We start from the raw sequence: 57435 nt of genomic DNA, 5'->3' as shown, positions 1-57435 counted from the left end.
ATAATTGAGAATGTGGTGCCCATATATGCTGAGGCAACATAGACTGGCTCTGGAGTTCCAGGTAATTGTGCAGGCTCTGCTGGCTCTATAACTCCCATGTCTTGGAAGTATACTGGAGTTAGTACAAAAGTTATTGGTTTAGTTGTTAGTTTTACTGTAACAGGAGTTATGTGATCTGCAGGAACCGTAACTTCTTTGTATACTAATTGATATCCAGGTTTTACTGCAGTGACATTATATTCATTAGTCATTGTATATACGTAAGGAACTGTTAGCTCAGCTAAGCCTTGAGAATTAGTAGTATTAGTTAAGAGTAACTCTCCATTAGTAACATTATATATGCTTACCGTAGCACCAGGTAATGGCACACCATTAGAATATACACAAACTAGGATCTCTATTTCATTAGGACTTATAACATATATCGGAATAGTTTCTGAACATCCTGCAACAGAAATCGTCACATTATACTGACCTGGTATAAATGCTGATATCTGCGTTCCATTAGCCTCAAATAATGTTACAGGAAATGCGTAATCAGTTACTGTAAGCATATGACTTGAATTTAACTCGCCTACTGGAACTCCAGCTGATGTCATCTTTATATCATAGGGACCAGATATAGTAACTCCTACAGTACTATTTACTGGAGCTATTGGATCGTAAACTGATATGTTCAATATCAATTCCTTTGGATTTATTAACGCTACATGTTCACCAGGAAATGGCGAATATACTGTCAAGGCTGTACTACTACCTAGCGATAGAGTAACAAATACTCCAAACATTAACATTCCTAATACAATTAAATTCATATATTTAACCATTAAGGATCACCTTTTATACATAATCTGATAAACAAAAAATTAAAAAAGCTTATCATAACTTATTAACTTCCTGCTGGTGCACTAAAGAAGTACGCTCCGCTAAATACTTTTCCTTCGAAGCCAATGGTTGTAAATGGCTCATACGTTAATGGCACTACTATCGCAGTTATTGTGATATAGTATGTATGTCCGTTAAGTATTGGCTCTAAGAATAGTAGGTCGTATGCTGCTACGAAGTGTGGAGATGTTGCACTGAAGTTGAAGTATATTTCATATGTATATATTGGGTGACACGGTTTAGCAGTACAGTTATAGATTGTTAACACTAGGTATCCAGAGTAATAATACCCTGGAATATTAGCTGCAACTGTTACTGATAATTCTCCATCTATATAGTTGTAGATTATTGGAGATACGTTGTATATCACGTTAGGAATCTCTGTTAGAGTGAATGTAGAGTTTGCTGACAATCCATCAACTACTACACCCACCTTGAAGTATTTACTTGGTACTAGTGGCATTATATTTGATAGCTTACCTACAATTATTTGCATCTTGGTAGCTGGGTTGTATATTGCTATATACGAGTAGTTCAATGGATATGCTGTTACAGGAGTACCTTTGCTATTAGTTACCTCAACGTATAATGTTGCTGTAAATACTCCACTTGATGGAGCAGTTTCAGTTAATGTTATTGGGAATACTGCGCTATTGTAGTGTAACATAGTTCCATTATATAATATTACATATATGCATGTTACAGTAGTTGTGACTATAGTTGTTGGAGACAATTCTCCTAAGCTCTTATCAGTTAAAGTTACAGTTATTGGATATGTTGCATTAACATTAACGAAGTAGAATATCTGGCACCCTGGATGTACTATATCATCAAATGGAGTAGCAGGCGCGTAATAGAAGGCTTGAGATGGTGGAGATATAGCTACAGTGACTGGAGTCGATACTAACTTTGTCATATTATGAACTGTAGAGTTGGATGCTATATCATAGTAGCACACTATGATATACGAGTTGTTTAGTACAGTTAATGCTTGGTTAGGAGTTATGTGTAATATGCTCTCTAATCCTGTTATGCTTATCTCGAAGGAGTAGTTCCAGAATGGTGGCATTGGAGCCATCTGTTTCATGACGTTAGTGGTTAATAGTGCAGTTATGTTGCTCGGGCTTAAGTATATTCTCTCCATAGTGCCATTAGCAAATTCTATGCATATACCCATTATCTTTCCGACTTTGGCTTCATGGCTTGCAGGATAGTATGGTGGAGTATTTGGATAGTATATACTTAAGGATGCACACTTATAACCTGGACAAACTCCTAGTACTAGTTCTGAATCTCCGGATACGTGCTGTACATCTACATACTGCCCAACTTTATAGTACTGATGAGATGTTGCATTGTAATAATAGGTATTAACATATCCAGCTAACGCATAGTTGTATCCATAGTCATAATCTATTACTTGACCATAGAAGAACGGAGTAGATATTGGAACGCACTTAGGCATGTATAATAATGGAGTGTAAACTTTAATGTTATTGCATACTACAGCAATTTCTCTATCTACTGGTCCAAAGTAGTGCTGTACTGCATAATCACTATCATTATATGTTAATAGAATAGTTGCATCTTTTAATTGACAAGGCTTAATTAATACATATAGCATATCTCCGCCTAATCCAGTACTATTGGGAGCAACAGTTGTTAGCATGTATGTTATATTATCTACGGAAGATAATAGGAATTCTATTGAGAACTTATAGACGAAGTTATGGAACCCATCAGTGTAAGATACGTGGCATAAAGCTAAATATGGATAATTAATACTCAATACTTTATTGTTACCTACCATTAATGTTACAGTTAATCCATTACCGCCATGACCATAATTATTGTACCATGCCTCATTTATCTTACAATATGGGTTCCACTTTGGATTAGCATATTCTGCTGCTATGCATCCTACATACTTCTGTGCATAGGTCCAGTTAAGCATATCATCCGGAGAGTATATTGTAACATTTGCTATCATATATGGTATTGAATCTGGACCAGATGTGTTAGGTAATTCAGGATTAATCTGATTACTATAGAATGTCTTATATTGTATACATATTGCTGGCGGAATTATTACTGGATGGAAGCTACCATTGTTTATAGTAGTTGCAACTGTATCGGATGGATAGGTTGCACCTTCAACGCCTGTTACATATACTGTACTAACGTTACTCCATAGACCTAGATCTACTAATAATATGTAATTTACTGCAGTAGATGTGAAGTGTATTGTCGTAGGAGATGTTGCAGATGCTACACCGGGTATACTAGTCTTTATGTTCTCTAATTCACAGATGAATGAGTTATTGAAATAGAAATATGCGTGTAGAGTGTATTCAGCATATGGATATATTGTGCTATTAGCACATAACTTAACGCTAAAGTTGAATCTTATAATGCCTTCTATTCCTTGTAATGCTGGAGTTGCATATATAGATAATGTTAATGTAGTATTATAAGGTAAGTAAGATACATTAAAGTACAAATCGCTTATTTCTGAGCTAGTATTAATATATTGTGTATTGGGGAAGTAAGAGTTTACCATTGCTAATGTTCTGTAACTATAATAGAATGGTGTAGGAGGTGTTGTGTTAAATAAGTAGCAATTGCCAGAAGTATAAGGTGGTAATGTATTTGGAATAACGCCTTCTGTAGTTCTTGCAAAGAATCTTGAGGTCACATTTACTATTTGATGTACTGGCGTCATACTAATTCCATATTTTTTCATCAATTCATAGAATCCTGTAGAGTTATAGTAATATAACGTACCATTGAATATTGACTGGCTATATACTAGTAATGGTAATGTAGTGTTAAATGGTGGAACGTAAGTTAGGTTTACTGCAGTTAATGTTACACCACTAGCTTGCACTATTCCAGAATATCTACCAGGTAAGCAATTTCCTCCAGTTGCCGGATTAATTACTGCAGATATTACTCCTTGATTACTTGCTAAGAACATTGGAACTAACATTGCCAAACTTAACGCGTATATAAAAACTAGACCAGCACTTATTACCTTCTTGGTCGAGAGATCCATACTAGATCTGTTGAAAGTGTTATCGTATTCCATATTAAAAACTTATGACTACAATAGTATACAATAGAATAATTGTCTTTTATCAATTATTAGCTAAAGATAAGTATAAAACAATGAATAAAATTATACTATACAAGAATTTTTGCTTATTCGAAGAGCTAAAAACGAGAAATAATTTACGTATATTTAGTCTGCTATTTGAATACCAGAGACGTAAATTGATTCTCCCCACATTATTTCTACTGCAACTCCTATTGGATCATAAGGATATTCTACTGGGCAGAAACCGCAAGCTGCATAGCCTACAACTTTTACAGCAGCTTTTATTTCCCCAAATGGAACAACACAAGATGTAGATTTTGGAACACACATATAGCATACCGTATGTCCCCATTCTGTTTCATTATAATTTCCTTCAAATTTCGTTAAAGGTTCGCAAGGATAAAACTTTGCGTATTTAGGAGTGATACAAGGTAACTTTACTGGAACGTATTTGCCATTGCATTCTTTGTATAGCTCGATGTAAATCTGACAACAACAATTAATATGTATTGATAGTAAATAGTTAAAGCTCGATACTGAACCCCAGGCACACCTAGTTTTATATACTAAATAGCTGCAAGATGCTAAAACTCCTAGACCCACATAGCAAAAAGCTAACGTGGAAACATAGCCGTGAGAAACGTTAAGTAATATACACTGAAATCCCTCATAAGGCCATACTCCAGAATTTGCACCGAGAAAGTAATTTCCGAACTCAATCTGACCGTAAAAAGACCCAGAATAAATTCCTATATTAGTTCCTACATCCCCGCTATGCCTATAGTTTGTTGCGAAATAACAGCTGAAATGTATAGTAAGGTTTATGCATAGTGGCTTATGACTTTGCTTAAGGACAATTAATACTGCATTATTGATTCCACAAGGCTTCCAATCGTTTGTAATTGCAGAAGGATTACTACATATTTGCACATTACTAGGATTAGTATAAGACGTATAAGGAGTATTTAGCCTATATACCCAATATGGGTCATATGCTGATGAGGAATTACTACTTTGTTGTAAATGTGGCATTGGATCGGCATAAATTATATTTCCCAACGTTGTTACCATTGCCAGCTTGTTGAAGTTACCTACTTGATATTCTAAAGCGGGGTATTTATTCCACGTAGTTTTAGTTGGCTGTGGATCTATTATTTGAATATAACCACCTTTATACCCTAAAAAGTAGGAGACATTTAGTGGAATTGGTGGAGAAGAGTAGTATACTAATATCGCCTTGCCAGTTACGTTACAGTAATAGAAACCTATAGGAGAATTCTCAGTATTAACTTCGCTTATCTGCTCTTCTACTTCTACCTGCAATGGTTGTATTGCATTTATGTTCTCTTCCTCTTTTGAAGTTGTTGATGTTACAGTTAATGCTAATGGTATAAGTACGGCTATCATCACTATCAAGAGAAATACCATACCTATAACTGCAGATAGACCTTTCATGTCTATTTGATTTATTTTAAAGATCCGTGGGAAGAACGAAAGTAATATTTAATTATTACCTTATCTAATTACTCAATTGTGAGACTAATCCTTAATTTAAATAAGTACACGGCTGCTGCTATACTTTTCTTATTATCTGTTTTATCCAGGTTAATGGGAATATCTTGGATTTATCAACTTATGTATTTTATTTTTACTATACCAGACTATTCAATTCAGGGACTCTTGCTTAACATCTCTATGATACTAATTCTCTCTTTTCTAATAATATTAATGGGAATCACAAAAGCTATAATAATATTAAAAAATAGAGTATAAGATATTGACTTTACCACTCACCAAAGTATTTTTCTAATGCTAAATCTCCTTTACTCCACATGAAGTACTTCACGAATAATTCTTTCTTTAGAGAATTAACTGGTGAAGGCACCGCGGTAGAGTGAGTTCCCTTGTACATGGTATTATCGCTTACTGCGACTCCATAGCCCTCTAAAGGATTATCTGCTATACAAACCACTGCTGGATCATATTTATCAATCTTAGTTGGTACTCCTAATCTATTAGCTAAATGTTGTGCAGCAATCCTTCCTGTTTTTACTGCTAAGTACGCTAATTTTGGAACAGTAATTGCGTTTGCGTCTCCTGAAGCGTAAACGTTATCGTATTTTATTGAAACCATGTTTAAATCAGTTGGTATGAAACCGGCATCGTCAACTAAATCTGGAGTGGAATTCTTTAACGCAGGATTCCCAGTATAGGGTGGTAATATTATTGAAAGATCTGAAGGTAGTCTATTACCTTTTTCGTCAATTATTTCATGTTCAGTAATTTCCCTAACTCTGAAGTTTTGGATTAAAGTGATGCCGAACTCCTTATATATTTCTCCAACAGCTTTCCTAGCATCTGAAGATAAGTCTGATAAGTATTCGCCGGGAGAATAAACTGTCATCTTTACCTTGTCAAGCATTCCCCTCTTCTTAAAGTATCCGTGAAGCATTAAGGACATTTCAAAAACTGGCCCTTCGCAAGCAGCGTCTGAAAACGGGGCTAAATTTTCTGGAACTTTTGGCCTTGGATTATGGCCTTGATAGAAATATCCAGAACCTATTGTTATATTACCTCCTTGAAAAGTAGCTAACCTATCCCTCAATTTTAGTGCAAACTCTGGCTCGCAGACGCTGTAGCAGTATTTATCCCAACCTTTAATTAGTTCTGTTCCTAAGTGCGCGCCTATTCCAACAATTACGTAATCGTATTCTTCCTCCTCAATTGGGCCGTCTGGCTTTTTATATATGACCTCGTTGTTTTTTGCGTCTATCTTTATTACTTTTCCTTCTTGGAATTCTATTCCTTTCTCCGGCAAAGCTTGAGATAAGTCTAATTTAAACTCGTCCACGTCCTTTACTCCTATAGAAACGTGAGGTAAATCTAATCTTAGCCAGCTAAATCTGCTCTCGTTTATCAACTTTATTTCAGCTTTGCTTCCTACTAACCTTTTTAGCGTATATGCCGGAGTCAAAGCCCCGAACCTTCCTCCTAAGACTAATACTTTAGTCATTTTTTATCAAACAAAACTATATGTTTGAACATAAAAAACCTTTTTTATGTAAAGTTATATTTTCCAATTAATCTAATTTTTATAAAAAATGAAAAATTAACATTCAAAAGTTTGACATAAAATTTCCTTTAATTTCTCTGCATGATTTCCCCAAGATAATTCTTTTGCAGTATTCCACGCATTAACGCTCATTTTATGCCAGTTTTCTAAAGTTTCATTAATCCTATCTATGGCTTCTTCCCAATCTCTTACTACAAATCCGTTTTCACCTTGCTTTATTAGCTCCTTACTTCCTAGACTTTCGTTAACTATTACAGGCACTCCGTAAGCCATTGCCTCAATTACTCCCAATCCTGGGCCTCTTTCATTAAAGCCAAACCTTACAAGGACTGAGGCTTTAGAATACAGTTCTGCGAGTTTTTCCTCGCTTATTTTTCCAGTTACTGTTACGTAATTTCCGTACTTTCTTAAGAATTCTTTTAAAGTATCTTCCCTAGCCCAAGAACCTGCCATTACCATTTTACCTTTTATTCTCTTTGCTATTTCGCCGTAAATCTCTGGTTTTCTTCCGGAGTCCCAAGTTGATACTGCCAAAACAATTCTTTCTCTGCTTTCTGGCAATTTACTTACCGGATAACAGCCTGGGTATATTACTTCAGATTTTATTCCGTATTCCTCTAAAGTCTTCTTATTCCACATAGAGTTAGTAAAAATAACCTTTGCATTTCTTAATACCTTTTCTTCAATTTTCTTAGGTAAAAAGTACTTCACTCCTCTCAAGGGTAATGATGTTTCGTGAAGGTAAACTGCGTAATCCTCTCCGTAACATAATTTCCTTACGTAACCGGTAATTCCTGCAAATTGATCATGATAAAGAGTAGGTCCCCTAATCTTTGTTGCTCTTAAAATTAGGTCAAGGTCTACTGTTGCTTCCTTTCCTCTATGCTTTGCATAAATTGAAGTTATAAAAGAGAAAAGAGGAGTAAAGAAGCCTTTTTCTCCCCTTTTCCTAAGTATTACATAATTTACGCCGTCTAACTTATAATTTCCTCCAGCGTCCCTATAAATTATTAGTTTCCAGTTAGTATTCCTGGCTTCTTCTATAGCCATTTTAGGAACAGCACTATTCCATAAAAGTCTTACAGCAATTTGCATTAACAAAAAGAAAGAAGAAAAGAAAATAATAAATTAAGCTAATCTTGCACCGCAATTTATACAGAACTTAGCTCCTGGCGGATTTAAGTAACCACATTGCGGGCATCTAATTTGTTGAGGCGCTTGAGGAGTAATTGGTTGCTGAGAAGGAACTGTTGGAGTTATTTGTTGATTAATAGGCTGCATTGTTGGCTGTTGCATTGGTAAGTCAAATAAACCGTCATTAATTTCCTTATCTATTTGTTTTAATAACCTTCTATTTATCAATTCTCTACCTATGGGTCCTATATGTTCCTCTTCGATTATTATCCTGAACTCCGATGGAGAACCAGTAACTCTAACTATTAATTCTTCTGCATGATGAAAATGACCTTTCTTTAGTCCTCTAATTATGTAATCTTGGTATTGCGGATTACCAATCATCATTGGCTGCACAGTCGATTCCCAGCCTTCTTGCAAAAGTATACTATTAATTTCTTGAGCCAACGCTTGAAGGTTTACATATCTTCCTGTATAGAGTTTCTGCATATCATATTACCCATTTGTTGATTTAATAAATCTTCGTGAGTTTTTATTAGTTTCAACTTCGTCTCTTCTCTTTTATTATTAAACTATGTAGCATGGAATCTTTATCGTCATTTATATTAGTAGGTGCCACAATTATTTTAGGTGTTATGATTTTCTCATTATTTGCATCATATGGTGCTATATACTCTACAAACACTTTAGAAGTTCAAGAGGCCCAATATTATTCTTCAGGGCTTAGAATATCCTCTGGCTCTCCAGCAGGAAATCAAATACCTGTAATTATAAACGATTTTAATTATCCAGTAGGTTGTTTATATCTTATTGCATTTTTAATAAAACCTTGTTATTCTAAGTCAGCGTCAACGGTTACTCCAATGTGTTATGCATTAATAAATTCAACAATACCTACCAAAATGACCTTAACAGTACTTGGTTTGAGCGGTAATATAATATATGAAGGGGAAATTGAAGCTTACAAAGTATATTTAGGAAATATAGAATTCGTTTGTACAAAGCCAGGATATTATACAGAGTTATGGGTAGTAATGAAAATAGATTGCCAATTCTTTAGAATAGGTTATTATGTTGCAAATTAATGTATGCGGCCGCCGGGATTTGAACCCGGGATCAACAGCTTGGGAGGCTGCCGTCCTATCCAGGCTAGACGACGACCGCAATTAATAATATTATATTATGTTTTTATATGTTTTTCTTCCCTAAGGCATTTACTCCTTTAATTACTATCAAATTCTATACAATCTCTCTTTTTAATATGCATACATATCATATAAACTTAAGTCCTTAAATTAGTTCTGAATTCAGACTTCTTGTAGCTTATTAACAACTAAAAGAAGACACTATTAAAAGCTTTAGTTTTAGCATATTTTAATATGAAAAGTAAAAAAGAATCAGAGCCTGTTCTGGTAATCTTCATAACTTCCCTATCGTTCTTTCTAAGTTACTTTTCTAGGATTGCTTGGAGTATAGTTTCAGTTTATTCTTCTCTTAAGCCTACAGAATTGCAAGACAGTATAATATTTTCCTTATTCTTCATAGGATACGTAATAGTTCAGATTCCTTCTGGCTTTATTGCAAATAGTTACCCTAAGGTAACTTCTATAATATCACTCTTAGGGCTGTCATTTGCTTCTTTTCTTTCAGGCTATGCGAATTCGATAGCTTTTGAATATTTCTCAAGCCTTTTAATGGGATTATTTGCAGGCTGGATTTATCCTACGACAATTAGAATTCTATCCTGTAGATTCTCTAGCAAAGAATTACCAATAGCAATAGGCTATTATAGCCTAGCGTGGCCGTTATCTATAGTATTAGCGGGAGTAACGTTGCCCTATTTAAGTATTAATTTTGGCTGGAGGTTCCCTTATTACTTAATTTCAATAATATCATTGTTTACAGCTCTATCTTACTTGCCAATTCCTATTAAAAACTCTAAAATTGAAAAGAAATCCCTCTTCTTGGTAGCTAAAAATAAGAACGTTATAATAGTCAGCTTTTCAGGTTTCCTTTTCTTTCTTTCTTATTGGATAATAACACTTTATGTATATAAATACTTCCTAACCCTAGGAATGAACTCTTATATTGCAGGCTTAACTTACTCAATGCTTGCTTTAGCCGGAATTCCTTCAACAGTAATTGCTGGTTATATAATAAGAAAGATAGGAATCAAAAATTCCCTTGCATTTTTTGAGGGGATATACGGTTTGCTTACCTTTAACCTCTCATACTATTTATCTATGATTCAAATCTTTATTATAGCGAGTATTATGGGATTTGTTAGGTTTATAATAACCCCTGCTAATTCCAGTGCAGTATCAGTAATTGATAGCAAGAACGCTGGAAGCGTTTCTGGTTTTGCAAACTTTTTCTGGCAAAGCAGTGGTATACTGGCCCCGTTAATTGCATCTATCATTATAACTTCCTTAGGATTTAGGATACTTTGGTTATTCTCAGGATTTATAATAATACTCTCTTCAATCATTTACTTATTTTTATTAAAAATTAAGGAATGATATCCTTATTAACCCCTTTGAGAAAGGTAAAAATAGAAAGGGAAGTAAAAATATGCATCAAAAATCTCTATTTAAGTCAAATAAATCCTTCTCCGTAAGAAAGAAACTTAGTCTTGAAAAATCGCGTTAATGCCCCTTTATGGGGCTTACGTGAAATAAGAATTGAAGATACAGCAAAACCATTTAAGAGTGGAGATTATAGAATGGACAAGTACTCTCTTAAGGACTATTATTTATGGAAATTGCAAGGAGACTTAGTTTATGTCTTGGATATTGATGGAAATATAGCCGGCGTTATTGATATAATAGAGAATAACGATAGCTTGTTAATTGATATGTTAGCTAGAAACATACTAGTAAAGGCTGAAAAAGTTGGCAGTAGATTACTGGATTTTGCAGAATATTTAGCTAAAATTAAAGGTAAGAAATTAATAAAACTTGAGGCTTTAGATACCGCAATAGAATTTTACAAGAAAATGGGATATAAGGAAGTTTATAAAAGATTTGATAGAGAATGGGGATTGCTTACAGTAATGGAGAAGGAAATTGAAAAATACGTGACAGAACCTGCTTACTAAAGTTACTTATTTTTTGTAATTACAGTTCCTCTAGGCCAAGTTAATAATGTTATTAAAACTATAAGCAAAGATGAATATCCTAGAATATTTCCAAATAAAGGAGAATTAGCTAAACCAAATATTTGAACTAAAGTACCCATAGTTATTGATCCTACGCCACCAACAACGCTACCTAAATTGTAAGACAATCCAGTTAACGCTGACCTAACTTCCGGTGGTACAGATTCTACTATCAACAGAGGTGCTAATGGCCAAAATCCAGTAGCTATTGAATATACTAATAAACCTATAAGCATTAGTCCTGGCGATTTTACTATTATTGGCAACATCATTGGTAGACCTATAATTTCTCCAATAACGCCATAAGTTATTAGTTTCCTCTTATTTATGAAGTCTGCAACTCTGCCATACACTATGAAAGATATTGCCAAGGATATATTAGCAACTGTCATCATTAAGCCAACAAAGTCCTTAGATAAGCCTAAATATTCAGCCAAATCTGGATAAACTGCAAATATTGAATAATAAGAGAAGAACATTCCAGATATTATTATTGACGCCCTAATTAGAATCTTGGTGTATTCCTTAACATTAACTTTACTTGCAACTCTCCTAGACACTTTAACGTCTGATACTTTCAAAATTATATAAGGTAACAAAATTATTGGAATTGCCCCAGTAAGTAAAAATAACCTCCAACCAATACCGCTCATTGCTGGAGCAAATTCTATAAAAGCTACTCCAGTTAATGCATAACCTACGCCGTAGCCTGCTTGGACAATTCCATTAATTAGTCCCCTAGCGCTTGGAGGAGCTTGTTCATAAGCTATTACAGTTCCTGCAGTCCATTGGGCACCCATGAATAATCCTTGTAAAGCTCTCGCAACTAGTAATATTATTGCATTAGGAGAAAAAGCCATTAAACCTTGAAATGCAGAATATCCTGCAGTCCCTATTATTAATATTGGCTTCCTTCCTCTTTGATCCGCTATCTTACCAAAAGTATAACCTCCTATTACTCTGAATATTAAACCTAAGGCAAAAAGCAAGGTTCCTTCTACTGCGTTTAAACCCAAGCATTTTTCGAAATAATAATATACATAAGTAACTATTAGTAAATCGTAAATATTTCCTGCCCAAGAAAAGAAAGCTGAGATTGTAGCATGAATGAATTTCTGCATTGCATTTTTCCTAGTTTAACTTTAACACTTATTCTTAATTTACTAAATTTAAAAAGACTGTAAGTTACTTCTTTTTCTCATTTTAAAAGAAGTTTCTAAACTTTAAACTAATTTTTCATTTTTATATACATTGCACTCCTTAAAATATTCCAAGAATTTCTTATCCCACGTGTGTATTATAACCTTATTACCTTTTCCCATCAGTTTTTCCAAGATATTCACGATTCTACTTTTATCTTCATCAAGTAAAAATTCCTCTGGAGACTCCATTATTATCAATGCTTGATCTTTTAACGAGTTAACCTCCAATATAATTGTTGCCAAGGATTTTATAGAACGAGAAGCTAAGGAAGTTATCTGAGAATCTTCATAAAATACTAGCCCGCCTTTAACGCTTATAGGCAAGGAAAAGCTGTCGAAAAATGAACTTTTACCTTCTTTTATTCTATTTATTGCCAATTGACATGAATCTGAGAATAATTGAGTTATTTCCTCATTATTTAATGCTGACTCCTCAGCGTTTAAAATGAAGTGCCTCCCTGCAGGAATATACAGGATTTCCTTAAAACCTAAGACTTCTGCCAACTCATTCTTATATTTCTCAAGAAACGGTTGTATAAGAGTCTCCATTATTCCTACCATGAAGTCTTCAAAAAATTCGTGAGAATTAATTGCCTTTTCATTAACTTCTTTTGCGGTAATTCTAAGTACCTTGTTTAAGTCTTCGGCATTTATTTCTTTATTTAAACCTCTATTTTCTGGCTTAAATTTTAGATCAATTTTTACATTAACTTTACCATCTCTATAAAAGAATTCGGATTCTAGACTTAATCCTTTTACATCAGATAATTTGTATAGATCCATTTCATTACTGCTTTTTATTTCGTTTTCTCTTACGGAAATTTTACCTTTGCCCTCTACTTCCAATTTTATTAATTTATTTATTTCCGCATTAAGGTCTATTTCACAAGAGATTTCTAAAGGATCTTTTAGTGAAAACTCGCCATTTTTCCAAGAAAGTTTCATTGAAGTATTTATATTATTAAGAATTGAAGGCAATGCATAAGCCGGATTTATATTCCTAAAATTGAGTTCCCTTATAATTGCAGATATTTCATAAATTACATAATATAAATTTCTCAACTGATCGGAATAATTTCTAGATAAATGAAAATAAAGATTCCAAGCCAACATTCGCCTAATCCTTAAATAACCAGAAGAGTCCAAAATACTCAAAGAATTCACTAAATCTTGTAAGTCGAAATAACCGTAGTATATTTGGCAATTATTATCTAAATTGTACTTACTTTTCCCGTTAACTATAACATTGACCATATTTAAAGTATTAAACGCACTTTATTAAAAACGCGTATTAAATCATTTAGATTTTTGCCTTGTTTAAACCTTAATTTTAATCACTATAGATATACTAAAATATTTTAAGAACTAGGTTGAATACATGAACTTGACGATAAAAACTCTTAATTTTGATTTTAAAGTTCTATGAAAGTTTTGAAAATTTTAAATAAACAAACCTTTTATTTTAACGTACTTTCACAAGTTTTATGAAATCTTATATTCACGCTACAATATCGTCTTCCTTAGCGTGGGCTGGTAATATATATGATTTATTACTAATAACTTACGTTTACGGTATTCTCGAAAACGTGTTTAACTTAAATTACTTTGAAATCTCAATACTTTTCGCCCTAGGCCTTATAGGCAGAGTAATAGGAGGAATTGTTTTCGGAAAATACGCCGACACAATAGGAAGGAAACCAGTATTAATGATAGGGACTGGGGGATACGCATTATTCCAAGGTTTGATGGCTTTCTCTCCTAACGTTATTTTACTATTTATATTTAGACTAATTGAAGGCATATTCATGGGGGCAGAGTGGACCGCAGGAACAGTAATAGCTTATGAACAAGCGCCTAGATCCTTAAAAGGTTTCGTAACTGGAATAGTTCAAGCAGGTTACGGTATAGGTTATTCTCTTACTGGTGTAACTTATTTAATATTTATCTCAAGCATAGTTACCGACTGGAGGATATTCTTATTAACTGGAGCATTACCTCTCCTTCTCTTACCTTATATTCAATTAAAAGTAAAGGACACTAAAGAACAAGGTTCTAGCAAAATAGCTATTAGATATAAAGAATACATGGGAGTCCTCCTTAAGGCAACTTTAGGAATGTCAGGAATGTTTACAGCATATTTTGCAGTATTTGGAAATTATACAGAAGTTGCAGAAGTAGATCATCTCCCAGCTTATGTATTAGGTATACTAATGACTATTGCTAATATTGTATTAGCCTTCTCATTCATTCTTTTCGGAAGATTAGCGGATAGGTATGATAAAAAGAAGCTGATTTACATAGGATTAACAGGATTAATGATAGGACTTCCTTTTGCAGTTCCTTTATTATCTACAATGATTAACGTCGTAGGAATGTCTGCAGGCGTAATAATATTTGCCTTCTTTACTGGTTTTTGGCCTTTAATGCCATTATTATTAGCAGACGCAGTTCCGGCTGAAGTAAGGGGATTCCTTTCAGGCTTTGCATATAACGCTGGAGGTTTCGTCGGAGGAATTGCCGATATAATTATTGGTTTACTTACATTAATATACGGAGTAAGTACCATTTCTAGATGGGTAGACGGTTTCGGCTTCGCTTCAATACTTTTAGTATTAGTTAGCGTAATAACCTGGCCAAAGAGTGGTGCAAAAGCGAAGGTAATTATGATAGAACACTAAAAGAAAAGAGTTTTTCACTTTTTCTCGTTTTGTTGCCCTTGTATTTCCTTAGTAAATTCTTCTATGACCTTCTTCAGTTCGTCTACTGAAGTTTCGTCCTCTAAAGTTGATACATCCCCTAAAGGCTGGCCAGAAATTACACTTCTCACTACTCTCCTCATTATCTTTCCAGACCTAGTCTTTGGTAATTTACTTACGAAATATAATCCGCCAAATATTACTATAGGCCCTAAATTGTTCTTAACATACTCTATTAACGACTTCCTCAATTCTTCTGATGGTTGATAACCCTGCTTTAATACAACTGCAGCTACTGCAACTTCGCCTCTAACTGGATCTGGGACTCCTATTACTGCTGACTCTGCAACTGCAGGATGAGAGATTAATATGTCCTCTATTTCTCTAGTTCCTATTCTATGCCCTGCTATCTTTAATACTTCGTCCGCCCTTCCTAATATATAGAAGAATCCTTCTTCATCTCTAACGGCGTAATCTCCAGGATAATATACTCCAGGGAATTTTGAGAAGTAAGTCTTTACGTATCTTTCTGGATCTCCCCAAACTCCTGCAAGCATGCCGGGCCAAGGTCTCTTGATTACAATGTATCCTTTTTCTCTGGGCTTTGCCTGCTTACCGTCTTCAGTGAATACATCTGCATCAACTCCCGGTAATGGTAATCCGTTAGCACTAGGCTTAAGTAAATAATTACCTAAACCCGGAGTTGCAGAAATCATTATTCCTCCTGTTTCAGTTTGCCACCATGTATCTACTATAGGTAAAGAAGAATTGCCAACGTTCTTAAAGTACCATCTCCATGCCTCCGGATTTATAGGTTCTCCAACGCTTCCTAAAATCCTTAAAGTACTTAAATCATGCTTCTTTACCCATTCTTCGCCATATCTCATTAAAGACCTAATTGCTGTAGGAGAAGTGTAGAATACAGTAACTCCATACTTCTCTACTAATTCCCACCACCTATCTGGATTAGGATAATCTGGCACTCCTTCGTACATTAGTACTGAGGCCCCATTTTGCAATGGACCATAAACTATGTAAGAGTGGCCAGTTATCCAACCTATATCTGCAGTATTAAAGAATATGTCGTTGTCTCTTAAGTCGAAGACCCATTGAGTAGTCAAATAAGTCCATAACCCATATCCACCGTGTAAATGTAAGATTCCTTTCGGTTTTCCTGTAGTTCCAGAAGTATAAAGAATGAATAATGGATCAGTAGATAGAGTCTCCTCCGGTTCTACTTTCTTATACCCAGTCCTCTTAATTAAATCTTGATATAATACGTCCCTTTCCTCATTTAATTCTATCTCCTCATCCCTTTTTATTACAAGTACTTTCTCAACTGAAGGAGTTTGAGAAACTGCCTCATCTATTATTCTTTTTAACTCTACTCTTTTACCTCTCCTCATTGTATGGGAGGTAGTTATAACTAACTTAGCCTTTGCGTCGTTTATTCTATCAATAACTGCCTGAGTAGAAAATCCTGAGAAAACTACGCTATGAACTGCCCCAATCCTTGCACAAGCTAGCATTGCAATTGGTAATTCTGGCATTAAAGGTAAGTAAATTAGAACTCTATCTCCTTTCTTTATTCCTAAATCTTGAAGTATTTTTGCAAACCTATTTACCTCATTATAAAGTTCGCCGTAAGTTAGTTGCCTACTTTCACCTTTTTCGTTCTCCCAATAAATTGCAATCTTATTTCTCCTAACTTTTACCTGCCTATCTAAAGCGTTGTATGTTATATTAATCTTACCTCCAACAAACCACCTATAGAACGGAGCGTTTGATTCATCTAAAACTTTATCAAATGGAGAAAACCATTCTAAACCTTCAGCCATTTCTCTCCAGAATTTTTCTGGCTCTTCAAGTGATTGCCTGTAAAGTTGCTTATAAGGAGGCTGATAGTACCTCTCCTCAAATGGAAGATTTTCTGACATGACAGACTTTTAAGTTAGACAATTTTTAAGAATTTCTCAAAGAGTTGGAGTACAAAAGATTTATATTTTATTATATTACAGAAAATTCGCCATGACAGAAGAAAAAAGAGCAAATCCTGCCCCATTAGGGTTATCTGGATTCGCTTTAACTACATTAGTTTTAAGTACATACAACGCTGGGTTAATAACTTCAGGTTCAGGGGTAGTATTAGGTCTAGCAGCGTTTTACGGTGGTCTAGCGCAACTATTAGCAGGAATACTGGAATGGAAAGGAGGAAATACATTCGGCTATGTAGCGTTCTTCACGTATGGAGCTTTTTGGGAATGGTATTTTTTAACAGCTTTAGGAATATTTGGAAATATAACAGCACAAGGAGTAGGCTTAGTATTAATAGCCTTCGGCATATTTACGTTAATAATGTGGTTGGCTACGTTCAAAACTAACCTAGGATTATTTGCAACTTTCCTACTATTGTGGATAACATTCTTCCTCTTAGGTATAGGCTCAATGACGTGCAATACTTTATTAGTCCACGCTGGTGGATATACTGGAATATTAACTGCTATTGCTGCATGGTATACCGGCTTAGTTCAAGTTATTGCTGAAAGTTTAAATAAGAAAGCTCCTTTAGGAAGAGCTCCTCTATCATAAAACTTCAAATATTTTTATAATTAATTAGTCGAGTGCTTAAACTAGAGAAAGCTGAAGACGTAAAAGAATTAGCCTTAAGGATTAATAAAGAGGCTAATATGGGAATAGATTTAAACAAAGTAGTTTTCTTAAGGAGTAGAAATTCTAAAACTACTGCAATAGCTAGGACATTAACTTTGCCTCCTCAATGGAGATATGTACTTGGAGAAGACATCTTATATATTGTAGAGGTGGTTTCAGAAAAATTCGACAATCTTGAATGTAACGATAAGATATTCGTAATAACACATGAACTTATGCACATTCCAAGAACAATGAAAGGTTTAAGAAATCATAATTATAAAGGATTTAAACAAATAAGGAGAATAAGCAAAGAATTAGCGAAAGAATTATGCTAAATTCTCGGCAAACTGACTATTTGTTGTACTTTCATCATACTTCCTTATTTTAACCTTTTCAACCCTTCCGTTCATATAAAATAAAGCCTCCCCCACATCTAAAGATTTAACTACGTCTGCAACTTCTTTTGCTTTCAAAGGTAAAATTTCTCTATACACTTTAAGGTCAGCTGGATGTACTACCTTATGAAGGAAATAAACTTCGCTCTGTGTTAAAACATCTTTATTTACCCTAGCAGACCTTTGACTAATCATTATCATTCCAATTCCTCTCTTTCTCCCCCTTAACGCTAATCTGGTAATTTCTTCGCTTATTTTAGTCCTTTCACCTTGGGGTATAAACTCGTGTGCCTCTTCTATTACTAGGAAAACATTAGTTCTATAAATTTTGGATAAATTCCATAACGAGTCAAGAAACTTGAAAAGAAAATTAAAAGCCTCATCGTTCCATTCATTCATATCAATTATTAATGACCTCTTCCTTTCTAGCACATCCTTTACCGCAACCTCAGGATCTAGGTTAAAGTCTTCTATTCTTAATGCCTCTTGAAAATCATACTCCCCATCAGGATCAATGACAACTAAAGGAAACCCATCTTTAATGAGCTCTTTACCTAAAATTTTTGCAGTATTAGATTTTCCAGAACCTCTTATGCCAAGTATTGCTATACATTTTCTTACTAATTCTGAAGAATTTAGAGGAAATCCTAAATCCATAATTTACCGTTAAGAGAAGAAAATTAAAAACCAAAGCCCTATATATTACATCGTCTTATACCATTTCTCTCATTAATATTAATTTTTATAAAAATAATCTTTCGCTAATATCTATTTAATATTCTAAAAACTTCATAAAATAAGCAAAATATTTAAAATACGGAATAATACTATTTAATTTGAGATGTCAATGGTTAAGATTTATAAAAAGGTAGACCTAACTGGAACATCTTGCGCAGGACCAATAGGAGAATTAATGGGATTAATGGACGAAATAAACCAAGGTGAGGCAGTAGAGGCCTTACTCAAAGACGAGGAGACAAAAAACATGGTTGTAAACTGGGCAAAAACTGTAGGACTGAAAATATTTGAAGAGAGAAAAGAGAGAAATAATTTCGTAGTGGTGGTTGGAAAATGAAAAGGATAATAATTGCAGGCGGAGGAATAGCTGGAACTATTGTTGCAAATAGGTTAGCAAGGCAATTATCAACGGAGCTTGAGAAAGGAGAAGTAGAAATCATAGTAATAAATGCCTCAGATAGACATATTTATCAACCCGGCCAACTTCTAATTCCTTTCGGAGTTACAGATACTGGGGAAATAATTAGGAATGAAAAAGAATTACTTGATCCAAAGATAAAGTTAGTAATAAAGGAAATTAGTAAAATAGACGTTCAAAATCATTCGGTAATAACTGCAGATGGAACTGCATATAATTATGACAATCTAGTAATAGCCACTGGATCGCATTTACAGTGGAATGAAGTACCAGGCTATAGAGCAGTTTACTCACCGTGGGATTTAGAAAGTGCACAAAAATTGAGGGAAGTCTTACAGTCCTTTACTGGAGGAACTGTAGTGATCAACGTAGCTAAATTACCTCACAAATGCCCAGTTGCACCTATGGAAATGACTTTAATGCTCGACGACTACCTAAGGAGAAGAGGATTAAGAGAAAAGACTGAAATAATATATACTTACCCTGTCCCAGGAGTTTTTGGAATTAAAACTACAAATGATGTAATGATAAAAATATTTGAAGAAAGAGGAATAAAAGTAGTATCTCCCTTCAACGTAACCAGAGTTAACCCAGAAGAGAAAACTATAGAATCCCAAGAAGGTGAAAAGTTAAAGTTCGATCTAGCCTTAGGAGTTCCACCTCATAAAGGTGCTAAAGTAATAGAAGACTCTGGCATTGGCGATAGAAGAAACTGGGTTCCTACTGATAAATTCACTCTTAAGATGAAGGATCATTCAGACGTTTACATAATAGGCGATACAACCGATTTGCCAATTTCAAAAGCAGGCTCAACCGCAGATTTCGAGTCTTACGTTGTGGCAGGAAACATAGTTAATGACATAAGAGGAAATAATTCTACAAAACTGTTTGACGGTTCGGTATTTTGCTACATTGCTACTGGATTGGACTCAGGGACTTACATAAGGTTTAATTATAACTATCCTCCAATTCCGCCGCCTCCCTCATATGTTCATTGGTGGGGTAAGTTACTTTACAATAAACTATACTGGACAGTAACTGCAAAAGCAATAGTATGAGGTGATAAGGACGGCTGCAGTTGAAAAACTAACTTCTAAAATAGATGAACAGAAAGCAGAGGAACTTTCTAAGTTTTTAGATTATTTACCCACAATTAACGATTCCTTGGAAAAAATCAAGGAATTAAAGGAGAGCGGAGCTTTAGACGCAATAATAAACTTTTCTTATGCAATAAAATCGCTAAAAGATGCATTAAATGACGATTCTATCCAGAATTTGGGTAATATGTTATCTACATTTATGTTACTCTTATCCACTACCGGTGAACACGCCAATGATGTTAACCAAATCATTAGCCAGGCGAGTACTATTAACTATACAATAACAAAGCTAAAAGAGCTAAAGGAAAGTGGGGCATTTGACGTATTGGTTAATTTTGCCTATGCACTAAAGAGCTTAAGAGATGCGCTAACTGATGATGCAATAACAAATATAGGCACTACATTATCTTTACTTTTAGATTTCTTGCCTAGAGCCCAAGAGTTCTTAAATTATGCATTAAATCCGTCAATATTAAAAATAATGAAGGCATTAAGCAGTGATGAGGCAACTAAATTGCTTACTAATCCTCCTAAGGTTACTTTAGGAGGGATAGTGAAACAAATGACAGACGATGACGTACAAAAAGGAATAGGTGTATTATTCGCAATAGCTAAAATTATAGGTAAGAGTTATTCTCAAAAATAGATACAAAAATAATAAAAATATTTTATTTTATATTAGTTTTTTATAACTTATTGCTTTATTTCTTCTCTAATTTCTCTAGTAGTTCTTTTGGCGCGTCCTTTTCGCTAACTGCTCCTCTACCAGTCTTACCGTTGTCGTCGTAGGTGAACGATATCATTTTGCCAACTCTCCAAACCTTCTTTATCTTCGAAATATCTACTTCCTTCTCCTCTCCCTTATACTTGAACTTTACAGTAGTCATGTGAGATTACTTTGCGTCATTCCTTAAAAACTTTTTGGCGATATTAGGGAAATTTCTCATAAGATTACCTTAACTCTTTCCCTAAAACCTTCTTATCCCTATCTACCTTGACGCTCAAGGTAACGTAAAATTTTCTGACATAACAGAAATGCGAAAAATTTGATAATCCAACGGTATAGATTTCCTAGTGGAATGCAGAACAGAAAAGTGCGAGAAAATTATGAAATTCTTAGAGAGAAAAGAAGGAACATTACAATTAATAAATAATGCTCCTAAGGCTTACCCAGGATTCAAAAATTACGTAAGGAAGGAGATTGAAGAGGAAGAAAAATTATTGGAAGGAGTGCTATTTGCGGAAGATATTATTTCGGCAATGCACAGCGGATATAAAAACGCGCTGGCCGGTTATCTGAGGTCAGCAGAGGAGAGCAACAGATTTATAATTGAAAGAGCTTCATTATCAATATTCGTATCTGCAACAGAAGAGAAATACTTAGAACTTCTAAAGGAAAGACAATGGCATGTATTAGTTGATGAAGGTTACATTATAAGGGCTGCAAGTGAAGGAATTGGAAGGATAAAGAAAGCCGCAGGAAGAGCACTAAAGTTAAACAAATATTCGGTTTACCTCATGGGTGCTCCTGTTTGCAGAAAACATTTGAAATTCCAAAAATACTCAATGAGCATAGATGAGTTGGAGGATAATTTAAGAGTGAGAATATCTGCAAAATGCAAATTCTGCCATAGGCAGGCTGATTATTTTACTTTAGCTATGCCAAAGGCTAGTGCATTAATAGGCTTGGCAGAATACATAACAGGAAAGAGTACGACAAATTTAATGAGAATTTATGCCAATATTTCTAGGGTAATACATCCTTACGGGTTTACTGACTTAGATAAGGACAAGGTGTTCACTCTATGGGCTAGAGATTTCTTAAACATTATTTCTGAGGTTAATAATCTCTTTAACCTTGTCGACAGTAGCAGAGGCAGCAGTAACAACGGGAAGCTTACCGGAAAGTTTGTCAAGAATGGGGAGAGTTGAAAGAATCGTACAGGCCACATAAATAGCATCTGCGGAAGATTCTTGAGCAACTTTAACTGCATTTATAACTAGTTCGTGAGGAGTTGAAGCTATTGCAGGTCCTCCAGTTCTACCTAAGGCGATTGAGCCAACCACTTGAAATCCAAAGCCTTGAATCCATTTTATTTCATAATCATGCCTTCTCTGATTATAAGGAGTTACTACATAAACTTTCTTTGCTCCCAATTCTCTTAACCTATCTATTATAGCCTCAGTTGAGACAACTACTGGCTTTGAAAAGAATTTCTTTAGTCTATTCATGCCATCCCTATAAAATACTCCGTAAGACCTTGCATAAACTATCACATCGCCTTTCTCGACTTCGTTCTTTATTAAGGATAATTCCTTATACATTCTTTCTTGTTCGTCTTTTCTAATCCCGTGACCTGGGTAATACTTCATGTAAAATACCTTAACATCGTTAAACACCAGTTTAATATCGTTAGGCAAGGTAGGGTTTTCCTCAGAAAGTATTAAAGATATCATACAAAGAAGATAAAATTTTCAGGAATAAAACAGTTCCGTGGATATTATTTTTATAAATCATAGGGACCCATTTCACCCTAATGCTGGTGGTGCAGAAAACGTAATTTATGAGATTGGAAAGAGGTTGAAAGAAGTTACTTGGCTATCAGAAAAAGTAAAAGGGAGACCGGATTCTGAGTATATAGATGGAATAAAAATAGTTAGAAAAGGAAATAAGTTCACTTTACATTTTTACTCACTTATTGAAGCTAAAAGACATGAAATAGTGATAGATAGTGTGGCACATGCTGTACCTTTCTTCTCTTACCTAGTTAATGATAAGGCAATAGCACTAGTTCACCACGTTCATCAAGATGTAGTAAAATTTGAACTAAATCCTATTTTAGCAGAAGTAGTAAGACTTGCAGAAAGAAGAATAAGGAATTATAAATATATTATCTCAGTATCTAACACTACAAAGCAGGATTTAATAAAAAAATTGAGAGTTGACGAAAATAAAATAACTGTAATTTACAATGGAGTTGACCATAACAAGTTTAACCTTGGAATAAAGAGTGAAATTCCTATAGTTTTTTGGATAGGAAGGATGATGAAATACAAGAATCCTTTTGACATAATAGAGATAAAGAGAAGAATAAAAAATAAGAATGTAAAATTCATAGTTGCAGGAGGAGGAGAGCTTTCTACCGAATTTAGTAAAATAGCAAAAGAAGAAGGAATACAATACTTAGGAAAAATTGATGAAAAGACAAAGATCGAGTTATATAGAAAATCTTGGGTAATATTGTCTACATCTTTTATAGAAGGCTGGGGAATGACAATAGTTGAAGCTAATTCTTGTGGTACTCCCGCAATAGCTTATTCTACTGGATCTTTGCCAGAGATAATAAAACAAGGAATTAACGGCTTTGTTGTTCCTTACAAAGACGTTAACATGATGGCAAGATACATTGATTATATAACAGAAGATGAAAATATTATGAAGGAACTGTCTAGAAAAAGTTATGAAGAATCGTTAAAATATGATTGGAATAAGACCGCAGAAGAATACAGAAAATATATAGAAAACATTTACTATAAGTAAACTTTATTGATCACCGTTTATGAAGAGTGTAACTTTGAATAACTTGCCTTCTTTCCTTATAATGTACCTCATTGTGAACCCTTCACAACGTCTAGTAACTTCTACCTCATTCTCACTATGAAAAGAATAAGTAGGCTCACTACATTGCGTAGCAATTTCATTTAGTTTCTCGTTTATTTCGTCCTGATCCCTTGCATAAAATTCTATCTTAGCATTGTTGCCTTCAAAAGTTGACCTTATCATTTTAGTTGATATAAAATATGCTACAAAAACTGCTAAGGCAGAATTAACTACTGAGGAAATTACTAAGATTACTGGCAAGAGATTGCCCAAAAGCGGAACATAAAGTACTTTAAAACCAAGTAAAATGTAAAACGTCGAGGCTATAGCCGAAGTAATTCCTACACTAATTATAGCCGAGGCTATCTTCCTTTCAATTGTGCCTGAAATAAAACCTATTATTGCTCCGCCAACTAAAGGAAGCCACCAGGTAACTAGCGATACTGGTATTGAAATTTTTATACTCCTCATCGTTAATACCTTTGTATTTATGATAATTAAATATTTCTAACCAGCTTCTAACCTTTTTATCGTATTCGGTATAAATCCATTAAGCGAAGTAAATCTTTCAACACTTACATCCTTTAGCCTCATTACTACAACTTTCCCTAGAAGTCCTCCTAAATCAATCACAGTCCCAGGCTCGCTATCTACTGGAATTACTCTAACCCCAAGAATCTTATTTAAAGTTATACCTAAAGAAAGTACATCCATAATTAATCCAATAACTTTATCCTTTCCTTGCTTTTTACTGACCCCTACCATATCAATACCACTATTACAAACAGAAGATAAAGCAAGTAATGTAAAGAAGTCAACATAACCTTCTAGTGCTCTCTCAGCCATAATAGAATCTTCACTAACTGGAATAAACGCTGAGCTTAACCCTCCTACGTGGGAAGTTGCCATTGAGCCACCTTTTTTTATCGCGTCCATTAAAATCGCTAACGCTGACAAACTTCCATGTCCTCCAATCTTTTCTATACCCATTGCTTCAATTATTCCAGCAACGCTATCACCAACCTTAGGGGATGGAGCTAGGGAAAGATCTACAGAGCCGAAAGGTACTCCAATCTCCTTGGAGACTGCCTTACCTATTAATTCCCCAAGCCTGCTTATTTTAAACGCAGACCTCTTTATTACGTCGTGCAACTCCTCTAGCGAAGAAGGAGAACTTCTCTTTATTGCATTTTCAATTACTCCTGGCCCGCTTACGGCAACGTTTATCATCATGTCTGGCATTCCAATGCCGTGATGAGCAGATGGAACAAAAGGGCTATCAGGCGGAACGTTAGATAGTATTGAGACCCTAGAAGATGCCTCAGGTTTCATACTAAAAATTTGATCAACGAACTTCTTTACAGCATCTGAATTTAATCCTGAGAAAGTTGATGCTGCATTTATCATTCCAGTTAACCTTCTTGTAGAGTTCATAACTTCTGCCAGAGTATTTATGACAGATAAAGAGCCTTTAGTAAATCCTCTATCAGCAAATGCTGAGTAACCGCTTATATAATCTATTCCATTTTTCTCTGCAAGCTCTTCAAGTTTTTCGCCTATTTTTATCCCGTCGCTTTCTGCAAGTACCTCTAGAAAATACTGTACAGGAGAAACTGCTACTCTTTTTGTAACTATTTTTACCCCATATTTTTCGCTCACTTTATCCACAGAATATGAAAATTTTTCTAAGATAGGATTAAGAGAATTAAATTTTTCCAGAGTTTTATTAACGTCGTCAGAAATTAGGGGTAAAGTATTTACACTTAACGTAGCCGACCTTATGTCTAGGTCTTCTTCGCTTAGCATTCTCACAACTTCAATTATTTCGTCTGCAGAATATTTCATTTTATATCCTCTCCATGTATTTAAAAACTTCCTCGTGATAAACTAGGACTTCAACATTAAGTTCTTTTCCCTTTTGTTGCAACTCCTTTCTAAGTTCCGACAAGGGAACTTTACTCTTTGATATATCTACAAGCATTATCATTGCAAATATTCCTCTTAATACTGTCTGTGAAATATCAACTATATTCACATTCTCTTCAGCAAGTTTAGACGAAATTCCTGCAACTATTCCAGGCTTATCTGCTCCTACAACGACTACAATAGCATTTTCCATAAACTGAAAGAAAAACTAGCATTTTTATACCTTGCTTTGCTACTTAATTTATGCTTGAAGATATTTTAGAAGAATACAAAAAAGCTTGGGCATTAGGTCACGCTTTAGCATTAATGGGTTGGGATCTTGAAACATACATGCCGCAAGAAGGATCAAAATATAGAGGAGAAGCAACAGCACAGCTCATTACACTAAGAAGGAATGAAATAATGAAACTTGCGGAAAAAGTGGATAGAATAGATGAGAGTAAGCTTGACGATAAAGAAAGAGGAATTATACGCGTATTACGGAGAGAAATAAAATATTATAGAGCGGTACCCAAGGAGATTGACGAAGAATTAGCTAGGCTAACTTCTGAAGCTTTCATAGCCTGGTCAAAAGCAAGAAATGAATCAATTTTCTCAATATTTAAACCATATTTAGAAAAAATTGTGGATCTAAAAAGAAAGATTGCCGAAAGCTTAGGTTACGAGAAACACCCTTATAATGCACTATTAGACCTTTATGAAGAAGGTTTTACAGTTGATGATGCTGACAAAGTATTTTCTTCATTATTACCAGAATTAAAGACCATATTGGAGAAAATCTTGTCCTCTGGTTATTATCCTACACATCATCCGCTAGAAGATATGACTTATGATGTAGAAGTAATGAAAAAAGTAAATGATGAGATAATAAATATTCTAGAAATGCCTAGAAGTAAATTTAGAATTGATATTTCGCCCCATCCATTTACACAAAGAATTTCTGCAGACGACGTTAGGATAACAACTAGATATGAAGGAAAAGACTTCAGAGCTACTATGTTTTCAGTAATACACGAGAGCGGACACGCAATATATGAGCTGCAGATAGATCCAAGCTTGGAAATGACTCCAGTAGGACAAGGAGTTTCAATGGGAGTGCACGAATCTCAATCAAGATTTTGGGAAAATATAATAGGTAGAAGTAGAGAATTCGTAGGAATCATTTACCCATTATTAAAGAGGTTCCTTGACTTAAAATACGATGAAGAAGAAATTTATAAATACTTTAACGTAGTAAGGCCAAGTTTAATAAGAGTAGATGCAGACGAAGTTACCTATAACCTACACATAGCAATTAGGTATGAAATAGAAAAAAGGCTAATTGCAGGAGAACTAAAAGTTGACGAAATACCACCTTTGTGGAACGACTTAAGTGAAAAGTACTTAGGAATAAGACCTAAAAACGATGCTGAAGGTGTGTTACAAGATGTACACTGGAGTGGAGGAAGTTTTGGTTATTTCCCTACTTACACATTAGGTAACATAATTGCAGGCATGATATACGCAAAGTTTAATGTTCTAGAAAAAGTTAGAGAAAGGAAATTTAATGAAATCAAAGAGTATTTAAGAGAAAAAATTCATAAATATGGAGCAATATATCCTCCTAAAGTTCTCTTAACTAGATCATTTGGAGATGCATACAATCCTGAGTACTTCATAAAATACTTAAGAGAAAAATACCTAAGTAAATAACCTTATTTTTCATCCTTCAGTAGCACAGATTATAATATCTACGGCCCCTGCATAATTACACATAGGAGTTTTAATTACTATACATAAGGTTTCATTGCTATGTGGAGATATTTCAGAAGGTACTGGAGTCGCAGAAATTAAAGTAAAAGGATGAGAAACGCTAACGTTAGTAACTTTCACCGAGAGTAATGGATTATTGTTATACAAATAAATTTTTAGAGTAATATCTTGATCTCCGTGTGCAGAAATCGTTGTATTAGAGTATGATACATGTAACGAGTTCTTTATTCCAAGAAAATTTGAGTCTATAGTAACGTATACGCCATTAATATCTACAGAATAAAAATATCCTTCAGTATACAAATAGTAGACAATGGCTAAAATAATTACTACTATTATTAAACCGGCTATTAAACCTTTCATAAGAACACACTATACTACAAAAAATAATAAAATTATGTAGAAGAAACTATTCTATCTAATTCCTTCATTAGCTTTGACTCAACATGTTGCGTCCAAAGCATTTCTGGAATATCAACTGCCAATAACGGCAAATAGATTATTGCCTCAACTGCAGTAACTGCTAAGTTCTGAACCCATTTGCCTATTCCGACAGTTACTTTTAGTCCTTCTGGTGTCTGTTCAAAGGAAAACTGTAAAGCTCTATCTGCTGCGAATATATCTCTAAGTATACCACCTTTTTGAGCTTGTATTATTGCTATATTACCTTCCGTCTTTTGTTGAACTTTCCAACCATCGTTTTGTAGATATTGAGTAAATTCTTGAATTATTGTTTGTAAATTATGTTGACCAGGATATATTTTTTCTTTTTTAAATACTCCCATACTATATTGTAAATATGCTTGGTTAAAAAATTGCCTAAAATTAAAAAAGAAGCTTACTTATAGAACTAGACATAGTGGAACTGCTATAATATATCCAAATATTGACGAATCTATTAAATCATTTCCTACAATCACTGGCTGGTCTTTACCTAAATCTACACCTACGTAGTACTTATTAACTAATTGACCGGTAGTAGCGTTAAGTACTGCTATGTGATCGAAGTCTGGAACTATTATATAACCATCATAGTATACTGGCTGATCAGCTAGCGACGCATGATAAAGTTTTGGTGAGACCCATATTAATTTTCCAGTGGATAGATTGAAAGCAGCTACTGTTCTATTAATGTGCGAAGGAACATAAATTATGCCATTATACACTAATGGACTAAATCCGTTATTGTCATCTCCAGGATGACCATATCCTGTTATATTCTCTACATATATTATTTTACCGTTAGTTACGTTTGCTACTAATAGTACTTGTCTAACATATATTTGATTTAAGTATACTCCATGGTATATTGGATATCCCATAAAGCTGTCAACTAAATAGCAACCATAAATTGCCGGTACTGCATCTCCTACAGAAGATCCATAAGCAAAAGGCACCTTAATTATGTATGCAGGAGTTCCATTATTTGCGTATAATGCAATTATAGCAGACATATTAACTGGATATCCTGGAGAAAATGCAGTTATTACTAATGCATATCCTTTACCTATATAGAGATTTAAGCTTGCCATGTTAGCACTACCATCATATGAATAATTCCAAATTAACTGGCCATTAGGTGCATTTAATGCGTAAACGTTTCCATCTCCATCATCAAATATTACCATACCGTTATATGCTACTGGAGTAGGCATTGCTTGAGATTTTGTTAAGAATAACCACTTAGGTACGCCAGTAGACGCATTAACTGCTAATAACCCGGTTAATCCAGTATATAAACCTCTATGGCCTCCTCCATAGGCGTTTAGCTTACCTTGTTCATAGGTAAATGTTGCCGGACCAAGACCTACGTAAACTAAACCATGATAAACTACTGGCTCTGACATTATTACTGCTGCTGGAGTAGTTAAGATCCATACTGCCTTCCCAGTATATGCATTTATAGCATATAATTGTCCACTATCTGAACCTACATATACTATTCCATTAGCAAATGACGGACCTACGGCGTCTCCAGCTGCCTGCTCATAACCAGAGCCAAATTCAGAGCCTAAAAGCTTAATATCCTCTTCCCAAGCAGTTATGTTTCCATATTGGAAGGCATTCATTTGTTGATATATCCAAGATGTATTAAGATCACCAGAGAAAACTGGATTTCTACATTCACTGTTTGCATACATAATCCAACACGATGGTCCAGTAGCCTCCTTAGGATAATTGCAGGGATAGTAATAAGTTGTAAATCCGAAACCGTGTAAGTAACTGGTTATTTCCTCAGCTTGGACGCAGACAGAGACTGCAACTGAAGGTTTGCCCATTGACTCATTCAGTATTTGCCAAAACTGATAGATGGCCTTCATTAGCTCAGGATTACTTTGTGTTATTAACTCTTCCATTACCTCTTCTGGAGTCAATTTATCTATAGCACTTGGAGGATATGAAGGACCTAGCAATAGCCATGTCCCATTAGGTCCAGTGACTATTAACATCGTGACTACGTGAGGTGGTGATTTATATTGGCCAACTATAGGTACGTTATAAGTTACTGCAATATTGTAAACCCATTGGGGCGCAAATTCCTTAAGTTCCATTAATCCATAATATATTGCAATAGTGTTACTTATACTGTAATTCATAGGTTGTGGAGTAGGCAATAAAGCTTCATTTAAATATTGATTATACATATAGATCCAATCGAAAATTATTGGTGAATTCTTTGGAGCCTTATATCCTTCAAATATTAACCCTGGAACATTAGGCGGAGTTCTATAAGGATCTGAAGTATGAAATTCATATGTAAAATTAAAACCATAATGAGATAGAACATAAAATATTAGCCATGAATCCATAGCTGCTACGTGGCAACCTATCCATCCATCTAAGAATACCTCTGTCTTATTTACTGGAGCGAAATCTTGATTAGTTACCTTAACCCATTCTCCAGGCTTCACTGCAGATGGAGGAACCCATTGCGCGTCTTTAAGATAGTTAGGCTGTGCAGTAGTTGGATGAGTCTGGGACAATAAATAGGCACTTGAGGCTACTCCAACTAATATTGCCATGATTAGGAAACTTTCAACTAATCTTCTTTTTAGCATGGCTTATCAAGCTAAATCTGTATTATAATTAAATAAATCTATTAATAATGGAATATAAGGAAAAAACTTTTATTTATATAAGTTATATTTAACTTTTATTTAGCAATCTCTTATGATATACAAAGATTTCACCCTACTTTGAATAATATTTAATTAATAATCATGTATACACGTCGATTATCTGAAAGAATAAACATAATTAAGTAGATAATCTAAAAACTTTTTATAGTTTATATGATAAATTAATTATTTTAATCAATAGAAATTAGAGAAAATAAAGATATGTCTTTTAAAAATATAGATAAATTATTGTACAAGCTCAAAAATATAGAATATATTAGAGAAAATTTAAAACTAATAAAAATAAAGCCTACAATAAAGATTGTATCGAACACTAAGTAAAGGAAACTAATAAAATATTAATTGTATGGTTACTTTTAATATACTTAAATTTACATTATTGCTAATTTATGCCTTTTTATTACATGAATATATGCTAGAACAAATCCGAGCATTGTAGAAATTAAGCTAGTTACTCCTAGTTTTAATGAATATTCAGAAAAAGCTAATACATGAATGGAAATTACGATTCCATATAATAGAAATGCTACTCCTATAATCATGACTAGAGCTATTATGCTCCTATATTTTCCACTTCTTTGGAATTTTCTTCTCCATATTTCTCCTCCAGAATAAAATAATGTTATTCCAAAAATAAGTGGATAATGAAGTATTACTGAACTAGTCAATTGAATTACAAATTTTTGAAGATCATCTATATTAAAAAGAACCAAAAATATTATGGAGGAATAGAAAATAGTCCAATCTGCTATTCTACTATTCTTAAAAGGGCCATAAACTCTTATCCATGGAGATTTAGTGAAAGAAGGTATAAGATCCTTATCTGACGTAATTTTAATTATTCTTATCGGATCTTCAATATACCATAATAAGCCATTCTTATTTTTTATAATCCCATCGTAATCTAAGTGAAAATCTTTAATTAACCGACCCAATGGAAACAGTATCTCTACGCCTCTATCAGCAGGCGAAGTAAGCATATCCAATAATATATGAGTAATTACTCCAATTCCAAGATATTGATAAGGTATACTAACAAGGCAAAAAATACATTATGAAAAGTGCTCTATGTAATTGATGTTTCGCAAGGCTCAATTTATTAGTAAGTATATATTCCCTATCTAGATCGGGTAATGCGGCCCCGATACCTATGAGAATAGCTATTTCAGGACTATGAAAAAAGGCAATTCCTACAGCTATTCCAAGCAAAATATGAGAATTTAAATTCATACCTAAAAATATAACTAATATGGAGTTAAAAAAATTATTCATCTTTAAATTTACAAAATCATAAAAAGTTTAGACTTTATCGGTTATAATAAATCTGAAGATTAATAGTATATATTGACAAAAAATTACATATAAATATATGCTATTAAAAGAAATGATAAATGGTATATTAAGTTAGTTTTTAATCATTAACAATTTAAGACCACATATCCAAAAAGTTATATATTAGAAAAACTATATATGTAAGTATGACAAAAAGTGTAAAAGATAAAATTAAAGATACAGCAAAATCCGTAGAAAATAGTGCAAATAAAGCAGGAGATAAAGTAAAGGAAGAAGCCCATAAAATCTCATCAAAGAAGAAAGAGAATAAATAACTAAGTAAAATTTGCCAAGATAATAGATTATCAACAATAAAAATAAGATTTTTATTAATATTTTAAAATAATATGCAACTTACAATAATAATTTATATACAGTGCTCCGGCCGGGATTTGAACCCGGGCCACAGGCTTGAGAGGCCTGCATACTTGACCGGGCTATACTACCGGAGCGAGATATAATTAGTAAGCTGAAATATTTAAAACTTTCTGACTTTAACTTATCATTTTCCAGAAAAACTTATTTCTTTTACCCCGAAGATTTTCGAGATGCTATACGTAAGTTTTAAGGTAAATCACGAGGACTGGTCTAAGGGGATTGACTATTCTAGAAATTCATTGTCAGTATTGGATATAAAACCTTCCACTAATGGAGCAAGGCTTTTAATAGAATTTAAAGGAAAAGAAGAGGATGCAAAAAAGCTTAAGTGGAACCTTTCTAGAGTTTCCAAATTCAAATACCTAGGAACTATAATAGTTAATGAACCAATAGAACGCATATTGTCTAACTATATTATAATGAATGGTACTGCTACTAACGACGGAATATATTGGACAGTAATTCTTTCAGATTATACTGAATTAAAGAAAATGTTGAGGGATTTTGTCGAGCATCATATAGAAGTCAAGGTTGTTAAGGTAATTAAGGTAAAATCAGAGGATGTATTAACTGCAAGGCAAGAACAAATTTTAAAGATAGCTTTTGAGGCTGGTTATTTTGATTATCCTAAGAAGATCAGAATTAAGGAATTAGCGGAAAAGCTAAATATGAGTGTTTCAAATCTATCAGAAATTTTAAGAAGAGCCGAGAGAAACGTTATTGAAACGTTTTTTAGGGAGAGGAGTTAATGAAACACGGAGGAGTTAGGTGGATAAACGGAAGGCCAGAAAAGTTAAGGGATTTCAGCGTTAATCTCAATCCTATTTACCCTGATTTTATTGAAGAGTTGATTAATGAAGCAATAAAGGAAAAAGTTTATCTTTATTATCCTGACAACTACGAGAAACTGAGAGAAAATATTGCTGAGATTTATGACGTTGATGAAGAATATATAGGAGTATTTAACGGGGCTAGTGAGGTTATAAATTTACTAGAACCTAGGGTTGTCCCAGAGCCTAATTATGTTGAATATAAAAGGAGCTATATTTATTTTGCGGAAGAAAGAGAAAATTATTTTATTTACCGCCTACAAGGCAATAAAGTCATAATAAGTAATCCTAATAATCCTACTGGTGCAAAAATAGACCTTAAGGAAATTGAGGAATTCCTAGAAGAAGGAAAGGATTTAGTAGTTGACGAATCTTTCGCAGACATAAGTCTTGTAGATTCCGCTAAGAAATTTGTAAAGGACTATGATAATCTTCTAATAGTTTCAACTTTTACCAAATCACTGTCAATCCCTGGCTTAAGGATTGGATTTACTATAGGAAAAAGAAGTAAAGAACTCGAAAAGAATTCTCCTCCTTGGAGGATTAATTCTATTGCTTATTATGTATTATCCAACGCAAATCCTAAGGAAATTAAGGATTTCTTTAGAAAAAGTAGAGATCTTGTGACCTCCCTCTTGGAAAACTTTAGAATTAGAGAGGAGAGAAAAAGAGTTACAATATATAAATCATTTGCGCCCTATGTTCTAGTAAGATTTCCAATTAATGTTAGATTCATTAACTCATATCTTAGGAGTAAGGGATTCTTAATTAGGGATTGCTCTAACTTTGTAGGCTTAAATGAATTTTATGGTAGAATTTCTTTGAGAAAAGATTATCAAGAGCTAGTTAATGAAATTGATGAATTTTTATCTAATTCATCAATTTAATGCCACCAGTTTAGAAAGTACACAATTTAATGGGATAAGATTTATAATATTTTAATAGAGAAGTATAAGTCGTGGATCTAAGATTATTAAAGTTCATGATAGTTGGAGGCTTAGGAACTTTAGTTAATGAAGGAGTTTTCCTTCTTAGCGCACACAGTATGCCTATTTTCTTTTCCTTAGGGTTAGCTATCGAGCTTTCAATAATATTTAATTTTGTACTAAATGACATTTGGACTTTTAAGGATAGAAGAGTGGGAAGTTTTATTAAGAGATTACTTAAATTTCATGTATCGTCTTTTAGTGGTGGAATAGTGCAATACATTACAGTTATTCTATTGCTGGTAGCGTTTCTTCATTTTTCAAATATATCTGAAATTCTGCTCTTTCTATTCTTCTCTTACATAAAGGCGCAGTCATTGTTCCTTGCAGTAATTAACTTTATAGGAATTGTTTCAGGCTTTGCCGTAAGGTTCATAACTAGCTTAAAATACGTTTGGGCTTAACTTTCCACGGTATAGTAAACTCTTTTCCTATTTTTACCTCTATTCTCTATTTTTATAATGCGTATCTTTCCTACTTCTGAAGTGTTTTTAACGTGAGGACCTCCGTCAGCTTGTATATCTATTCCGGGTATTTCTACTATTCTCCAAATAGGTATACTAGGAGGATTTCTTTCAGCGAGCTTTACTATTCCAGGAATTTTTAAAGCTTCTTCTCTAGGTAAGAAATATACTTTAACTTCTATGCCTTTTGAAAGAATCTCGTTAGCCTTCTCGACTATTTGAGGGATTAAATCCTTATTCTCTAAATTAAAATCATCCTTTGCGTACTCTGGAGAAATATGCCCTCCAGTAATTAACGCGTTAAATTGAGAGTACGCTACTGCAGCCATAACGTGAGATGCGGTATGTAATCTCATCATTTTATACCTTCTATCCCAGTCTATTACTCCTTTAACGTTATCCCCCTCCCTTAATTCTCCTCCTTCTATTATGTGAACTATATCATCTCCTTGTCTTTTCACTTCTTTTACGTTGAGTACTTCACCGTTATTTTTTATTAGCTTTCCTACATCATTTTCTAAACCTCCTCCGCCTGGATAAAAAGCTGTTTTATCCAATATTACCTCATTTCCATTAACCTTAGTAACTTTTGCCTCAAATTCTTTTATATAAGAATCTTTTAGATAAAGTTCTTCTGTTGCCACATTATTTATGTCTTCTTAAGTGAAATATTAATTATTCCATTTTTCTCTGAGACTGAAAGAGTGGAAGGGTCTATTAAATCATTTACATATATAATTTTCACTATAGAATTAGAATCCGGATCATAAATATATACATGAGAATTGTCAGCTCTTACTAGTAACCTTTTAGTGTTTATTTCCTTTCCTCTAAGGTCTACATATACATTAACTAAACCGTTTTTATTAAGTATATCCACGTCTGGGTCTTCAGCAGATGACATCATTATTTGTCATTTTGATTTTTAAGTTAATAAGACCGAGTTCTCTCCTTTATATAGTATTAACCGAGAATAATTAGATTAGAATGCTTGGAAAAGATTTCCAAAAATATTGGGCAGGACCAGAAGAGAAGAACGGAATAGTTTCAGGAATTAAAGGTGCATTTAAACCTAAGGAGCCACTCAAATACAAATTAGTTCAAGCTCACTATCAAATCAGCTCAATGATTAGCAGGCTCGACGCTTATATTTCGAGAATGCAGGAAAGAGATAAGACTTTATTTGAGAGAGTTGTTGAAGCTCAAATGGCTAAGGATACTGCAAGAGCAGCAATGTATGCAAATGAAGTAGCAGAAGTTAGGAAAATAACTAAGCAATTAATAATGACTCAGATAGCTTTAGAGCAGGTTGAATTAAGGTTAGAGACAGTAAGTGAGTTAGGAGACGTATTCGTTAATTTAGTTCCTGTTGTTGGAGTAATACATGAACTAAGGAACGTAATAAGAGGTGTAATGCCCGAATTATCAGTTGAACTGGGAGAACTTGGAGAGGGATTACAGGAAGTTGTAATTGAAGCTGGAGACTTTACTGGAGCATCTGGAATATCTGCCGCACCCACTGCGGAAGCAAGGAAGATATTAGAAGAAGCAGCTGCAGTAGCTGAACAAAAGATGAAAGAGAACTTCCCCGAATTGCCAGTATCTTCTTCCACAATCTCACAGAAAGCATAAGCTTATTTTTTAATATTTTTACATTTTTTCGTGTCTTCTAACTTTTCCGTAACTCCTTGGGAAGTAAAAGGAAAGGTCGATTATGACAAACTTATTGTACAGTTTGGAACCCAGAAAATAACGCCAGAATTAAAGGAAAGAATAAAGAAAATTACCGGAGACTTACATGTAATGTTAAGGAGAGACGTGTTCTTTTCTCATAGAGATCTTGATTTAGTTCTAAAAGACTATGAAGAAGGTAAAGGGTTCTTCCTTTATACTGGTAGAGCTCCTTCTCTCGGTATGCACATTGGTCATCTAATACCTTTTATTTTTACCAAGTGGTTACAAGAGAAATTTAAGGTCAATCTTTATATAGAGATAACAGATGATGAAAAGTTCATGAGAAATCCAGAACTTACCTTAGAGCAAACTAGACAATTTGCTTATGATAATATCCTGGATATAATAGCTGTAGGTTTTGATCCAGACAGAACTTTCATTTTCCAAGATACTGAGTACATCAGAAATATGTATCCTTTGGCAACAAAAATAGCTAAAAAGTTAACTTTCTCCGAAGTCAAAGCAACTTTTGGTCTAGAAAATTCATCAAATATAGGAATAATATTCTATCCTGCATTGCAAATAGCTCCAACAATGTTTGAGAAAAAGAGATGTCTAATCCCTGCAGGAATAGATCAAGATCCTTATTGGAGATTACAGAGGGATATTGCAGAAAGCCTTGGATATTATAAAGCAGCACAAATTCATAGTAAATTCCTTCCTCCATTAACAGGACCGGAGGGTAAAATGAGTTCTTCCATTCCAGAAAGCGCAATTTACTTAACTGATGATCCAAAAACTGTAGAAAGAAAGATCATGAAATACGCATTCTCTGGTGGTCAGCCAACTGTAGAGCTTCACAGAAAATATGGAGGAAATCCTGAAATAGATGTGTCATTTCAATGGTTATATATGTTCTTTGAAGAGGATGATAATAAGATAAAGAAAATAGAAGAAGATTATCGTAGCGGTAAAATGCTTACTGGAGAACTTAAGCAAATTCTTATTGATAAGCTGAATAAATTCTTAGAAGAACATAGAGCTAAGAGGGAAGAAGCTAAGGAATTAGTGAATACGTTTAAATATGAAGGAAAATTAGCTAAGGAAATGTGGAATAAGATTCATGAATAGGTTTGAGGTTTATAAATATTTAATTTCTTTAAATGATATACCACTAAATTTGTAGATATTTTTAGTTCTTTCGCAATTTTATAAATTGAACTTCCGCTTTCATACATTAATTTAATTTTCTCTATGTCTTCCTTTGATAATTTTCTCTTAGTCTTTACTAGATTATTCTTTCTAAGAATCCTTAAGACAGTATTAGAATTGAGTCTCATTTCTTTACTGATTCTATTTGCACTATAACCTTGTTTTGCGAGCTCTATAACTTTATTAACTAACTCTTGCTTTAGTTTACCTCTAAATTGAACGCCTTCTAAGATTAGAATTTTTCTTACTTTACTGTAACTCATATTTAATTCTTTAGCTATTTCTCTTATGGTTTTCCCATCTTCATACATCTTTTTAATCTTCTCTTTTAATTCCTCCTCTTGCATATGCTTCCGTTTCCATTATCGTTTTTAAATTTTTTCCAGAATCTAAGAATATTCTGATAGAACTCTGAAAGAATTGAAGGCAAAAATTTATATAGAGAAAGTTTTATCATTTCATGTGTTTTCCTACCTTCTAGGAGTTTTATTAGGTTTATCAATGGCAGCCCCTCCTGGCCCAATTAATGCAATAATGGCTAATGAATCCTTAAGATCCAAATTACATGGCAGTAGTGTAGGATTTGGAGCCATGACTGCCGACTTTATTTTCTTTTTGATAACCTTTGAGGTAAGAAAATTCATTCCTGAAAATCTTCTTGTCGTGTTTTATTTTATAGGTGGAGGACTAATGATATTCTTATCATATGCAACATTAAAGGCTAAGGTAAGTAATAGAAGTAAAAAGGGAAATTACTTTACGGGGCTAATTATGGGAATTACTAATCCTTACCAAATAAGTTGGTGGATTACAGTAGGCTTATTTATGATAAATGAATTCGGAATTTCAATTATATTGCCATTCTTTGGAGGAATAATAATATGGATCTTCGCATTTACTACTTTCATAAATAGATTAGGAAACAAATATGCAAAATATGTGAAAATTTTCTCGTTTATAATTCTTCTAGCTTTTGGATTATACATGATTTACGAAGGTGTCATAAGCCTCTTATAATTTCACTTAAATCTTTACACACGTCTTCTGCTCTTTTAACAAGTTTTTCTATTACCTCGTTCTTGTTAACAAAATACATATACTTTGGCCTTCCGCCTTTACTACCATTGCTTTTTTGCTTTTCTATTAATCCTGCATCAGCAAGTTTCTTAAGTATTAAACTTGCTCTGCTTTTACTAATGCCTAGCTCTGACGATATTGCATCTACATCTTTTCCTTCTTTACTGTTAACAATTTTCATGAATGCATCTACATCTGCCTCAGATAAACCGTAAGCTACCATTAGAAATCTTCTCAATATGATACTTTTTTCGCTAATTTCGATACTCATTTAAGTTTCACCATTATAACTTTAAGTTTTTATTCTTTTTAAAGTTTTATGTAATATCACACCTAATTTTTTATAAAAGTATATCCAATATTATCTCATGGATAATACCAAACTAGAGGAAAAAATCCTCGAGATATTAAAAAATGGAGCAAAAACCTCAGAAGAAATAAGAAATGAATTAATTCAAGAAAATATAGATTTTACGCCATTACAGTTTAGGGAAGTTTTAGCTAAAATGGTTAGAGAAGGAAAAGTCAAAAAAATTCCTAACTATGAGAGGAAAAAGTTTTTATTTAGTATTTGACTCTACAATTTTCATTACTTTATCAGCTATGGAGAGGAATTCTTTAGACGCAGGAGAGTCAGGATATTTTAAGAAAAACGGCTCTCCTAAATCGTTAGCCTCGGCAATTTTAGGATCTAATGGAACTTGACCTAATAATTCTACTCCCATATCTTCAGCCATCTTCTTTCCTTTTCCTTCACCGAAAATATAGTACGGTTTATTATCAGCAGGACATATAAAGTAACTCATGTTCTCTATTACACCTAAAATTTTTGCATTAACTGTCTTTGCAAAATTTACTGATTTACTTACTGCAAGAGTTGATACTTCTGAAGGTATGGTGACTATAATGAATCCAGTTAAATTTGGAACTAATTGAGCTACAGATAACGCCTCGTCTCCAGTTCCAGGAGGCATATCTATAATTAAATAATCTAACTCACCCCACTTTACATCTCCTAGAAACTGCTTTATAGCAGTGTGCTTTATAGCACCCCTCCAAACTACTGGCGTATCGTCTTTAGGTAATAGAAAATCTATTGAAACTACTTTAATGCCAAAAGGTCCATTAACTGGAATTATTCCTTCATCATCTGCAGTTAAAACTTGCCCTCTAACACCTAACATCTTAGGAACAGATGGACCATGAAAATCTACATCTACTATTCCTACTTTCTTTCCTGCAGCAGCTAAGGCCATTGATAAATTTGACGATACGAAGGATTTCCCTACTCCTCCTTTTCCGCTTAATACTGCAATCTTATATTTTACATTTTTCATTCTCATCTGAATTTTTAAATCAGCACCTTGAATTTGGGGTTGAACTTTTCTTAGATCTCTAGGTTGCCTTTGAGGTTGCTGTAATCTGAAAGGATTTGAACTCATCCATTATTTATTCTCTGTAAGACTAATAACCTTATCTAAAGTGAAAAGAAGATCTTGAACTTTTTCATCCGATAACCAATCTATTTCCTCGCATGAGTCATTCATTATTCTATTTACAACTTCTTCCGCAGTTCTATTAGTAGTATTTATCTGGCAAGGTCTTTTATCTTTAAACCAATCAATTGCTTCTTGGAGAATTACACCTAATATTTCAGCCTCTACGTTTTCTGCTACTTTTATCTCATTCCATCCTCTTCTTTTTAATTCCTCATAAAGTACAAGGGGGTATTTTCTTAAGATTATTACTTTGTCTGCATAATCTATAAGTGATGGATAAATAGTTTCAATTACTACATCTTTTTTGCTACTTAAATAAGAATTAATAACCTTCGCAACTTTTTCATCATCAATATTATAAGTATTGCGTAAGGGATCATAAGACTCGTAAAGTTTGTTTTGAATAATAAAGGATGAGACGTGAAAATACTCCAAAGAAAATTTTGATGAAAGTAATTTACTTACAGCAGTTTTTCCTACTCCTGGAGTCCCAGATATTACTATTCTCGTCATTACCTTACTAATAGGAATTCTACAATAAATAATGTTAGCGAAATTGCTATAAGGAGAATTTTCACTTGCTTGTCTCCCTCACCTTTAGCTATATCGTATAACCCATAAGGCAGCATAATAGTTCCAATTATCATTAAAATTTCTTCTATTAAATTCATAATGTGTATCTTCCTTCTCCATCTCTTTTAAGCCAACTGGCAATAAAAGCTAATATTACTCCTCCTAAGATTCCTCCTATATGTGCAAAGTAATCCACATTAGGTAATATATCACTTAGAACAAAAACTATTACTAATATAAGAAACTCATATAAATCGAATTTTCTATCTTTTAGCATATCATAAATTATATAAAAGGAGAGTATTCCAAATATTCCTCCAGAGGCTCCTGCAGAAGCAGTATTTGGAGGAAATAGGAAGAGACTAAAGATATTTCCTAAAAGTCCAGAGAAAAAGAATACTATATACTCCATTTTGCCAGCCTTAGAACCAAATAAGGAATAGATTACTAGAAGAGCTATAGTATTAAATCCTGCATCAAGTAGGCTATTTGTAACAAATATCGAAGTTAAAAGCGAAATATAATCGCCTTTAAAGACTAAATAATTTACTTGGATTAAATAGATAAAAATGGAAGGGAAGTATATGCTAGTTAATAATCCTATTACGTAACCTAGAACTACTAAAAAAGCTAATATTAAAGTCTCTCTCATAATACACCAGTTAAATACATTAATACTAAAGATACTGCTATCATGGCTGCCCATATTTTTACGTTCCATCTCATAATTTTCATTCCGTCTAAAACCCAGAAAGGTAATAAATTAAAGAATGCAACTGCAGAGTTAAACATTGCTATATAAAAGAATAATATACCTGCTAACGATGGTAAGAATAACGATGCTAGAATATAAAATATAGCAGAGATGACTAAGTTTGTAGCTGGACCTGCGGTAGCGGTTATACCATCTAATTTTTTGTTAGTTCTGAAGAAGTTACATGAAATTAAGGTGTACCCAGAAAAGAAAACTATTGCTAACCCAAATAAATTAATTATTGAAGTAGCTAAAAACCCAGAGAAACTTAAGGTAAATCTAGAAAAACAACCGTATTTTCTAGCTACTTGTCTGTGAGCGAATTCGTGTGGTACCACTGCTATTGTTGCGGCTATTAAAGTAAATAATACCGCAAATAATGAATAATAAAGTGGACATCCTTTTATAATGCTATAAATTAGTTTTCCAATTCCGAAAGTTGATATAGAAAATATTGCAAGTAAAAATGCCTCAATCTCATTAATATTCATAAACCGCCGTTCTAGTTCATCAAGCTTACTCAAGTTTATCTAGATTCATTACGATTTATAATATAAATTTCTGACTCAAATATGTGCTTTATTCTCCTCATAGTTACTTACGTAAGAAAATTGAGGAGCCTCGATCTTCCATATTAATGCGTTATCTTCTACATTCTTAGCTATTAGGAATTTTTCATTGTTTTTACCTATAATTTTTTCCGAATTTGCATTAAACTTCTTTTTAAATATATTAAATGTCTCAAAGACTACAAATTTATAGATAAATGGCATGGAAAATTTCATACAATCTTTTGTTGATGCATAGGTCAATAGTTTCTCTGCAGCATAATTAAAAACTTGAGGATCAATTATTAGCACTTCGCTTATTTCATCATAATTTGTAATAACAGCAAACATTTGTTTTGAAGTTAAAGAAGATGTTATCCAAAATTCAAATATCCTAGAATAATATTTGCATTCCTCAACGTTGGATATTGGTTTTATATACGTAGAATAGTATTTTGTACCTTCATTTAGGAAATCAATAACAATTTCAGCAAATGTTCTCTTGTCTATTCCTAATCTATTAAGTTCATTAAATAAAGAGCTTGAAAAAGAAACTAAGTGGCCAGAATTACTTATGAATCTTACTCCTTTTTCTTCTTGCGATAGTTTATCTATACTAATTTCGAATAGCACAAAAAATTAATTTATATCAAATCCTTATATACTTTGCATATGCCTCGGCTTCTATTCTCATATTTTTAGAAAGGAGTTTTCCTAGAAGTTCTTTGTCATCTTTACTTGGATTATATTCTTTTAGAATTTTTTCCACTTCTTCCAAAAGGTTTAATGCTTCATCAAGAGAGTGCATAAATTATTCTCCTTTTATTAAGATAAATAGGTTCCATTCATAAAACTGGTATTTCCCAAACGATTTTATCCTATGTAAGTTTTCTTATAATTATGAAACCTTCAGTTTTTATAATAGCCGTTTGGATTCTTATTGCATTACTTCTGGCTCCTATTGCAATTAATATTCAATCTCATTTTGTTTATAGTGATTCTCCGTTTTTAACTACTCAGTATCAAAGCGTTAAAGTGGAAAATATTCTAAAAGAATATTTTAATTACACTAAAGAGTCGGAACTTTTTGTAATAATTAACGGAAGTTATAATGAATCACTAGAAAAAATTAATGCTTCATTACATTACCTTTATGACGCAAAGCTAATAACGCCTTATGAATACATTTCACAAGTTAATTCATCTTATATGTCGTTTGTAAATCCAATAATAAAAGAATATGAGAACAATTTATCTTATGCTATAGAGCTTTATCATAATTTAACAGTAGAAAGAGAAGAATTACTGAGTAATTTATCTTGGTTCTATTATCAGCTAAATGTAACTTTTAAGGAAGGGCATAATGTGACTCCTTCAAGCTATGTTACTATATACGAAGAATACTTAGAAGAAACTCATAACCCAATACTTGCTGGTGTAAAAACTTTTAATGATCCGTTTATTTTACTTTTTTCCATAAATAACTATACAAACGAGTCTCTAATTAAAGAGACATTATGCACTTTCTCAAACTATTCCTACTTAATCTATAAGCTTACTGGAAAATATTTTCCTTTATGTGCATTACAGAATACGTCTGTATACGTTTTGCATGAAGTAGAAAGCAAAATCCCTCCACCTCCTATAAGATTATGTAATTTTCATAGGGGAAATACGTGGATATTTATAGTTCAAGTTCCTGATAACGAAAGCCTAACTAATGTTGAGGAGTTTATGCAGAATACTCCAGCAATAGTAACTGGACATTTTGCAATTTATGCACAATCTGCATACTATACTCAGCAGGATCTTAAGATAATTGATTTAGTAACCATTATTCTAGTGGGCTCTTTACTTGTAATATTACTTAGAGCGTTATTTCCTATAATTTTCCTAATCTTTAGTGCAGTTTTAGGAATAGAGATTGCTTATAGTTTCCTTTACTTAGCAACTTTTGCTGGATACAAAATTTATTATATATCTGGCCTGGTAATTCCTCCTATCGTCTTTGGAATAACTATAGATTATTCAATCCTCTTTATGTATAGATATTTTGAGGAAGTTAGGAAGAATTCAAATAATGCCTTAAGGACTGCGTTTAGAACAGCAGGCAAAGGAGCAATATTTAGCGGACTTAGCATAACAATAGGGTTTTCTTCATTTCTACTGTCTCCTTCTCCCTTACTTAAGAATATAGGAGAGGCTTTAATAATAGCCTCTCTTTCGGCTTTAATTCCTGCAATCCTATTTAATTATACTGCACTTAAAATTGTTAGCTTAAGACTTCTTAGTTTTCCAAGGAAAGAAGTTCCTAATCCTATAGATGTAAGACAAAAATACTTAAGAGACGTTTCAACATTTTCAATTAAGCATAAATTTTACGTAATGGGAATAATGGTAATCTTAGCCCTAGCCTCTTTTGCAGTATTTTTTACCCATACTACTACCGTTAATTTTACCGAGATAGTACCATCAAATTCGGAAACCGTAATTGGAGAGAACATACTTTCCAATTATTTCAATTATAGTGTAGATTACATAATAATAAAAGGCGATCCTAATTTGACTTATGATAAAATTTACAATCTAAGTAAAGAAATTATTGACTGCAGAGGTTTAGCATATGGCCCAGCTTCATTTGGAAAATTCATTACTAGAAATTTAACTTATTTAGTAAATATTTATTCTTCACATAACTATTCTCTTATTGAGGCTTATATTCCTTACCCAGTATTTAGTAAAGGAGCAATCTGTTTTACTCAAAAATTGATCAATCAAGGCTATATGGTTGGAGGGAGTAATGCGAACAGGATAGATATAGTAAATAATACTGTCAGTACATACTACAGTTTTACGTTACCTCTCACAATAATTTTGATAACAGCATATATTGCTTTAGTACTAAGGTCAATAGTTGTTCCGATTAGATTATCCTTAACCTTATTAGTAAGTTCTCTAGTGGGAGTTGCAATAATCTTTGAAGTATTCAAGGAAGTCTACTGGCTTTCTCCACTTATAGTATTTGCACTTTTATTTAGCTTAGGTATTGATTACGATATGTTCATAATATTAAGGATAAAAGAAGAGAAAGGAAAAGACGAGGATGAAAGAATAATTAAAGGAATAACATATACTGGATTAGTAGTAACTGCTGCAGGCTTAATATTAGCTGGAGCTTTCTTTTCCTTAATTTCCGCGGATATGCGCTTCCTTGAAGAAATAGGCTTCTCTGTAGGCTTCTCTGTCGTTTTCGATACTTTTATAGTAAGACCAATATTTGTTCCAGCAATAATGTCAATATTGAAGAAATATAATTGGTGGCCATTTGCTTCATGAAATGCTAGAGTATTTCGTAGCTATATTAAGTACTTTTTTAACAACATCTACAGGGTTTCTACCAAATATATAAGTGTTAGGTTCTACTCCTTTGCCTCCTAAATGAACCACCGCGTCCAAACAAGGCCTAAAAACCATTGAAACTGCAGTCTCTATTATCTCGTCTGTAGCATAATCGTGCGGACCTACTATTGCATATTTCATCTTTAGCTCATCCATACATTTTTTTACTTTTTCATCATATTTTATGTTCATAACCGATCTAATTTCAGGATATTTTCGTGAAACGTAAAGTAAAATATTTCCTAAATGCTTACTTGCTCCCCACATAGGCTTAGAGGCTGGAGTTGGAATATTTCTAATCTTAGTTATTCTACCAGCCACCGCTATGATATCCTCTAAACTTTTAGGATTTTTCCTAGCATATGCTATATTACTAAGCACTTCAGGAATTAACGGAGATATTATCTCGTTTTGAATCATTGATAATGCGACGTTCATTTCCTCTTCTTCGTCTTCTCTATACAAATTTTCACATATGCTACAATCTTGGGGGATTTTTGGATTTAATTTCCTATGAAAAGTGCAAAATCTTAATTTACTCAAATATGAGAGACCCACTGAGGTAAAGAAATCCATGGCATTCTTTATATCTCCAGAAAGCAAAACGTCGGTAAGCATATCTAGAATATTATTAATCTCATCATCAGTAAGACCAAGATCGTGAAGTTTTTCGAGATAAAACCTATCTTGGATATCAAGATATTGCTTTACTGCAGGTTGTGTAACACCTAAAGTTGAAGCTATCCTACTTTGGCTCATTCCGAGGTTTCTTAATCTTTTAGCTTCTAAAGCTCTAATATTTGGTAATAAAACATCAGTTATTAATGAAAGGGGAGTGTCAAGCACGATTATTAGATTGACTAGCTCAAATAAATGTGCTTTCAACTTAAAGATCTCAGCAATAGATGGAAGTTTACATGAGATAAATAGCGACGAAGGAACAATCTCTTTTGTAATTGCTGGAGCAGTTAATTTTACTCTAAATCAAGGGAGACTGAATTACTTGAGCAGTATAATAGAAACTAGAATATGTAATTCAAAAGGAGAAGAAATTATGAGAGAACTAGAATATAAACTAGCTAATGAAATTAACGCAGACATAATTTTTATGGATAGAAAATTCTCTATGGATAAGAAAATAGGCATGAAGATCCCTAAGAATTCTATAGGCATAGTTAAGGATTTTAATAGAGAAGAAGTTAGCATAACCGAAGATCCTCCTTGGATTACAATAAATAAAGAGGAGGACTTCTACACTGGATATTATAAAATTACAAGTTGGGTTTTTAGATATGAAACGAATTTAGATAATCTAGAACTGCTTCAATGCTTAATTTATAATCTATCACAAGAGCCAATTCCAGAAGCATTGGGGTATAATTATCCGCTATTTTTGGCTGATAAACTTGTAAAATATTACCGAGATAAGTATGCAAAGGTTTTAGATTTTACAAGTAACAAGGAATTATCCAGATATAGGGATTTTAGAAGGATTGTTGAACATGTCAGAAGGTTTGTTTGAAGAACAAATAGGAAGATTAAGGGAAATGAAAGTTATAACTAGACAAACAGCCGATGGTAGAGGTTCAGTTAGTTTTAGAAATTTTATAGTAGAATTTCCTATTAATACTAAAATTACCGCAGGCAAAATTTTGGCAGTAAAGAGTTTACAGAACGATTACTTATTGCTAGAGGTTGCAGATCTATTACCAGTACATTATGGCATGATAAATCTAGATGGCAGTATTCCTAAGGAAATAAGAGATGAAGTAATGAGAAAAGTTGAAGAAGATTGGGGAAGAAACGATGAAGAAGCTTGGTTAGATGTTTATGCTTACCCCATAGGTTATTTATTAAAAATAGATGGGGGCGTTGAATTTTATAAGGGATATTCTCCTCCGATTCCGGGATCTACAGTTAGGATCTTATCTAGAGAGCTTTACGAGAAATTCGTATGCGATAAAAACGGCGTAGAAATTGGAAATATAATAGGTGAAGACGTTAAGCTGAAAATAAACATGGAAAAAGCAATTAATTATCACATAGGAATTTTCGCATTCACTGGGTCTGGAAAATCGAACTTAACTGCTTCACTGGTTAGGAGAATTTTAAAGGAAAATAAAGATACTAAGGTAGTAATTTTTGATATTTCTTTAGAATATTCAATATTATTATTAGATCAGCTGATTTCAAATAATTCTAGGTTAATCTCCACTGAAAGATTGCCTATAAATAAAACTGATGCTGGAAGAAGATTTATAAGGACTCATGTAATCCCAGAGGAGATTATAGACTTAAAGGATGAAATAAGAAAATCCGCTGAAGAACTTTTTGAATCGAATAAAATGAGGCAACTTTACGTTCCGCCAGAAGGTTCTACTTACCTAACTTACGGAGAAATTATCGACATGGTAAGAGCACAAATTAATGATAAATACACAGCATTTGCACAAAAGCCGCTATTTGGGTTATTTCTTAAAAAAATAGATGAGACAATGAGGCAAAATAAACTAACTAAGGAAGATATTGCTGATACGACTCTCAGTCCAGTAATAGATGAAATAGAGACTTTGGCTAGAGAAAGCGGACTAAAGGAAAATGCATCGATATTTGCTTTCCTTAACGCCTTAAGAGCTTATCTAACCTCTGAAATCCAAGAAGGAGAGGAATATGACATAGAAAAGATGGCAATAGAAATCTTAGATAATGTGGAAAACTCTCCTAGACTTTTCATATTAGAACTACCAAACATAGAAGAGGCTAGATTAATAGTAGGACAACTTATTAATCAAATTATGCTTAGAAGGAAAAAATCTTACTCAACAAATCCAATACTTTTCGTATTAGATGAGGCTCAAGAATTCATACCTTTTGATACAAAACAAAAGGATAATAGTGAATTTTCTAGCAATGCAGTAGAAAAACTATTAAGACATGGAAGAAAGTACCATCTCCACGGCCTAATAAGTACACAAAGATTGGCTTATTTGAATACAAATGTACTTCAACAGCTTCACACGTATTTTATAAGTACATTACCTAGACCTTATGATAGACAACTAATAGCTGAAACCTTTGGAATTAACGATACGTTAATGGACAGAACTTTAGATTTAGAAGTAGGCCAATGGTTATTAGTTAGCTTTAAGGCAGCATTGCCTCATGATGTGCCAGTCTTTTTTACTGCCCCGAATAATTTGGAAGAATTAAGAAAAGGAATTCAGAACTCAAGACCTTCTTCATCTATCTGACGAGCGGCGTCATCATTTACAATGTCTTTCGATAAATTCTACAACTCTCCTTATAGAATCCACATAATTTTCTATTTTTGAGAATCCGTGTCCTTCATCTTCGTATATTTTATATTCCACTTCTATATTTCTTTCCTTTAATTTTTCTATAACTTGTCTAGTCTCTTCCGCAGGACATCTAGGATCATTTTCTCCTGCTAATATCAATAGAGGAGACTTAATATTATCTATGAAGAATATAGGAGATCTATCTCTAAGCAAATTTTCATCATTACCCATTTTCATTTCATCGTACTGCCGAAGAACTTCTCTTTCAAATTTCTTTTCAGTAAACCAGTTTACAAAAGGAACTACAGCAGCAGCAGAACACCACATGTCAGGATATTTAGTAACTGCCATCATTGTCAAATATCCTCCATAACTTCCGCCCGTCACGGCTACTTTTTTAACGCCAAGTAATTTAGCAGAGTTTATTACATCTTTTAAATCTCCTCCTCCCAGATCTTTATCGTTAAGGTGATTAAACCTTCTTCCATAACCTGTAGAACCCCTATAATTAGGACAAATAACTTTGAAACCCCTATCGACTAGGAATTGTATTTCTGGGTTAAAAGAGTCAGTGCATTCCCAATCAGGACCACCATGGATGTAAACTACTCCCTTATCTTCTCCTCCTTTTTCATAAAGTAATGCGTTAATCTCTATTCCGCCTTCACTCTCATATTTTACAACTTTAGGTTTTGCAAAATCTCCTTTAATATTGTCCATAGAGTTTGTAAGCCTTTCTATTTTTCCCGTCAATATATTGACTCTATATAGGTCGAAATGCCTATTATAGGTAGAGCCTATATAGTAAACATAGTCTTGGTCAGGAGTTAAATATGAATTGAATCCTTCTGTAACCAATTCATTTCCTTTATGAATTTTTATCTTGAAGTCACCATATACATCTTCAGTATAAATTATCTTATCGGCTATAGGAACTACTTCGTACTTCTCATGATCACTTTTTATAACTTCAGTTATCTCTCCTTTTCCTATATTAAAATTATATATATCAAAATAGTTATCTTTATTAGATATGAAAAGGAAATTATCCTCGTCTTTAAAACAATATAAGGAGACCGTCTCTTCAGAGTTAGGATAGGAAATCTTAGATATAACTTCTCCTCTATCTAAATCATAAACATAAAGATCGTTATCGTAAATTCCTTGAGAATATACTACTCTTTTCTTACTAGGCGATAAGCAATAATTTTCTACTGGATTATCTCCCTTGCTAACTTGGATTATATCTCCCTTGTCATATAAATATAAATGAAGAGTCTTCCCGTCTCTATTAGAAATAAAAAGGAATTTATCCTCGTTAATGAAGTAAGTGCTAAAATTATCATATTGATCCTTTAATAATGGAAATACCTTATTTCTATCATAAATATAAATCTCCCTTTTTTCGCTTCCTCCTGGATCCCCTATAATTGCTAATTTTTTATCGGTTATCCATTCTACGCCTTCTGCATAAACATCTTCTAGTGGAACTTTGCCTTCGCCATGAATATACACCGAAAGTATTTTATCTCTCACCACATAACTTATTTTCCCATTATTTACATCAAAAGCATAGACGGGCCTTAACTTAAAAAGATCTTGAAAATCCATAAAAAGAAATAATGAACTTAAAATAAAACTCTTTTTTATATATCATTTATTTCAGTTTCTCTAGTAGTTCTTTTGGTGCGTCCTTTTCGCTAACTGCTCCTCTACCAGTTTTACCGTTGTCGTCGTAGGTGAACGATATCATTTTGCCAACTCTCCAAACCTTCTTTATCTTCGAAATATCTACTTCCTTCTCCTCTCCCTTATACTTGAACTTTACTTTAGTAGCCATATGCCTTCCTTTCCTTCGTTTAATATTAATATTACTAGTCATTTTTTAGTATTACATTATGTATTTTATAATGGCTATTACTTTTTACATTTAATTGATCAAGTAAATTATATGGTGATAAACTTCTTTCATTTTACTTTTCTGAGTAAATTTTTTATATTATCTTTCGTAAGAGACAACTCGATGCCTAAAACAGTTTTTATTAGAGAATCCTCGGGACTTTTAAAGCAAGTTAGCCTCATAGACGCAATAATGTTAAACCTAGGAAATATGTCAGCAGGTGTAGCGTTATTTGAATCGATATCTCCATATCTTAATTCTTCTAATAACCCAACTATAGGTGGACCTGGAGGAGTATTATGGTTAGCTTCTATAATAGGTTTCATCTTCGCAATACCGCAATTAATAGTTTACACAATAATGACTAGAAAAATATCTAGGACTGGCGGAGATTACGTATGGATATCAAGATCTCTAAACGGACCACTAGGCGCAGTAATGGCTATTTCATTAATGATAGAGTCAGTAGCATATTTTGCCTTAGTGGCATTCTTTTCTGGTAGTAGCATAAATGCAGTACTATGTATTATAGGACATGCTGACAATAATCCAGGATTAATTAATTTAGCAAATACGATTTTCGTTAATCCGTACGGAAGTCTTACATTACTTCAGAAAATTATATTTTACGTCATTTCTGCATCATTTTTTATAGCAGTAATTTTAATAAATATCTTGAGAGCAAAATGGGGTTATTCAATAGTCACTGCATTAGGAATATTTTCGATGCTTTCATTAGTTCTAGCAATGATCGTTATTGCATTAAATTCTTCTCATTTCTCTAGCATAATTTCATTATTCTCCAATCTTGGAGTTAGCGTTCCTCCAGTTAAATATTCTGCTTTACCTAGTTCCATAAACCTTGGTTATACTTTACTGCTTTTACCAATCTTTGCATTATATACATATCCTTGGATGCAGGCAGGTCCTGCAGTGGCTGCAGAATTTAAGCAAACAGAAAAAATAGCTAAGTTAAATCTAGTCTTAGCCTTGGGAATTACTGGATTATTAGTTACTCTAGCCTTCCTTGAAATGGATTTTGTTGCAGGCTATTATTTCAATTATTATGCATATGGATCTTTCATTTACAATTTCTGGACAGTGGCCATTGCCTTGGCTGGAAATCCTATTCTTCAATGGATTATAGGACTAGGAACTGTATTATGGAATTTCTACGTTTTATCTTACGGTGTTATAGTGTTCTCTAGGTACATATTTGCATTATCTTTTGACAGAGTTTTACCAGAAAAGTTCTCTCAAGTAAATTCTAAGGGCTCTCCCGTTTACGCCCACTTACTAGATTTATCTATAATGCTAATATTACTTCTAATTCCAGTGTTCTCAACATCCGCAGCAACTTCATTATATGGAGCAACAATCCTGGGAGCGCTATATTTCCTTATAGCAAGCATAGCAGGGGCCGTTTATGGAATTAAAAATAGAATTAAGAGCCTTGAGATAGCTGGAATAATATCAGCCATTTATTTCGCATTCTTAACGTATGAAGCAGGAGTCAATCCAGTTTTTGGATTTACTAGTACAGTAGATGGATTTCCATTAACAGAATTCTTTGTCAGTTTAACGATAGCTATTGGTGTAATAATTTATGTAGCATCTTGGTATAAACACAAGAAGGATGGTATAGATATTTCTATGAGCTTTAAAGAAATCCCTCCTGAATAAAATCTTTTTTCTTCTTAATCTTCTTTTATACTTATGCAGATTTTAAGGGATAAGCTTACAAGAAAGTCCTTGATAATTCCCGTTCTATTTTTAATAGTTGCCATAAATCCTGTAACTGAACTCTTGGAGCCAAGATATGAGGCATTATACATGGCTATGCATTACGTACTTTACATTGGCGGATTTGTTCTAGGTTATATTGGCTTTAGAGGATCTAAAATATATTTAATCCCAGGTATAATAATTCCAGTATTTTGGCATATTCCCTACTTTTTTAATTTAGGTGGAGCATATTTGTGCTTAAGAATAGTAGAGGACTTATCATTATATTTAGGCGGATTAGTAATGGGCTCTACAATCCATGGTTTAAACAACGCAATTAAGGCAATACTATTTGTACTATGGATGATGGGAGATAGCGTACTTTCAGTCATTTTAATAGTGGGGTGGTCTCCTTATTCTAATCAAGTTTATCCTTTCTCACCGTTCTCAATTTCGGAGGAATTTTGGACAGGACTCGTAATGTTTGGTATAATGACAGTAATCTTCATATATATTATCCTAGGTTTCATAAGGACAGTGTTCAAGATCTAGCTTAATTTTTTATAATTAGAACTCTACAAAAATAGCGATGTCTTTATTTAAGAAAGAAGAAAAGAAGATATTTCATATTGATAGGCTTCCTGAAGAAATGAAAGTTGCAATTAAAACACTAATTGATTCATCGATTCCAGATGTAGCTAAAGCTTATGGTTTTGATTACCTTTATCCTAAACTCGGAGAACCAATCTTCATACCTTATGGAAGACTTGATGGTAAATATAAATCCACAATTGATGCCTTTGAGAAGATTTTGGAAGAAGTTGAAGAACTTAAAGATAATCTAAAGGAATATTCAAAGTGGTATGGTAATGTAAAACTTTTTGATCATTATAGATTTACATTTTATTCTTATGTTGATCCTAATGAAGGAATGAAAGTAGGAATAGGCGCAGATCCTTTATCTTCCCCTAATTCACTTTTTGACGTCCAAAGTTTATGTTCAGCCCTTGATAAGGGAAAAAGTATAATTATCCTAAATCCTGCACTTTCAAGCTACATAAGCTCCACATGCCTTTCTTCGTTTAACATCAAATTTATTGACACGATATCAAAAAGAAAAGATGAGATAATAGACGCTTATACTTGGCTAAATAAGAGTTTTCACGAAAACTTTGATAAGGATAAGGTATATGACGTAGAACTTGGTAGGGAATATATGAATAGACTTTTCAACGTAATTTTGAGCGAAGTAAGAAATTACTCGACAGAATCTAAGGAAGGGGATATAGCAATTCTCCCCTTATTATCTTATGAGGAGTACGGAGAAAAGGAGTCTATAAAAGGCATCTTGCAAAATGACGAAAAATATAAAAAATATATAGAAGAAGGAAGATTGGATGAAATCTCCTTAATTCCAATACTTTTTAGCGGTTCTCTTAAGGAGTTAAACGAAATTAAAGATAAGTATTCAAAAGTTATTGTAATTAGTGATAAAAAAGTAAGGATAAAAATTGATGGAAATGTAAAACAATTAAATGATAAAATTCTAGTAATAGAAAACACAAAAAGTTAATCTAAGAGAATGTAGAAGAAATATAGCATATCTTAGTATAGTCTTTGATGACAAGTTTCTCGCATTCCATTCTTTTATATCCAATAAATTCTTTCATAATATTTTGTAAATTTTTATCTGTATATACTACTTTATAAGCCGAAATTGTAAACACAAAACTTTCCTTTTTTACTACTATCAGTCTTGGATTCACATCTTGTAGCTTATCTACAATTTTCTCACAATCCCTACTTCCACTTATTTTGAATTCTTTAATTACAACATCGCCAGATATTCCATTTATATCTAATCCATCTACAAATATGGTTATAATTGCTCCAGTTCTAATTATAGTTGAAAATTCAATAGGTTCTATAGTTAATTTATACTTATTTACATAGTAAGACCATCTATTGTATTTCCTACCTCTAGTCTTATTTCTTACTAAATTTTCTAATGATATTGAATATATTATATCATACGGTGTCGCTATAATCTTATCTTCATCTCTATAAATAGTATTATTACATTTCACTTTTGTTACTTCACCATTGCATATATATGAAAACTCTTCTAATGGTGGAATTACCAAATCTTCTGGTAAATCAATTTTTAACTCCAACTCATTATTTCTTCTCAATAGTCACATTAATTTGTTCTTCTATTTTACATTAGGATGTTAGATTAAATTTTCCTAAGAATAACGATACATGTATACTAACTTAATATTTACACTAAGATTTTTTTATACGCATGTTTTTCTCTTTATAATTAAAATATATAGGTAAATTAGCGTTTGCATTTATTTGCAATGAAAAAAGGATTTTATCTCTCTCTAGGAATAGTCCTTCTAGTAGACATTATAATTTACTCTTTATATCCATTATTTAACAACGTTCAACCAACGCTATTCGGTCTAACGGAGTTTTATTGGATACAAATAGTATTACTAATAGTAACTTCGCTACTATACTTTGCTGTAGGATATGCATTTAGAGGTGAGAAGTCATGAACGTTAACTATTTAACGCTATCAGTATTTGTAATTCTCTTCGCAATTTTCTCGTTTTTAGGATTTTACGGAGCTAGATGGAGAAAAGGAGACTTAAATAAATTAAGCGAGTGGGGATTAGGAGGTAGAAGACTAGGTACTCTATTAGTGTGGTTCTTATTAGGTGCAGACTTATTTACAGCTTATTCATTCATAGCAGTACCTGCAGGGATATTTGCCTTCGGCTCCTTGTACTTCTTTGCTATTCCATACGTAGCTTGGGGATTTGGTGTAGCATTATTAACTATGCCTAGATTATGGAATGTTTCAAGAAACAAAGGTTATATAACTGCTGCAGATTTTGTTAAAGATAGATTCAATAGCAGAAGTTTAGCTATTCTAGTAGCACTAACTGGAGTAGTTGCAGAATTGCCATATATTGCACTGCAAATAGTAGGAATGGAAGCTGTATTAGCAGTTCTTTTAGCAGGACTAGGAATATCAAGTAAAATAGTTACTGAAATTTCGTTAATACTAGCGTTTATTGTATTAGCAGCTTTTACTTTTGTAAGCGGATTAAGAGGTGCTGCACTAACCGGGGTATTTAAAGATGTATTAATATGGATTACCGTGATAACTGTAATAGTTTTAGTACCAATAGAAATAGGGGGATTTTCTAAAGCATTTTCTGATTTATCAACTAACTTCGCCGCTTATCATTTGGCCAAAGTCACTGGTAGCACAGCTCCACCTGAAATGGAAACTCTTCCAATAAAATTAGCACCAGCTTATTTCTCTTTAGCGTTAGGCAGCTCATTTGCTCTATATTTATATCCTCACGCAATTAACGGTTTTTTATCATCTGAAAGCGAGAAGAAACTAGTATATAGCACGTCTTTCCTACCAATTTACGGAATAGGTTTAGCATTAATATCATTATTCGGAATATTAGTTTATGCAGTTCCAGGAGCTCTAGGTCTTATTGCTAAAACTGGGAACGGTGCACTGGCAGTACCTGCTTTAATAGCGTGCACAATGCCGTGTTGGTTCGTAGGTTTAGCTTTCTTAGCAATATTTGTAGGTGGATTAGTTCCAGCATCAATAATGGCCATAGCAGTAGCAAACTTATTTGTAAGAAACGTAATAAAGGAGTTTAAACCAGATTTGCCTCCATATTCTGAGGCAAAACTAGCAAAGTGGACTTCTACAATATTTAAGTTCTTGGCATTAGGTTTCGTGTTTGTAGTACCTGCAACTTATGCAATACAGTTACAACTACTGGGCGGTATAATAGTCTCTCAAACTTTGCCTGCAGTATTCTTAGGGCTTTATACTGATAAACTTGAGTCTAAATCTCTGATAGCAGGTTGGGCAGCAGGTATAATATCGGGCGTTGGATTAGAGTATTATGTAAACTTCATACAACATCACTTTGGTGTATTTAAGATATCATTGATGACAACTCCTCTAGGACCTTTATTCATTGCAATAATAGCATTAGCAATTAACCTTGCAGTAACATTAATAGGAACTGCCATAGCGTATTCCATGGGTTGGAGACCAAAGAGTAAAATAACACAGGAAGAAATAATAAAAACAGCTCAATAATTATTTTTTATTATTTATTTTTATCTATTTCTTCAAAAGTTCATAAAATCTATAAACATAAGATCTTGCAACATCATCATATCAATTAAAGACATTGCTAACATTAATGGTATTAAATCAGCGTATTCTTGAACTATTACTTGTGGGTCTTCTCCTTGTTGTATTGCTGTAACTAGTTTGTTAGCCTTCTCTTCTAGTTCTTCCTTTGCCTTCTTAGCTTTTTCTAATCCTGTAGGAGTTAAAGAGTAAACTTTCTTTTTAAATATAAGACCTTTCTCTTTCTCAAAAACTAGCCCTTCTTTTTCCATACCTTTTAATGTAAGTTCTACATTTTCTTCGTCTTCTCTTAAGCTATCAGCAATCTCGCTGCTAGTTAATTCTCCTCTGTCGTAAAGTAATGCAAGTATTTTATCCGTTAGATTCATATTTTCATCTTTTCAAATGAAATTTATATTCCTTTCTACTGAACTTCCAGCTTCTTACCTTTTATTAAATCTTTTATCTTCAGAATTAATTGAGCATCTCTCCTAGTGTAAAACGTTATCGCTATCCCTTTTCTTCCCATTCTTCCAGTTCTTCCTACTCTGTGAATATAAGTTTCAACATCTCTTGGAGTGTCAAAATTTATTACTTTAGTAACATCTATTACATCAATTCCTCTTGACGCTA

General features: G+C 33.3%; 64 protein-coding genes and 2 tRNA genes (2 of these 66 only partly in view). 28 read left to right on the top strand and 38 right to left on the bottom strand.

Going from position 1 to position 57435, the window contains the following annotated elements; all coding sequences use genetic code 11:
• The 6 genes from D1866_RS12965 to D1866_RS12940 form a co-directional block, all read right to left on the bottom strand.
• Nucleotides 1-827 carry the 5' portion of a carboxypeptidase-like regulatory domain-containing protein gene (locus D1866_RS12965; protein ID WP_152940441.1) on the bottom strand. The gene continues 709 nt to the left of window position 1, outside the view, so 827 of the gene's 1536 nt are visible here — the first part of the coding sequence; the start codon lies at nucleotides 825-827; the stop codon falls past the left edge of the window.
• A gap of 62 nt (nucleotides 828-889) precedes the next feature.
• Nucleotides 890-3973 (bottom strand): hypothetical protein, encoded by a 3084-nt coding sequence (locus tag D1866_RS12960; protein WP_152940439.1) that lies wholly within the window; start codon nucleotides 3971-3973, stop codon nucleotides 890-892.
• A 153-nt stretch (nucleotides 3974-4126) separates the two neighbouring features.
• The gene (locus tag D1866_RS12955; RefSeq protein ID WP_152940437.1) at nucleotides 4127-5437 is read right to left on the bottom strand and encodes a hypothetical protein; all 1311 of its coding nucleotides are present in this window, start codon (nucleotides 5435-5437) and stop codon (nucleotides 4127-4129) included.
• Between the two features lie 328 nt (nucleotides 5438-5765).
• Entirely contained in the window at nucleotides 5766-6995 is a 1230-nt protein-coding gene (locus D1866_RS12950; RefSeq protein WP_152940435.1) for an NAD(P)/FAD-dependent oxidoreductase, read from the bottom strand.
• Nucleotides 6996-7091: 96 nt separating this feature from the next.
• Nucleotides 7092-8150, bottom strand: a complete 1059-nt coding sequence (locus tag D1866_RS12945; protein ID WP_152940433.1) for a glycosyltransferase family 4 protein — start codon at nucleotides 8148-8150, stop codon at nucleotides 7092-7094.
• Nucleotides 8151-8183: 33 nt separating this feature from the next.
• Nucleotides 8184-8678, bottom strand: a complete 495-nt coding sequence (locus tag D1866_RS12940) for a zinc ribbon domain-containing protein (protein ID WP_152940431.1) — start codon at nucleotides 8676-8678, stop codon at nucleotides 8184-8186.
• A gap of 92 nt (nucleotides 8679-8770) precedes the next feature.
• On the opposite strand from D1866_RS12940, the gene D1866_RS12935 reads away from it, so the two are divergent.
• Nucleotides 8771-9274, top strand: a complete 504-nt coding sequence (locus tag D1866_RS12935) for an MDR/zinc-dependent alcohol dehydrogenase-like family protein (RefSeq protein WP_152940429.1) — start codon at nucleotides 8771-8773, stop codon at nucleotides 9272-9274.
• A 4-nt stretch (nucleotides 9275-9278) separates the two neighbouring features.
• Here D1866_RS12935 and D1866_RS12930 read toward each other — a convergent pair.
• Nucleotides 9279-9353, bottom strand: a tRNA-Gly gene (locus D1866_RS12930).
• 215 nt (nucleotides 9354-9568) lie between these two features.
• Here D1866_RS12930 and D1866_RS12925 point away from each other — a divergent pair.
• Together D1866_RS12925 and D1866_RS12920 are read left to right on the top strand one after the other, a co-directional pair.
• Nucleotides 9569-10708, top strand: a complete 1140-nt coding sequence (locus D1866_RS12925) for an MFS transporter (RefSeq protein ID WP_152940426.1) — start codon at nucleotides 9569-9571, stop codon at nucleotides 10706-10708.
• A gap of 113 nt (nucleotides 10709-10821) precedes the next feature.
• Entirely contained in the window at nucleotides 10822-11286 is a 465-nt protein-coding gene (locus D1866_RS12920; protein WP_269199634.1) for a GNAT family N-acetyltransferase, read from the top strand.
• Nucleotides 11287-11288: 2 nt separating this feature from the next.
• Here the strand turns inward: D1866_RS12920 and D1866_RS12915 are convergent, their stop codons facing one another.
• Complete coding sequence (locus D1866_RS12915) at nucleotides 11289-12467, bottom strand: MFS transporter (protein WP_152940422.1); 1179 nt, start codon at nucleotides 12465-12467, stop codon at nucleotides 11289-11291.
• A 102-nt stretch (nucleotides 12468-12569) separates the two neighbouring features.
• Nucleotides 12570-13802, bottom strand: a complete 1233-nt coding sequence (locus tag D1866_RS12910; protein WP_152940420.1) for a hypothetical protein — start codon at nucleotides 13800-13802, stop codon at nucleotides 12570-12572.
• A 230-nt stretch (nucleotides 13803-14032) separates the two neighbouring features.
• Between D1866_RS12910 and D1866_RS12905 the strand changes: the two genes are divergently transcribed.
• On the top strand, nucleotides 14033-15226 hold the full coding sequence (locus D1866_RS12905) for an MFS transporter (protein WP_152940419.1): 1194 nt from the start codon (nucleotides 14033-14035) through the stop codon (nucleotides 15224-15226).
• Between the two features lie 14 nt (nucleotides 15227-15240).
• On the opposite strand, the gene acs is transcribed toward D1866_RS12905, so the two are convergent.
• Entirely contained in the window at nucleotides 15241-17181 is a 1941-nt protein-coding gene (gene acs / locus D1866_RS12900; protein WP_152940417.1) for an acetate--CoA ligase, read from the bottom strand.
• 91 nt (nucleotides 17182-17272) lie between these two features.
• Between acs and D1866_RS12895 the strand changes: the two genes are divergently transcribed.
• Entirely contained in the window at nucleotides 17273-17833 is a 561-nt protein-coding gene (locus D1866_RS12895; RefSeq protein ID WP_152940415.1) for an acetate uptake transporter, read from the top strand.
• A 32-nt stretch (nucleotides 17834-17865) separates the two neighbouring features.
• Complete coding sequence (locus tag D1866_RS12890) at nucleotides 17866-18231, top strand: putative metallopeptidase (protein ID WP_231136340.1); 366 nt, start codon at nucleotides 17866-17868, stop codon at nucleotides 18229-18231.
• Here the strand turns inward: D1866_RS12890 and D1866_RS12885 are convergent.
• Entirely contained in the window at nucleotides 18223-18948 is a 726-nt protein-coding gene (locus D1866_RS12885) for an ATP-binding protein (protein ID WP_152940413.1), read from the bottom strand. The two genes, D1866_RS12890 and D1866_RS12885, sit on opposite strands and share 9 nt — an antisense overlap.
• Before the next feature lie 190 nt (nucleotides 18949-19138).
• Between D1866_RS12885 and D1866_RS12880 the strand changes: the two genes are divergently transcribed.
• Genes D1866_RS12880 through D1866_RS12870 form a run of 3 tightly spaced genes read left to right on the top strand, consistent with a single transcriptional unit; the run spans nucleotide 19139 to nucleotide 21193 of the window.
• The gene (locus tag D1866_RS12880; RefSeq protein WP_152941395.1) at nucleotides 19139-19366 is read left to right on the top strand and encodes a sulfurtransferase TusA family protein; all 228 of its coding nucleotides are present in this window, start codon (nucleotides 19139-19141) and stop codon (nucleotides 19364-19366) included.
• Nucleotides 19363-20505 carry an NAD(P)/FAD-dependent oxidoreductase gene (locus tag D1866_RS12875; protein WP_152940411.1) on the top strand — a complete coding sequence of 381 codons (1143 nt, stop codon included), beginning with the start codon at nucleotides 19363-19365 and terminating at the stop codon, nucleotides 20503-20505. The genes D1866_RS12880 and D1866_RS12875 overlap by 4 nt, the downstream gene beginning before the upstream one ends.
• A gap of 1 nt (nucleotide 20506) precedes the next feature.
• On the top strand, nucleotides 20507-21193 hold the full coding sequence (locus D1866_RS12870; protein ID WP_155861199.1) for a helical membrane plugin domain-containing protein: 687 nt from the start codon (nucleotides 20507-20509) through the stop codon (nucleotides 21191-21193).
• 55 nt (nucleotides 21194-21248) lie between these two features.
• Here D1866_RS12870 and sul7d (D1866_RS12865) read toward each other — a convergent pair whose 3' ends face one another.
• Nucleotides 21249-21434 carry a Sul7d family chromatin protein gene (gene sul7d, locus D1866_RS12865; RefSeq protein WP_013775800.1) on the bottom strand — a complete coding sequence of 62 codons (186 nt, stop codon included), beginning with the start codon at nucleotides 21432-21434 and terminating at the stop codon, nucleotides 21249-21251.
• 187 nt (nucleotides 21435-21621) lie between these two features.
• Between sul7d (D1866_RS12865) and D1866_RS12860 the strand changes: the two genes are divergently transcribed.
• Nucleotides 21622-22479, top strand: a complete 858-nt coding sequence (locus D1866_RS12860) for a hypothetical protein (protein WP_231136339.1) — start codon at nucleotides 21622-21624, stop codon at nucleotides 22477-22479.
• Here D1866_RS12860 and D1866_RS12855 read toward each other — a convergent pair.
• Nucleotides 22369-23004, bottom strand: a complete 636-nt coding sequence (locus tag D1866_RS12855; protein ID WP_152940409.1) for an aspartate racemase/maleate isomerase family protein — start codon at nucleotides 23002-23004, stop codon at nucleotides 22369-22371. The two genes, D1866_RS12860 and D1866_RS12855, sit on opposite strands and share 111 nt — an antisense overlap.
• Before the next feature lie 37 nt (nucleotides 23005-23041).
• Between D1866_RS12855 and D1866_RS12850 the strand changes: the two genes are divergently transcribed.
• A complete protein-coding gene (locus D1866_RS12850; protein WP_155861198.1) occupies nucleotides 23042-24088 on the top strand; it encodes a glycosyltransferase family 4 protein in 1047 nt (348 codons plus the stop codon).
• 3 nt (nucleotides 24089-24091) lie between these two features.
• On the opposite strand, the gene D1866_RS12845 is transcribed toward D1866_RS12850, so the two are convergent.
• Genes D1866_RS12845 through D1866_RS12835 form a run of 3 tightly spaced genes read right to left on the bottom strand, consistent with a single transcriptional unit; the run spans nucleotide 24092 to nucleotide 26267 of the window.
• Nucleotides 24092-24619 (bottom strand): hypothetical protein, encoded by a 528-nt coding sequence (locus D1866_RS12845; protein WP_013775796.1) that lies wholly within the window; start codon nucleotides 24617-24619, stop codon nucleotides 24092-24094.
• 36 nt (nucleotides 24620-24655) lie between these two features.
• Complete coding sequence (locus tag D1866_RS12840; RefSeq protein WP_152940407.1) at nucleotides 24656-25993, bottom strand: DUF711 family protein; 1338 nt, start codon at nucleotides 25991-25993, stop codon at nucleotides 24656-24658.
• Between the two features lies 1 nt (nucleotide 25994).
• Entirely contained in the window at nucleotides 25995-26267 is a 273-nt protein-coding gene (locus tag D1866_RS12835; RefSeq protein WP_013775794.1) for an ACT domain-containing protein, read from the bottom strand.
• Nucleotides 26268-26317: 50 nt separating this feature from the next.
• On the opposite strand from D1866_RS12835, the gene D1866_RS12830 reads away from it, so the two are divergent.
• On the top strand, nucleotides 26318-27766 hold the full coding sequence (locus tag D1866_RS12830; protein WP_152940405.1) for a carboxypeptidase M32: 1449 nt from the start codon (nucleotides 26318-26320) through the stop codon (nucleotides 27764-27766).
• A gap of 9 nt (nucleotides 27767-27775) precedes the next feature.
• Here D1866_RS12830 and D1866_RS12825 read toward each other — a convergent pair whose 3' ends face one another.
• From D1866_RS12825 to D1866_RS12810, 4 genes are all read right to left on the bottom strand, one after another.
• A complete protein-coding gene (locus tag D1866_RS12825; RefSeq protein WP_152940403.1) occupies nucleotides 27776-28189 on the bottom strand; it encodes a hypothetical protein in 414 nt (137 codons plus the stop codon).
• A gap of 32 nt (nucleotides 28190-28221) precedes the next feature.
• The gene (locus D1866_RS12820) at nucleotides 28222-28611 is read right to left on the bottom strand and encodes a hypothetical protein (protein ID WP_152940401.1); all 390 of its coding nucleotides are present in this window, start codon (nucleotides 28609-28611) and stop codon (nucleotides 28222-28224) included.
• 57 nt (nucleotides 28612-28668) lie between these two features.
• Nucleotides 28669-30885 (bottom strand): DUF929 family protein, encoded by a 2217-nt coding sequence (locus tag D1866_RS12815; RefSeq protein WP_152940399.1) that lies wholly within the window; start codon nucleotides 30883-30885, stop codon nucleotides 28669-28671.
• A 452-nt stretch (nucleotides 30886-31337) separates the two neighbouring features.
• On the bottom strand, nucleotides 31338-31946 hold the full coding sequence (locus D1866_RS12810) for a metal-dependent hydrolase (RefSeq protein WP_231136338.1): 609 nt from the start codon (nucleotides 31944-31946) through the stop codon (nucleotides 31338-31340).
• A 498-nt stretch (nucleotides 31947-32444) separates the two neighbouring features.
• Here D1866_RS12810 and D1866_RS13720 point away from each other — a divergent pair, with 498 nt between their 5' ends.
• A complete protein-coding gene (locus D1866_RS13720; protein WP_269199633.1) occupies nucleotides 32445-32573 on the top strand; it encodes a hypothetical protein in 129 nt (42 codons plus the stop codon).
• 102 nt (nucleotides 32574-32675) lie between these two features.
• Here D1866_RS13720 and D1866_RS12805 read toward each other — a convergent pair.
• Nucleotides 32676-32750 (bottom strand) — tRNA-Glu (locus tag D1866_RS12805).
• A gap of 96 nt (nucleotides 32751-32846) precedes the next feature.
• Here D1866_RS12805 and D1866_RS12800 point away from each other — a divergent pair.
• From D1866_RS12800 to D1866_RS12790, 3 genes are all read left to right on the top strand, one after another.
• A complete protein-coding gene (locus D1866_RS12800) occupies nucleotides 32847-33425 on the top strand; it encodes a helix-turn-helix domain-containing protein (protein WP_152940397.1) in 579 nt (192 codons plus the stop codon).
• On the top strand, nucleotides 33425-34393 hold the full coding sequence (locus D1866_RS12795) for an aminotransferase class I/II-fold pyridoxal phosphate-dependent enzyme (RefSeq protein ID WP_152940395.1): 969 nt from the start codon (nucleotides 33425-33427) through the stop codon (nucleotides 34391-34393). The genes D1866_RS12800 and D1866_RS12795 overlap by 1 nt, the downstream gene beginning before the upstream one ends.
• 95 nt (nucleotides 34394-34488) lie before the next feature.
• Complete coding sequence (locus D1866_RS12790) at nucleotides 34489-34896, top strand: GtrA family protein (protein WP_152941387.1); 408 nt, start codon at nucleotides 34489-34491, stop codon at nucleotides 34894-34896.
• On the opposite strand, the gene alaXM is transcribed toward D1866_RS12790, so the two are convergent.
• The gene (gene alaXM, locus D1866_RS12785) at nucleotides 34893-35600 is read right to left on the bottom strand and encodes an alanyl-tRNA editing protein AlaXM (protein WP_155861197.1); all 708 of its coding nucleotides are present in this window, start codon (nucleotides 35598-35600) and stop codon (nucleotides 34893-34895) included. The genes D1866_RS12790 and alaXM overlap by 4 nt on opposite strands.
• A 5-nt stretch (nucleotides 35601-35605) precedes the next feature.
• Nucleotides 35606-35863, bottom strand: a complete 258-nt coding sequence (locus tag D1866_RS12780; RefSeq protein WP_152940393.1) for a hypothetical protein — start codon at nucleotides 35861-35863, stop codon at nucleotides 35606-35608.
• An 80-nt stretch (nucleotides 35864-35943) separates the two neighbouring features.
• On the opposite strand from D1866_RS12780, the gene cdvB1/B2 reads away from it, so the two are divergent.
• Complete coding sequence (gene cdvB1/B2, locus D1866_RS12775; protein WP_152940391.1) at nucleotides 35944-36588, top strand: cell division protein CdvB1/B2; 645 nt, start codon at nucleotides 35944-35946, stop codon at nucleotides 36586-36588.
• 30 nt (nucleotides 36589-36618) lie between these two features.
• Nucleotides 36619-37761, top strand: coding sequence for a tryptophan--tRNA ligase (locus D1866_RS12770; protein WP_155861196.1), 1143 nt, complete (start codon nucleotides 36619-36621; stop codon nucleotides 37759-37761).
• Here the strand turns inward: D1866_RS12770 and cbp1 are convergent.
• Nucleotides 37752-38189, bottom strand: coding sequence for a CRISPR DNA repeat-binding protein Cbp1 (gene cbp1 / locus D1866_RS12765; protein WP_152940389.1), 438 nt, complete (start codon nucleotides 38187-38189; stop codon nucleotides 37752-37754). The two genes, D1866_RS12770 and cbp1, sit on opposite strands and share 10 nt — an antisense overlap.
• A 154-nt stretch (nucleotides 38190-38343) precedes the next feature.
• On the opposite strand from cbp1, the gene D1866_RS12760 reads away from it, so the two are divergent.
• Entirely contained in the window at nucleotides 38344-38859 is a 516-nt protein-coding gene (locus D1866_RS12760) for a lysine transporter LysE (protein ID WP_048054904.1), read from the top strand.
• On the opposite strand, the gene D1866_RS12755 is transcribed toward D1866_RS12760, so the two are convergent.
• Nucleotides 38843-39190 carry a helix-turn-helix domain-containing protein gene (locus D1866_RS12755; protein ID WP_048054592.1) on the bottom strand — a complete coding sequence of 116 codons (348 nt, stop codon included), beginning with the start codon at nucleotides 39188-39190 and terminating at the stop codon, nucleotides 38843-38845. The genes D1866_RS12760 and D1866_RS12755 overlap by 17 nt on opposite strands.
• A 97-nt stretch (nucleotides 39191-39287) precedes the next feature.
• On the opposite strand from D1866_RS12755, the gene D1866_RS12750 reads away from it, so the two are divergent.
• Nucleotides 39288-39494, top strand: coding sequence for a hypothetical protein (locus D1866_RS12750; RefSeq protein ID WP_013775774.1), 207 nt, complete (start codon nucleotides 39288-39290; stop codon nucleotides 39492-39494).
• Here the strand turns inward: D1866_RS12750 and D1866_RS12745 are convergent.
• The 7 genes from D1866_RS12745 to D1866_RS13160 are packed head-to-tail and all read right to left on the bottom strand — an operon-like array spanning nucleotide 39480 to nucleotide 43101.
• Nucleotides 39480-40361 carry an Mrp/NBP35 family ATP-binding protein gene (locus D1866_RS12745; RefSeq protein WP_152940387.1) on the bottom strand — a complete coding sequence of 294 codons (882 nt, stop codon included), beginning with the start codon at nucleotides 40359-40361 and terminating at the stop codon, nucleotides 39480-39482. The two genes, D1866_RS12750 and D1866_RS12745, sit on opposite strands and share 15 nt — an antisense overlap.
• A 3-nt stretch (nucleotides 40362-40364) precedes the next feature.
• Nucleotides 40365-40931 carry an adenylate kinase family protein gene (locus D1866_RS12740; RefSeq protein WP_152940385.1) on the bottom strand — a complete coding sequence of 189 codons (567 nt, stop codon included), beginning with the start codon at nucleotides 40929-40931 and terminating at the stop codon, nucleotides 40365-40367.
• On the bottom strand, nucleotides 40931-41089 hold the full coding sequence (locus D1866_RS13165; protein ID WP_013775771.1) for a hypothetical protein: 159 nt from the start codon (nucleotides 41087-41089) through the stop codon (nucleotides 40931-40933). Before D1866_RS13165 ends, D1866_RS12740 begins: the two co-directional genes overlap by 1 nt.
• Nucleotides 41086-41643: a rhomboid family intramembrane serine protease gene (locus tag D1866_RS12735; protein WP_170254120.1), complete on the bottom strand. Its 558-nt coding sequence runs from the start codon at nucleotides 41641-41643 to the stop codon at nucleotides 41086-41088. Before D1866_RS12735 ends, D1866_RS13165 begins: the two co-directional genes overlap by 4 nt.
• Nucleotides 41640-42269, bottom strand: a complete 630-nt coding sequence (locus D1866_RS12730; RefSeq protein WP_231136335.1) for a site-2 protease family protein — start codon at nucleotides 42267-42269, stop codon at nucleotides 41640-41642. The genes D1866_RS12735 and D1866_RS12730 overlap by 4 nt, the downstream gene beginning before the upstream one ends.
• Before the next feature lie 42 nt (nucleotides 42270-42311).
• On the bottom strand, nucleotides 42312-42926 hold the full coding sequence (locus D1866_RS12725; RefSeq protein ID WP_152940379.1) for a hypothetical protein: 615 nt from the start codon (nucleotides 42924-42926) through the stop codon (nucleotides 42312-42314).
• Between the two features lie 16 nt (nucleotides 42927-42942).
• Nucleotides 42943-43101, bottom strand: coding sequence for a hypothetical protein (locus D1866_RS13160; protein ID WP_013775767.1), 159 nt, complete (start codon nucleotides 43099-43101; stop codon nucleotides 42943-42945).
• Between the two features lie 92 nt (nucleotides 43102-43193).
• Here D1866_RS13160 and D1866_RS12720 point away from each other — a divergent pair, with 92 nt between their 5' ends.
• Nucleotides 43194-45629, top strand: coding sequence for an MMPL family transporter (locus D1866_RS12720; protein WP_152940377.1), 2436 nt, complete (start codon nucleotides 43194-43196; stop codon nucleotides 45627-45629).
• Here the strand turns inward: D1866_RS12720 and D1866_RS12715 are convergent.
• A complete protein-coding gene (locus D1866_RS12715; RefSeq protein ID WP_155861195.1) occupies nucleotides 45624-46538 on the bottom strand; it encodes a thiamine-phosphate synthase family protein in 915 nt (304 codons plus the stop codon). The genes D1866_RS12720 and D1866_RS12715 overlap by 6 nt on opposite strands.
• Between D1866_RS12715 and D1866_RS12710 the strand changes: the two genes are divergently transcribed.
• The gene (locus tag D1866_RS12710) at nucleotides 46528-47214 is read left to right on the top strand and encodes a DNA double-strand break repair nuclease NurA (RefSeq protein ID WP_196773442.1); all 687 of its coding nucleotides are present in this window, start codon (nucleotides 46528-46530) and stop codon (nucleotides 47212-47214) included. The genes D1866_RS12715 and D1866_RS12710 overlap by 11 nt on opposite strands.
• Nucleotides 47195-48943, top strand: coding sequence for an ATP-binding protein (locus D1866_RS12705; protein ID WP_152940371.1), 1749 nt, complete (start codon nucleotides 47195-47197; stop codon nucleotides 48941-48943). Before D1866_RS12710 ends, D1866_RS12705 begins: the two co-directional genes overlap by 20 nt.
• Nucleotides 48944-48955: 12 nt before the next feature.
• Here D1866_RS12705 and D1866_RS12700 read toward each other — a convergent pair whose 3' ends face one another.
• Both D1866_RS12700 and sul7d (D1866_RS12695) read right to left on the bottom strand, forming a co-directional pair.
• Nucleotides 48956-50602, bottom strand: a complete 1647-nt coding sequence (locus tag D1866_RS12700; RefSeq protein ID WP_152940369.1) for a S9 family peptidase — start codon at nucleotides 50600-50602, stop codon at nucleotides 48956-48958.
• Nucleotides 50603-50648: 46 nt separating this feature from the next.
• Nucleotides 50649-50831, bottom strand: a complete 183-nt coding sequence (gene sul7d / locus D1866_RS12695) for a Sul7d family chromatin protein (RefSeq protein ID WP_013775761.1) — start codon at nucleotides 50829-50831, stop codon at nucleotides 50649-50651.
• A gap of 183 nt (nucleotides 50832-51014) precedes the next feature.
• On the opposite strand from sul7d (D1866_RS12695), the gene D1866_RS12690 reads away from it, so the two are divergent.
• Genes D1866_RS12690 through D1866_RS12680 form a run of 3 tightly spaced genes read left to right on the top strand, consistent with a single transcriptional unit; the run spans nucleotide 51015 to nucleotide 54189 of the window.
• Entirely contained in the window at nucleotides 51015-52574 is a 1560-nt protein-coding gene (locus D1866_RS12690; RefSeq protein ID WP_152940366.1) for an APC family permease, read from the top strand.
• A 33-nt stretch (nucleotides 52575-52607) separates the two neighbouring features.
• On the top strand, nucleotides 52608-53168 hold the full coding sequence (locus D1866_RS12685; protein ID WP_152940364.1) for a DUF1404 domain-containing protein: 561 nt from the start codon (nucleotides 52608-52610) through the stop codon (nucleotides 53166-53168).
• A gap of 37 nt (nucleotides 53169-53205) precedes the next feature.
• Nucleotides 53206-54189 carry a hypothetical protein gene (locus D1866_RS12680; protein WP_152940362.1) on the top strand — a complete coding sequence of 328 codons (984 nt, stop codon included), beginning with the start codon at nucleotides 53206-53208 and terminating at the stop codon, nucleotides 54187-54189.
• A gap of 1 nt (nucleotide 54190) precedes the next feature.
• Here D1866_RS12680 and D1866_RS12675 read toward each other — a convergent pair whose 3' ends face one another.
• Entirely contained in the window at nucleotides 54191-54790 is a 600-nt protein-coding gene (locus D1866_RS12675) for a hypothetical protein (protein ID WP_152940360.1), read from the bottom strand.
• Between the two features lie 189 nt (nucleotides 54791-54979).
• Here D1866_RS12675 and D1866_RS12670 point away from each other — a divergent pair, with 189 nt between their 5' ends.
• Together D1866_RS12670 and D1866_RS12665 are read left to right on the top strand one after the other, a co-directional pair.
• Nucleotides 54980-55180 carry a hypothetical protein gene (locus D1866_RS12670; protein ID WP_170254119.1) on the top strand — a complete coding sequence of 67 codons (201 nt, stop codon included), beginning with the start codon at nucleotides 54980-54982 and terminating at the stop codon, nucleotides 55178-55180.
• Nucleotides 55177-56766: a sodium:solute symporter family protein gene (locus D1866_RS12665; protein WP_152940356.1), complete on the top strand. Its 1590-nt coding sequence runs from the start codon at nucleotides 55177-55179 to the stop codon at nucleotides 56764-56766. The genes D1866_RS12670 and D1866_RS12665 overlap by 4 nt, the downstream gene beginning before the upstream one ends.
• A 32-nt stretch (nucleotides 56767-56798) precedes the next feature.
• Here the strand turns inward: D1866_RS12665 and D1866_RS12660 are convergent, their stop codons facing one another.
• Together D1866_RS12660 and D1866_RS12655 are read right to left on the bottom strand one after the other, a co-directional pair.
• The gene (locus D1866_RS12660) at nucleotides 56799-57191 is read right to left on the bottom strand and encodes a helix-turn-helix domain-containing protein (RefSeq protein WP_152940353.1); all 393 of its coding nucleotides are present in this window, start codon (nucleotides 57189-57191) and stop codon (nucleotides 56799-56801) included.
• 35 nt (nucleotides 57192-57226) lie between these two features.
• Nucleotides 57227-57435, bottom strand: partial view of a DEAD/DEAH box helicase gene (locus tag D1866_RS12655; protein WP_152940351.1) — the final stretch only. The gene runs 844 nt beyond the window's last position; only the last 209 of its 1053 coding nucleotides appear in the window; its start codon lies beyond the right edge, outside the window; its stop codon occupies nucleotides 57227-57229.

Origin of the sequence: Acidianus ambivalens (assembly GCF_009729015.1) — an archaeon.
In the GTDB taxonomy this organism is placed as follows: Archaea; Thermoproteota; Thermoprotei_A; order Sulfolobales; family Sulfolobaceae; genus Acidianus; species Acidianus ambivalens.
Note: the sequence above shows the minus strand (reverse complement) of the source record. Positions and strands in the feature narration are given on the sequence as shown.

Bases quoted from the DNA above. Each gene is read 5' to 3' on its own strand.
- D1866_RS12960 (WP_152940439.1), bottom strand. From the start codon at position 3,973: ATGGAATACGATAACACTTTCAACAGATCTAGTATGGATCTCTCGACC.
- D1866_RS12955 (WP_152940437.1), bottom strand. From the start codon at position 5,437: ATGAAAGGTCTATCTGCAGTTATAGGTATGGTATTTCTCTTGATAGTG.
- D1866_RS12950 (WP_152940435.1), bottom strand. From the start codon at position 6,995: ATGACTAAAGTATTAGTCTTAGGAGGAAGGTTCGGGGCTTTGACTCCG.
- D1866_RS12945 (WP_152940433.1), bottom strand. From the start codon at position 8,150: ATGCAAATTGCTGTAAGACTTTTATGGAATAGTGCTGTTCCTAAAATG.
- D1866_RS12940 (WP_152940431.1), bottom strand. From the start codon at position 8,678: ATGCAGAAACTCTATACAGGAAGATATGTAAACCTTCAAGCGTTGGCT.
- D1866_RS12935 (WP_152940429.1), top strand. From the start codon at position 8,771: ATGGAATCTTTATCGTCATTTATATTAGTAGGTGCCACAATTATTTTA.
- D1866_RS12925 (WP_152940426.1), top strand. From the start codon at position 9,569: ATGAAAAGTAAAAAAGAATCAGAGCCTGTTCTGGTAATCTTCATAACT.
- D1866_RS12915 (WP_152940422.1), bottom strand. From the start codon at position 12,467: ATGCAGAAATTCATTCATGCTACAATCTCAGCTTTCTTTTCTTGGGCA.
- D1866_RS12910 (WP_152940420.1), bottom strand. From the start codon at position 13,802: ATGGTCAATGTTATAGTTAACGGGAAAAGTAAGTACAATTTAGATAAT.
- D1866_RS12905 (WP_152940419.1), top strand. From the start codon at position 14,033: ATGAAATCTTATATTCACGCTACAATATCGTCTTCCTTAGCGTGGGCT.
- acs (WP_152940417.1), bottom strand. From the start codon at position 17,181: ATGTCAGAAAATCTTCCATTTGAGGAGAGGTACTATCAGCCTCCTTAT.
- D1866_RS12895 (WP_152940415.1), top strand. From the start codon at position 17,273: ATGACAGAAGAAAAAAGAGCAAATCCTGCCCCATTAGGGTTATCTGGA.
- D1866_RS12885 (WP_152940413.1), bottom strand. From the start codon at position 18,948: ATGGATTTAGGATTTCCTCTAAATTCTTCAGAATTAGTAAGAAAATGT.
- D1866_RS12880 (WP_152941395.1), top strand. From the start codon at position 19,139: ATGGTTAAGATTTATAAAAAGGTAGACCTAACTGGAACATCTTGCGCA.
- D1866_RS12875 (WP_152940411.1), top strand. From the start codon at position 19,363: ATGAAAAGGATAATAATTGCAGGCGGAGGAATAGCTGGAACTATTGTT.
- sul7d (WP_013775800.1), bottom strand. From the start codon at position 21,434: ATGACTACTGTAAAGTTCAAGTATAAGGGAGAGGAGAAGGAAGTAGAT.
- D1866_RS12855 (WP_152940409.1), bottom strand. From the start codon at position 23,004: ATGATATCTTTAATACTTTCTGAGGAAAACCCTACCTTGCCTAACGAT.
- D1866_RS12845 (WP_013775796.1), bottom strand. From the start codon at position 24,619: ATGAGGAGTATAAAAATTTCAATACCAGTATCGCTAGTTACCTGGTGG.
- D1866_RS12840 (WP_152940407.1), bottom strand. From the start codon at position 25,993: ATGAAATATTCTGCAGACGAAATAATTGAAGTTGTGAGAATGCTAAGC.
- D1866_RS12835 (WP_013775794.1), bottom strand. From the start codon at position 26,267: ATGGAAAATGCTATTGTAGTCGTTGTAGGAGCAGATAAGCCTGGAATA.
- D1866_RS12830 (WP_152940405.1), top strand. From the start codon at position 26,318: ATGCTTGAAGATATTTTAGAAGAATACAAAAAAGCTTGGGCATTAGGT.
- D1866_RS12825 (WP_152940403.1), bottom strand. From the start codon at position 28,189: ATGAAAGGTTTAATAGCCGGTTTAATAATAGTAGTAATTATTTTAGCC.
- D1866_RS12820 (WP_152940401.1), bottom strand. From the start codon at position 28,611: ATGGGAGTATTTAAAAAAGAAAAAATATATCCTGGTCAACATAATTTA.
- D1866_RS12815 (WP_152940399.1), bottom strand. From the start codon at position 30,885: ATGCTAAAAAGAAGATTAGTTGAAAGTTTCCTAATCATGGCAATATTA.
- D1866_RS12810 (WP_231136338.1), bottom strand. From the start codon at position 31,946: ATGCTTACTTCGCCTGCTGATAGAGGCGTAGAGATACTGTTTCCATTG.
- D1866_RS13720 (WP_269199633.1), top strand. From the start codon at position 32,445: ATGACAAAAAGTGTAAAAGATAAAATTAAAGATACAGCAAAATCCGTA.
- D1866_RS12800 (WP_152940397.1), top strand. From the start codon at position 32,847: ATGCTATACGTAAGTTTTAAGGTAAATCACGAGGACTGGTCTAAGGGG.
- D1866_RS12795 (WP_152940395.1), top strand. From the start codon at position 33,425: ATGAAACACGGAGGAGTTAGGTGGATAAACGGAAGGCCAGAAAAGTTA.
- D1866_RS12790 (WP_152941387.1), top strand. From the start codon at position 34,489: ATGATAGTTGGAGGCTTAGGAACTTTAGTTAATGAAGGAGTTTTCCTT.
- D1866_RS12780 (WP_152940393.1), bottom strand. From the start codon at position 35,863: ATGATGTCATCTGCTGAAGACCCAGACGTGGATATACTTAATAAAAAC.
- cdvB1/B2 (WP_152940391.1), top strand. From the start codon at position 35,944: ATGCTTGGAAAAGATTTCCAAAAATATTGGGCAGGACCAGAAGAGAAG.
- cbp1 (WP_152940389.1), bottom strand. From the start codon at position 38,189: ATGCAAGAGGAGGAATTAAAAGAGAAGATTAAAAAGATGTATGAAGAT.
- D1866_RS12760 (WP_048054904.1), top strand. From the start codon at position 38,344: ATGGCAGCCCCTCCTGGCCCAATTAATGCAATAATGGCTAATGAATCC.
- D1866_RS12755 (WP_048054592.1), bottom strand. From the start codon at position 39,190: ATGAGTATCGAAATTAGCGAAAAAAGTATCATATTGAGAAGATTTCTA.
- D1866_RS12750 (WP_013775774.1), top strand. From the start codon at position 39,288: ATGGATAATACCAAACTAGAGGAAAAAATCCTCGAGATATTAAAAAAT.
- D1866_RS12745 (WP_152940387.1), bottom strand. From the start codon at position 40,361: ATGAGTTCAAATCCTTTCAGATTACAGCAACCTCAAAGGCAACCTAGA.
- D1866_RS12740 (WP_152940385.1), bottom strand. From the start codon at position 40,931: ATGACGAGAATAGTAATATCTGGGACTCCAGGAGTAGGAAAAACTGCT.
- D1866_RS13165 (WP_013775771.1), bottom strand. From the start codon at position 41,089: ATGAATTTAATAGAAGAAATTTTAATGATAATTGGAACTATTATGCTG.
- D1866_RS12735 (WP_170254120.1), bottom strand. From the start codon at position 41,643: ATGAGAGAGACTTTAATATTAGCTTTTTTAGTAGTTCTAGGTTACGTA.
- D1866_RS13160 (WP_013775767.1), bottom strand. From the start codon at position 43,101: ATGCACTCTCTTGATGAAGCATTAAACCTTTTGGAAGAAGTGGAAAAA.
- D1866_RS12720 (WP_152940377.1), top strand. From the start codon at position 43,194: ATGAAACCTTCAGTTTTTATAATAGCCGTTTGGATTCTTATTGCATTA.
- D1866_RS12705 (WP_152940371.1), top strand. From the start codon at position 47,195: ATGTCAGAAGGTTTGTTTGAAGAACAAATAGGAAGATTAAGGGAAATG.
- D1866_RS12700 (WP_152940369.1), bottom strand. From the start codon at position 50,602: ATGGATTTTCAAGATCTTTTTAAGTTAAGGCCCGTCTATGCTTTTGAT.
- sul7d (WP_013775761.1), bottom strand. From the start codon at position 50,831: ATGGCTACTAAAGTAAAGTTCAAGTATAAGGGAGAGGAGAAGGAAGTA.
- D1866_RS12690 (WP_152940366.1), top strand. From the start codon at position 51,015: ATGCCTAAAACAGTTTTTATTAGAGAATCCTCGGGACTTTTAAAGCAA.
- D1866_RS12685 (WP_152940364.1), top strand. From the start codon at position 52,608: ATGCAGATTTTAAGGGATAAGCTTACAAGAAAGTCCTTGATAATTCCC.
- D1866_RS12680 (WP_152940362.1), top strand. From the start codon at position 53,206: ATGTCTTTATTTAAGAAAGAAGAAAAGAAGATATTTCATATTGATAGG.
- D1866_RS12670 (WP_170254119.1), top strand. From the start codon at position 54,980: ATGAAAAAAGGATTTTATCTCTCTCTAGGAATAGTCCTTCTAGTAGAC.
- D1866_RS12665 (WP_152940356.1), top strand. From the start codon at position 55,177: ATGAACGTTAACTATTTAACGCTATCAGTATTTGTAATTCTCTTCGCA.
- D1866_RS12660 (WP_152940353.1), bottom strand. From the start codon at position 57,191: ATGAATCTAACGGATAAAATACTTGCATTACTTTACGACAGAGGAGAA.